This window comes from Actinokineospora fastidiosa (assembly GCF_014648415.1).
In the GTDB taxonomy this organism is placed as follows: domain Bacteria; phylum Actinomycetota; class Actinomycetes; order Mycobacteriales; family Pseudonocardiaceae; genus Actinokineospora; species Actinokineospora fastidiosa.
Genome location: NZ_BMRB01000001.1, coordinates 1414672 through 1470020 on the forward strand (window position 1 = coordinate 1414672; position 55349 = coordinate 1470020).

The window sequence follows — 55349 nt, forward strand, 5'->3', positions numbered from 1 at the left end:
TAGCCGGAACCGCCGTCGTAGACCTCGTAGGCCGCGATCGACGTGACGGTCACCACATGCCCGTCGCCGGAGGCGATCAGCTTGGGCATCAGCGCCTTCGTCATCCGCAGCGTGCCCAGGACGTTCGCGTCGAACATCCATTGCCAGCGCGCCTCGTCGGCGTCGGCGACGCGGTCGAGGCCGCGCGCGCCACCGGCGTTGTTCACCAGGACGTGGCACTCTGGAACCTGATCGGCGAACGCCTCGACCGACGCGGGGTCGGTCACGTCGAGGACGACGGCCCGTCCGCCGATCGCCGAGGCGATCTCGGCCAGCGGTTCGGCCCGCCGGGCGCCCAGCACGACGGCGTAGCCTGCTTCGGCGAGGTGGCGGGCGGTGGCCGCGCCGATCCCGGCGCTCGCCCCGGTCACAACGGCAGTGCGCTTGTTCACAAGCCCGATCCTGCCGCAACCGGCCGCGCGCTCACACGTCTTGCGAAGAGCGACACATATGAGGAGGAACAGTGCCACGACAGACCCTGTTGGGAGCCTTGCTGCTCGCACTGGTGCTGCTGACGGCCTGTACCTCGCAAACCACCGGTGACGCGGTCGCGCCCCAGGCCGACATCCCGCCGGTGGCGAAGATCACCGCGACGCCCGCCGACGCCGCCGAGGACGTCCCGGTCACCGAGCCGGTCAGGATCGCCGTCGCCGAGGGCGCGCTCGACAGCGTCGAGCTGACCAACCCCGATGGCAAGCCCGTCGACGGCGAACTGGCCGAGGACAAGGCGAGCTGGTCGACCACCGAGGTCCTGGGCTACGGCAAGGAATACACCTACACCGCGGCGGCCACCGGCACCGACGGCAAGAAGGTCGAGCTGACCGGCTCCTTCACCACGGTCAAGCCCAAGAGCACCCCGCGCGCCACGATCAACCCGATCGACGACGCGGTGGTGGGCGTGGGGATGCCGATCAGCATCAAGTTCCCCGAGGGACCGGTGAAGGACAAGGCGGCCGTCGAGCGGGCGCTCAAGGTCGAGACTTCGGTCCCGGTGGAGGGGTCCTGGGGGTGGCTGCACGACCAGCAGGTCGACTGGCGGCCCAAGGAGTACTGGCCCGCGCACACCGAGGTGAAGGTCACCGCCAAGCTCTACGGCCTGGCCTACGGCGGCGGCGCGTACGGCAAGTCGGACCTCAGCACCGCGTTCACCATCGGCCGCAACCAGGTCGTCAAGGTCCACACCCCCGACCACCGCATGGACGTCTACCGCGACGGCAAGCTGCACGCGAGCTACCCGGCCAGCAACGGCAAGGACCACGACCCGAACCTGAACACGCCCAACGGCACGATGATCGTCATGGCGAAGGAGCCGGTGGGCAACTTCTCCAACCCGCGCTACGGCTACACCGACGTCGAGAAGAAGTGGGCCGTGCGCTTCTCCAACCACGGCGAGTTCATCCACGAGAACGAGGAGAACCGCGCCAACATCGGCAAGCGGAACACCTCGCACGGCTGCGTGAACCTCTTCGAGGCCGACGCCAAGGCCTACTTCGACAGCGCGATCATCGGCGACCCGGTCGAGGTGACCGGCTCCAAGGCCGACATGCCCACGAGTTCGGACGTCAACGACTGGCTGTTCTCGTGGGCGCAGTGGCAGTCGATGTCGGCGCTACGGTGAGCCGCGCCCCGGATGGCCCCGGGGCCGACCACGAGCGGGGGAGAACGGCATGACGGCACCGAACGGACCCAACCCGCCGGGCTGGCAGGGCGGACCGCCCCACCAGCCACCAGCCGGGCAGCACCAGCCACCAGCCGGGCAGCAGCAACCCCATCCCAGCGGTCCGTATCACCCGGCCGCACCGCAGCAGGCAGCAGGCGGGCCGCACCAGCCCTATCCCGGCGGGCCGCATCAGCAGCCGAATGCCGGACCGCAGCAGCCGCTGGCCGCCGGGCAGCACCAGCCGCCTCCGGGGGCGTATCAGCAGTCGCCTGGCGGGGCGTACCAGTTCGGTCCGCCTCCGCCGCCGGGCGCGGGCGTTCCCGGAGCGCCGCCGCGTCGGCGCAGGACCGGGCTGATCGTCGCCATCGTGGCCGTGGTGCTGGTGGCCGCCGGGGTGGCCGGGTTCCTGATCTTCGGGGAGAAGCCGTCGCCGACGACGCCGCCGCCGACCGTGCCCACCGACACCGCGCGCCCCTCGCCGCGGCCGGACACCACCGAGCCGCCGCTCGGTCCCGACCAGGTGGCCGCCGCGCGCGAGCACGCGGAGAAGTTCGTCGCCGCGATCAACGCCAAGGACGAGGCGGCGGCGACCGCCCTGACCTGCGAGAAGCAGCGTCCGGGCGGGGTCTACCTGACCGCGGTCGAGCACGCCCCGGTGCGGCTGGCCGAGAAGCCGCGCCTGGTGGACGTGGAGCGGGCCGTGTTCGACGTCGAGGTCGAGCCGGGGCGGCTGTTCGCCCTGGAGGTCGTCGGGCCCGAGACCTGGTGCGTCTTCACGTGAGGTGTGACGAAGAGCACTAAAAGCCGGTCGGTCGGGAATTCCCGTCGGCGCGGGGCGTTGCACCGGCGGGGCGGCCGCGACCGCGCGGTCCACCGGAAGGGGTGAACCGGGGTGACTCCCAGGCGCATGCCGCGACGGGTCGCGGTGCTGTCCGTGCACACCTCGCCGCTGGAGCAGCCGGGCACCGGCGACGCGGGCGGCATGAACGTCTACATCGCCGAGACCGCCGCCCGGATGGCCGCGCGGGGCACGGCCGTGGAGGTGTTCACCAGGGCGACGTCGTCCGACCTGCCCCCGGTGGCCGAGCTGGCCCCCGGCGTGCTGGTCCGGCACGTGGCCGCGGGCCCCTTCGAGCCGATGGAGCGCGCGGAGCTGCCCGGCCAGCTGTGCGCGTTCACCGCGGGCGTGCTGCGCGCCGAGGCCCGCCACGAGCCCGGCTTCTACGACGTCGTGCACTCCCACTACTGGCTCTCCGGCCAGGTCGGCTGGCTGGCCCGCGACCGCTGGGGCGTGCCGCTGGTGCACACCGCGCACACCCTGGCCAAGGTCAAGAACGCCGCGCTCGCCGACGGCGACACCCCCGAGCCGCGCGGGCGGGTGATCGGCGAGCAGCAGGTGGTCGACGAGGCCGACCGGCTCATCGCCAACACCGCCGTCGAGGCCCGCCAGCTGCTCGACCTCTACGCCGCCGACCCCGCCAAGGTCGACACCGTCTCCCCGGGCGTCGACCTCGACCGCTTCCGCCCTGGCGACCGCGATGCCGACCGCGCAGCGCTCGGCATCGCCCCCGGCGCGTTCGTGCTGGCCTTCGTCGGGCGCATCCAGCCGCTGAAGGCCCCGGACGTGCTGCTGCGCGCCGCCGCCGAACTGATCGCCTGCGGCGCCGTGCGCCGTGAGGACCTGGTCGTCCTCGTGGTCGGCGGGCCGTCCGGCACCGGCCTGGAACAGCCGACCGCCCTGCGCCAGCTGGCCGCGGGCCTGGGCATCGACGACGTCGTGGTGTTCCTGCCCCCGCAGGGCGGGGACGCGCTGGCGCGGATCTACCGGGCCGCCGACGTCGTCGCCGTGCCCAGCCACAGCGAGAGCTTCGGCCTGGTCGCCGTGGAGGCCCAGGCGTGCGGCACGCCGGTGGTGGCCGCCGCGGTCGGCGGGCTGCCGGTCGCCGTGGCCGACGGCGTCTCCGGCCTGCTCGTCCACGGGCACCGCACCGCCGACTGGGCAGCCGCACTCGGCTCGCTGGCCCCGCCGCGCGCCCGGGCTGCGCTGGCCCACGGCGCCGTGCGCCACGCCCGTCAGTTCTCCTGGGACCGGACCACCGACGCGCTGCTGCACGCCTACGCGATGGCGGACCAGGCTCTGCGCCACTCCCTGGCCCGTGCTGAAGTTGCGGTGTGACCGATCTCGACGCCCTGATCCGCACCACCCTCGACGAGCGCGAGCTCGCCTACGACAGCCCCGAGCCCGGCCGGTACCTGGTGACGCTGCCGGGCACCCGCAAGCAGCAGACGAACTGCTGGCTGATCGTCACCAAGCACGCGCTGCTGGTCGAGGCGTTCGTCTGCCGCCAGCCCGATGAGGCGCACGAGGACGTCTACCGCTTCCTGCTGCGCCGCAACGCCAAGCTCTACGGCGTCGCCTACACCGTGGACAAGGCGGGCGACATCCACCTCGTCGGGCGCACGGCGCTGGAGTCGGTGACCGCCGAGGAGCTCGACCGGCTGCTCGGCCAGGTCCTGGAGGCCGCCGACGGCGACTTCAACACCCTGCTGGAGATCGGCTTCGCCACCGCCATCCGCCGCGAGTACGACTGGCGCGTCTCGCGCGGGGAGTCGCTGGCGAACCTGCGGGCCTTCGAGCACCTGCTCAAGCCCACCGAGTCCGAGTCGTAACCGGCAAACGGCAACGCGGGGTCCACCGGGGTCCGTCTGTGGTCTGACACCACAGGAGGGGACACCGATGACCAGGAACCGGCTGTTAGCCGTGCTGCTGCTCGCCGCCGTCGGCGTGGCGGGCTGCACTGCGTCCGACTCGTCCGGCTCGGCCGCCTACGCGCCGTCGGCGCCGACCCAGGCCGAGGACAGCCGCTCCGACGGCGGCTCGGGGGCGGGGGCCGACGAGGAGGCCAAGGCCGAGGCGCCCCAGATCGACCAGCCCGGGGTCGAGCGCAAGCTGATCCGCACGGCGTCGGTGAGCGTCACCGTGCCCGTGCTGTCGGACGCCGTCGCGCGCGCCCGCCAGCTCGTGGCGGGCGTCGGCGGCTACACCGGCGACCAGGAGCACAGCGGCAACCACGCCACGATGACCCTGCACGTGCCGTCGGACCACCTCGACCGGGTCGTGACCCAGGTGTCCGAGCTGGGGACGGTCACCCGCAGCGCGCAGACGGCGACGGACGTGACCGAGCAGCTGGTCGACGTCGAGAGCCGCATCGAGACCCAGCGGGCCAGCGTCGACCGGGTGCGCGCACTGCTCGCCAAGGCGACCACCATCGACGACATCGTGCGCATCGAGTCGGAGCTGACCCAGCGCGAGGCCGACCTGGAGTCGCTGCTGAAGCGGCGCGAGACGCTGTCGGGCCAGGTCGCGGTCTCCACCCTCACCCTCAGCCTGCGCGAGTCGAGCACGACGACCGTGCACGACGACGGCGATGAGGAAGGCATCGGCGAGGCGTTCCGCGACGGCTGGACGGCGTTCACCGACGTGATCGCGGCCATCGGGCGCGGGCTGGCCCGCTCGCTGCCGTTCCTCGTGGTGATCGCGGCCGTGTTGGCGGGCGTCTGGGTGCGGTGGGTGCGACCGCGCAGGCGGCGCGGGACCGTGGCGGCCGACGCTGCCGAGTGAGCCGGGAGGCGCGGGGCGGTTCGGCGAGGGGGAGTCGCGGCAGTGAACCGCCCCGCGGCGATCCCGGCCGGCCTGCGAGGCGGGGGGCACCCTGCAGACCGGGCGGGCGGTGCGGTCCGGCAGGGGAGTCGGACCGCACTGTGCCGCCTGCCGGGCCAGGGAGTGCGTGGGAGCCGGCCCGGTTGGCTGCGGCCCAACTTGTCAGACAGTGGACAACTGCACAAGGCCGCTGATTACCCCAAACGGGAAAATAGCTCTCCGTAGGTAACTATTCGGTCTCGAAAACCGGCGGTCGCGCATCTCTGGGTGGGCGGAGTCGTTCAGCCGCTACTCGTTAGTCGCTCGAAAGAGTGACTCCGAGTGGGGGCGAGTGCACTTTTCGGGGCCATTCGGCCCAATGGCGGCCGGTGAACGGCCCGGGTCGATGGCGGTGGTCGCCGGGAGTGGCGTTCGCCACTTCCGCGGCCGGTCGCTCTCGGTCGGCATCTGGCAGGCTTGGCTGCCATGGGAATCGGAACCCTGGTGCTGCTCCGCCACGGCGAGAGCACGTGGAACGCGAAGAACCTGTTCACCGGCTGGGTGGACGTGCCGCTGTCGGAGAAGGGCGTCGCCGAGGCCATCCGCGGCGGCGAACTGCTCACCGAGACCGGGGTGCTGCCCGACATCGTGCACACCTCGCTGCAGCGCCGCGCCATCTCCACGGCCTACTACGCCCTGGACGCGGCCGATCGGCACTGGATTCCGGTCAAGCGGGACTGGCGGCTCAACGAGCGGCACTACGGCGCGCTGCAGGGCAAGAACAAGAAGCAGACCCTGGAGGAGTTCGGCGAGGAGCAGTTCATGCTCTGGCGCCGCTCCTACGACACCCCACCGCCGCCGATCGAGCCCGGCGACGAGTACGCCCAGGACGGCGACCCCCGCTACGCCCACCTGGGTGACGCCCTGCCCAGGACCGAGTGCCTCAAGGACGTCGTGGCCCGGCTGATCCCGTACTGGGAGGCCGAGATCGTCCCCGACCTGCGCGCGGGCCGCACGGTCCTGGTCGCAGCGCACGGCAACTCGCTGCGCGCGCTGGTCAAGCACCTCGACGGCATCTCCGACGAGGCGATCAGCAAGCTGAACATCCCGACCGGCATCCCGCTGCGCTACGACCTCGACGAGGACCTGTCGCCGAAGGTCGCGGGCGGGGAGTACCTCGACCCCGCCGCCGCGGAGGCCGCCGCGGCCGCCGTCGCCAACCAGGGCCGCTGACCCCGCCGACGGGGACGGCGCGCGATGTTGCCGTTCCCGTCGGGTTAGGCCACGAATGGGTGAACACGACCTGTCCGATCGGGGAACAAGTGGCCCGTAGGTGTCAGCACAGTCACTGAAGCGCCAATCGGACTGGTCCAAACCCCGCACCACCTGCTTACGATCCCCCCGTGACCGCACCGGTCTGCCTCGCATTGTCGATCGGCGCACTGCTGATCGGCCTGTTCGCCGGTTTCTCGATCGCCCGCTCCCGGGCCCGCAACCCACGCAGGCCCCCCGGCCCGACCGTCTCCGAGCTGCTCGGCCGGATCGTCGAGGCCAGCCGGACGGGCGTGGTCGTGCTCAACCACTTCGGCGACGTCGTCATCCACAACCCGCGCGCCGAGGAGCTCGGCGTCGTGCGGTCCAACCAGGTCGACGCGCGCGCCCGCAAGGCCGCCGAGGTCGTCCGCGAGACCAACCAGCTCGTGGAGGTGGACCTCTCGCCGCTGGAGTCGCGCGGGGGCCGCACCCCCGAGGCCGTGCTCGGCGAGGTCCGCCCGCTCGGCGACGGGTTCACCGTCGTGGAGACCGACGACCAGTCCGAGGCCGTGCGGCTGGAGGCCACCCGGCGCGACTTCGTCGCCAACGTCAGCCACGAGCTCAAGACCCCGGTCGGCGCGATGGCGCTGCTGGCCGAGGCCGTGCTCGACGCCGTCGACGACCCCGACGAGGTCCGCCGGTTCACCACCAAGGTCCTGCACGAGGCCAACCGGCTCGGCAAGCTCGTCACCGAGCTGATCGCGCTGTCGCGGCTGCAGGGCGCCGAGCGGCTGCCCGAGATGCACGCCGTCGAGGTCGACGCGGTGGTCCGCGAGGCCCTGGGTCGGGCCCGGCTGGCCATGGACTCCACCGGCATCGACATCGCCACCGACGCCGAGTCCGGCCTGCTGGTCGACGGCGACCGGACCCTGCTGGTGACCGCGCTGTCCAACCTGCTCGACAACGCCCTCGCCTACTCCCCGCCGGGCAGCCCGGTGTCGGTGAGCAGGCAGCGGGTCGACGGGTTCGTCGAGATCTCGGTGACCGACCGCGGCATCGGCATCGCCGAGGACGAGCAGCAGCGCGTCTTCGAGCGGTTCTACCGGGTGGACAAGGCCCGGTCGCGGGCCACCGGCGGGACCGGCCTCGGGCTGGCCATCGTCAAGCACGTCGCCGCCAACCACGGCGGCGAGGTGACCCTGTGGAGCAAGCCCGGCCTCGGGTCGACCTTCACGCTGCGCATCCCCGCGCACCTCGACCCGCCGAGCCTGGAGCCCCGGGTCGAGCCCGTCCGTGCCGGGGCGGCGTCCTCGGCAGCAGTCCCGTCGAAGGCAGTTCCGTCACCTGCGGAAGGCCACGTCAACGACCATGGAGGAACGGCATGACGAGAGTGCTCATCGTCGAGGACGAGGAGTCCTTCGCCGACCCCCTGGCCTTCCTGCTGCGCAAGGAGGGCTTCACCGCGGCCGTCGCCGCGACCGGCCAGCAGGCGCTGGAGGAGTTCGACCGCAACGGTGCGGACATCGTGCTGCTCGACCTCATGCTGCCCGGCATGAGCGGCACCGACGTGTGCAAGGCCCTGCGCCAGCGCTCCACCGTCCCGGTGATCATGGTGACGGCCCGGGACAGCGAGATCGACAAGGTCGTCGGCCTCGAGCTGGGCGCGGACGACTACGTGACCAAGCCGTACTCCGCCCGCGAGCTGATCGCCCGCGTGCGCGCGGTGCTGCGCCGCGGCGGCGAGGCCGCGGCCGACGAGCTGCTGCCCCAGGTGCTCTCCGCGGGCCCGGTGCGCATGGACGTCGAGCGGCACGTGGTGACCGTCGACGGCGCCGAGGTCGCGCTGCCGCTGAAGGAGTTCGACCTGCTGGAGTACCTGCTGCGCAACGTGGGCCGGGTGCTCACCAGGGGCCAGCTCATCGACCGGGTGTGGGGCGCGGACTACGTGGGCGACACCAAGACCCTCGACGTCCACGTCAAGCGGCTGCGCTCGAAGATCGAGCCCGACCCGGCCTCGCCCAGGCACCTGGTGACCGTGCGCGGCCTCGGCTACAAGTTCGAGGCCTGATGCGCCTGGGCGTGCTCGACGTCGGCTCCAACACAGTCCACCTGCTCGTGGTGGACGCCCACCGCGGCGCGCACCCCACGCCCGCGCGCTCGGAGAAGACCGTGCTGCGGCTCGCCGAGCGGATCACCGGGAGCGGGGAGCTGTCGAAGGCGGGGGCGGACGAGCTGGTCCGCACGGTCGCCGCGGCCAAGGACTCGGCCGCGCGGCTCGGCTGCGCCGAGCTGATGGCGTTCGCCACCTCCGCGGTGCGCGAGGCGTCGAACTCCGCGGCCGTGCTGGAGCGCGTCGCCGCCGAGACCGGGGTCGAGCTGCGGGTGCTCTCCGGCGAGGACGAGGCCCGGCTGACCTTCCTCGCCGCCCGCCGCTGGTACGGGTGGTCGGCGGGCAACCTGCTGGTCCTCGACATCGGCGGCGGCTCGCTGGAGCTGGCCATCGGCCGGGACGAGGACCCGGACGCCGCTCTGTCGGTGCCGGTCGGCGCGGGCCGCGTGCGGCGCACCCGGTTCACCGCCAACCCGCCGCCGCGCGCGGAGATCGACGCCGCCGTGGAGTGGCTCGCCGAGCAGCTCGCCCCGGTGGCGGGGAAGCTGGCCAAGCACGGGGCGCCGGACCGGGTGGTGGGCACGTCCAAGACGTTCCGGACGCTGGCCCGGCTGACCGGGGCGGCGCCGTCGTCGGCAGGGCCGAGGGTGAGCCGGGTGCTCACCGCGGCCGGGCTGCGCCAGCTGCTCGCGTTCGTGTCCCGCATGTCCGCCGCTGACCTGGCCGAACTGGAGGGGGTGAGCCCATCACGGGCCCATCAGCTCGTCGCGGGCGCGCTTGTGGCGCAGGCCACGATGCGAGCGTTGTCACTCCCGGAGTTGGAAATCGGCCCGTGGGCGCTGCGCGAAGGCGTCATCCTGAGGCGGCTGGACCAGACGAACGGCGGATAGCAGACTGTCACCTCGGCATGGGCGGTGAAGTAGCGTTCGCCGCTGCCCGCGCGTGGCCGTCCGTTGGCCGTGCGCGCACTGGACGGATGGGCCCACACGGGGCACGGTGGAGTGGATGAGTCACGAAGGCGGGTCGGAGCGCACGCAGCAGCGCACCGTGGCCGAGCTGTTGGCCAAATACGGCAACAGCTCGGAAGGCGGCGCGCCCAGGCGGCGACGCCGCAGGCCGGACGACGTGTCGGATACCGCCCCCCAGGCGATCATCGAGCGCGTCATGTCCGACAGCGGCGAGCTGCCGGTCATCCGGGAGGACCAGGAGCCGCCCGCCCGCACGTCGCACCGCCAGGGCCGGGCGGGCCGCCGGGCCGCCCCGCCGCCCGCGCAGCCGCCCGCGCCGCAGCCGCCGCCCGCACAGCCGCAGCCGCCGTCGGCCGAGCAGCCGCCGCGCCGCGGCCCCCGGCACGACCCGCCCGAGCCGATGACCGAGCAGCTGCCCAGGGTGCCGCCGTCGGCGCGCCGCCGCAGGCAGCCCGACGAGCCCGCGGCCGAGGCCGCGCCGCGCCCGCTGCCCCCGGAGCGCCGCCCCGAGCCGCCCGCGCGCCCGGAGCCGCCCGCCGGGCCGCCGCGCCGCATCGCCGCGGCGCTGGAGGGCACCCAGCGGGCCATCCCCGCGCTCGACGACCTCGACGAGGAGCCGCAGGCCGACCTGCCGCCCAACGGCCGGGGCCCGTCGCTGCCCCGGCGCGCGCCGGGCACCTCGCGCATGCCGCAGCGGGCGCCCAAGCCGATCCCGCCGCAGCCCTCGCAGCCGCTGCCCAAGCCCAAGCAGCCGTCCCAGCCGCTGCCGAAGCCGCAGCCGTCGCAGCAGCCGCCCCTGCCGCAGCCCTCCCAGCAGCTCCCGCTGCCGCAGCCGTCGCAGCAGCTCCCGCTGCCCGCCCAGCCGCTCCCGGGCCCGCAGCCGTCGCAGCAGCTGGCCAAGCCGTTCCCGCAGCCGTCGCAGCAGCTGCCGAAGCCGCCAGCGCCGGTGCCGCCGATCGCGCAGCCGACCGAGGTCAACCGGCCCGTGCGGCCGGGGGACTTCCCCGGCGACTCCGCGCAGACCGAGATCGACCCGCAGGCCCCGCCGCCGGAGTTCCTCGAGGAGCACGACGCCTTCGACGACAAGGCCGCCCGCCGCTTCGACGGCTACACCGCCCACGACGACCTGGACTCCCCGGTCGAGGATGAGGAGCTGGACGGCTTCTCCGACCTCGACGGCCTCACCGAGGACGCCGAGCCCGACGAGGAGGTCTCGCCCGCCAAGGCGTGGCTGACGATGATCGGCCAGCTCGCGCTGGGCGTGGTGGGCGGCGCGGCGGTGTGGCTGGGCTTCAACTGGCTGTGGGGCTTCCAGCCGGTGGCGGCGCTGGTCCTCGCGGTGCTGGTCATCGCGGGGCTGGTGTTCATCGTCCGCAAGATCCGCCGCGCCGACGACCTCAACACCACGATCCTGGCCGTGCTGGTGGGGCTGGTCGTCACCGTCTCCCCGGCCGCGCTGCTGATCATCGGGCAGTGACGCCGATCCCGGTCGGGCTCTCGACCGCGTCCGTGTGGCCGCGGTCGGCGGCCACCGGGTTCACCACCGCGGCCGAGCTGGGCTACGACGGCGTCGAGGTCATGGTCTGGGCCGATCCGCTGAGCCAGGACGTGGCCGCGCTGCGCCGCCAGGTCGATCGCACCGGGGTGCCCGTGCTGGCCGTGCACGCGCCGTGCCTGCTGATCACCCAGCGGGTGTGGTCGCCGGACCCGGAGACGCGGCTGCGCCGGTCGGTGGAGGCCGCCCAGGAGCTGGGCGCGCGGACGGTCGTGGTGCACCCGCCGTTCCGCTGGCAGCGCCGCTACGCCGACGCCTTCCCGGACCTGGTGGCGTCGCTGGAGGACGCGACGGGGATCGCGGTCGCGGTCGAGAACATGTTTCCGGTGCGCAGGGGGCGCGCGGTCGTGTCGGCCTTCCGGCCGTCCACCGACCCCACCGTCGTCGGCCACCGGCACTACACGCTGGACCTGTCGCACACCGCCGCCGCTGGGGTGGACGCCGTCGGCCTGGCCGAGCGGATGGGCGCGGGCCTGACGCACCTGCACCTGGCGGACGGGACCGGGGTGGCCAAGGACGAGCACCTGGTGCCCGGGCGCGGCGCCCAGCCGTGCGCCCGCGTGCTCCAGACCCTGGCCGCGACGGGGTTCGGCGGGCAGGTCGTGCTGGAAGTGAACACCCGACGGGCCCGCACGGCGGCCGAACGGCTCAGGGATCTGGCCGAGGCGCTGCGCTTCGCCCGGGTCCATCTGGCCCATAAACGTAGGATGAACCCATAGGGGATCGGCAACCGGGAACGGGGTGGTCGTACCCTTCGCTCGTGAACCCCTTGCGTTCGATCATCCTGGCCGCCGCCAAGAACGGGGCCATCCGCAACGCGGTCGCCACCGCGCCCGTGAGCCGGGACGTTGTGCGCCGCTTCGTCGCGGGCGAGACCACCGCCGACGCCGTCGCCGTGACCCGGCGCCTCGTCGCCGACGGGCTCGCCGTCACCCTCGACTACCTGGGCGAGGACACGACCGACGCCGCACTGGCCGAGTACACCGTCCGCGCGTACGAGGACCTGCTCGCCCGGCTGCACGCCGAGGGCCTGAGCGACCGCGCCGAGGTCAGCGTCAAGCTCTCCGCCGTCGGCCAGCTCCTCGACGAGGACCTGGCGCTGGCCAACGCGCAGCGCGTCTGCCGCGCCGCCGAGGCGGCCGGGACCACGGTGACGCTGGACATGGAGGACCACACCACCACGGACTCCACCCTGCGCATCCTCCGCGAGCTGCGCGGCACGTGGCCGTGGGTGGGCGCGGTGCTCCAGTCGTACCTGCACCGGACCCTCGATGACGTCCAGGACCTCGCGTCGTCGGGCTCGCGGGTGCGGCTGTGCAAGGGCGCCTACGCCGAGCCGGAGACCGTCGCGTTCGCCGCGGGCCTGGAGACCGACCTCAGCTACGTCCGCTGCGTCAACGCCCTGCTGTCGGGCGACGGGTACCCCATGTTCGCCACGCACGACCCGCGCATGGTGCGGATCATCACCGAGCGCGCGGAGGCCCACGGCCGCAAGCCGGGGTCCTTCGAGTTCCAGATGCTGTACGGCATCCGCCCCGAGGAGCAGCTCCGTCTGGCGCAACTGGGCCACACCGTGCGGGTGTACGTGCCCTACGGCGGCGAGTGGTACGGCTACCTGATGCGGCGGCTGGCCGAGCGGCCCGCGAACATGATGTTCTTCCTGCGTGCGCTCGCCAGCCGGAACTGAGGTCGCTTTCGGCCCCTGCAAAGCCAAACCCGGCCACTGGGCGTGGCAGGCTGTGGCCCATGAGTAGTGCTGCTGGACCCGGCGACGTGCGGGTGGGCGGGCAGGCGCCCGCCGGAGGAGCGTTCGCCGCGGCGACCAGGGTGCGGGCGCTAGGGGACGGCACGTTCACCGCCGACCTGCCCGCGTCCTGGACGGTTGGGGGGCGTCCGCACGGCGGATTCCTGCTGGCCCTGATGGCCAGGGCGGCGGTGGCCGCGCACAGCGCGGGCGCGCCGCTGGTGGACCCGCTGTCGGTGAGCGCGCAGTTCCTGCGCCCGCCCGGCGTCGGCCCGGTCCTGCTGCGCACCGACGTGCGCAAGGCGGGCCGCCGCACCACCGTCGTCTCCGTCCACTTGGAACAGAGCGGCGGCCCGTGCGTCGAGGCGATGGTGACCACGGGCAGGCTCCCGCGCGAGCGGGCGGCCTGGAGCGACCTGCCGAACCAGCCGGCCGAGCCGCCCGGCAACGCGGTGGACCTGGCCACGCTGCCCTCGGCGTCGGTGTTCAAGCTGACCGCGGGCTGCGACGTCCGGCTGGACCCGAACGGCGCGGGCTTCCTGCACGGCCACGTCGGCGACCCGTTGCGCCTGCGCCTGTGGGCCCGGCCGAGGGGAGAGCACGCCGACCCGCTGTTCGCGCTGGTGGCCGGGGACATCTCGATGCCGGTCACGTTCAACCTGGGCAGGCTGGGCTGGTCGCCGACCGTGCAGCTGACCGCCCACCTGCGCTCGCGCCCCGCGCCGGGCTGGCTGCGCATCCAGGTCGAGTCCCGGGCCGTGCACGGCATGTGGTTCGACGCGGACGCGACCGTCGTCGACGCGACCGGCCGCCTGGTCTGCCAGGCCCGTCAGCTGGCGCTTTCGGCCATGGCGTGACCGCGGGACCGGCACGGCCCGGCGACGTGCCGTGCCATTAGCCTTACGCCATGACGACTGTGGCTGTGCTCGGCGCGGGAAAGATCGGCGAGGCCCTGCTCTCGGGTCTCCTGCACGCCGGGCGCAGCGCCGACGACCTGCTGTTCACCGAACGCCACGCCGAGCGCGCCGCCGAGCTGACCGCCACCTACGGCATCCGCTCGGCCGACGTGCCCACGGCGGCCAAGACGGCCGACGTGCTGGTGGTCGCCGTCAAGCCGCAGGACATCGACCCGCTGCTGGACGACCTGGCGGGCGTGGTGGGCCCGGAGACCCTCGTGGTGTCGCTCTGCGCGGGCCTGCCGACGGCCCTGTTCGAGCGCAGGCTGCCGCACGGCGTGCCGGTGGTGCGGGTCATGCCCAACACGCCGATGCTCGTCGGCGAGGCCATGAGCGCCATCTCGCCGGGCCGCCACGCCGGTCCCGAGCACCTGGCGATCGTGGAGGAGCTGCTGAGCGCGGTCGGCAAGGTCGCCAGGGTGCCGGAATCGCAGCAGGACGCGGTCACCGCGCTGTCGGGTTCCGGCCCGGCGTACTTCTTCTTCCTGGTCGAGGCCATGATCGACGCGGGCATCCTGCTCGGCCTGCCGCGCGCGGTCGCCGAGAAGCTCATCGTCCAGTCCGCCGTCGGCGCGGCCGCGATGCTGGCCGAGACCGGCGAGCACCCGGTGACCCTGCGCGAGGCCGTCACCTCGCCAGCGGGGACCACGATCATGGCCATCCGCGAGCTGGAGCGCCACGGCGTGCGCGCCGCCCTGCTCGCGGCCATCGAGGCCGCCCGCGACCGCTCCCGCGAGCTGGGCCAGCCCCACGACGCCGACTGACCCAACCGGCTGCAAGTTGCGGGTTTAGCGGCCCGCGGCGTCGCACTGGTCACAGGTGTCCCGCTACCCTCGGGAGAGCACGTGCGTGTCGAAACCGCCGGTGGGGAAGCCGACGGCGCGACGCGTGGTTAAGGACGCGGTGAACCATGATGTCTGCGAACAAGCGAGATCCGGCCATCGCGCCGGTCCAGTTCCTGACGGTGGCCGAGGTCGCCACGATGATGCGGGTCTCCAAGATGACCGTCTACCGCCTGGTCCACGGCGGCGAGCTCCCCGCGGTGCGGGTCGGCAAGTCGTTCCGGGTGCCGGAGAAGGCGGTCCACGACTACCTGGAGAAGGCCTACTTCGACGCCGGATGACGCCCGCCGAGGCCAACCGGGTACCCTGGACGTCCGTTGTGCCTGGTGTCTTGGCGCGCGTCGGTGACGTGCCCGCACCTTCAGCGCCCGGCACCCGTTCCACCCACGACGACAGCTAAGGACGCCCATGGGCTCAGTCATCAAGAAGCGCCGCAAGCGCATGTCGAAGAAGAAGCACCGCAAGCTGCTGCGCAAGACGCGTGTCCAGCGTCGCAAGCTGAAGAAGTAGGCAGTACAAGCAGTACACACCGCAGCGCCCGCCCCCCAGGGGACGGGCGCTGCGGCGTATTTGTCCAAAATAGGTTCAAACATGTTCAAAAGAAGCGCAGCCAACCGCCCACCCAACGCAAGTCGCCCCACTCAAATGTCCGATGGGGTGAACCCGCATTCGTGGGGAGAAAAGCGGTGCTACCCTTTCTCGGCGCGGACGGCTTCGCCGCTCCGCCCCTAATCCGCGCCGCGCCGCTTTTCTTAGGGGCCCCGCGAATGCGGGTTCACCCCATCGGACGCCCAAGAATCACATCGCGCTATCTTGGGGTCTGGCGCGCCCCAGGCGCACACCTTGGCAGGAGCAAGGCGTCGTAGGGCGGCAGGCGGGGGCGTGGGTGGTTCGCGAGTTGCTTTGGTGGTGTCCGATGGAGTGAACTCGCATTCGCGGGGCCCCTAAGCGAAGCGGCGCGGGCGTGAACAAAGGGCGGAGCGGCGAAGCCGTCCACGCCCGAGCGAGGGTAGCACCGCTTCGCTCCCCACGAATGCGAGTCCACTCCATCGGACAGAAGCGTCACGCGTGTTGCGTGTGTGGGTGGTTGCGTTGCTTTACAGGGTTTGTAAGCGAAGATTGCGTAGGCCGCGGATAACTGTGGTTGGGCGCCACCTCGGCTCGTGCGTGGAGACCACCGCCATGCCTGCCCGGCTGCGGTACACGGCGGGGCCCGAGCGCAGGTCCGCGTACGTCCGGTACGGGTCGGCGCGCCACGGGGGCGCGGTGAGGCGGGTCAGTCGGTCGCCGCTGACGGCCAGGCCCCAGGTGACGGCTCGGTAGAACGCCAGCCGGGACGCCAGCGCCGCCTGGTTCATCAGGCCGTCCGCCGCCGGTACGCCAGGCCCGCGGCCACCGCGCCCGCCACCGCCCCGGCGCCGAGGACCGACGGGACGCCGATCTTCGCCGCCTTGCGGCCGGTGCGGAAGTCGCGGATCTCCCAGCCGCGTTTGCGGGCGGCGTCGCGCAGCGCGCCGTCGGGGTTGACCGCGACGGCCGTGCCGACGACCGACAGCATCGGCACGTCGTTGGCCGAGTCGGAGTAGGCCGTGCAGCGGCGCAGGTCCAGCCCCTCCCGCGCGGCCAGGGAGCGGACCGCGTGGGCCTTCGCCGGGCCGTGCAGCATCTCGCCGACGAGCTTGCCGGTGAAGACGCCGTCGACGCTCTCGGCGACGGTGCCCAGCGCGCCGGTCAGGCCGAGGCGGCGGGCGATGATCGTGGCCAGCTCGACCGGGGTCGCGGTGACCAGCCAGACCCGCTGGCCCGCGTCGAGGTGCATCTGGGCCAGCGCCCGGGTGCCCGGCCAGATCCGGTCGGCCATGAGCTCGTCGTAGATCTCCTCGCCGAGCTCGGCCAGCTCGGCCACCGAGTGTCCGGCCACAAAGGACAGCGCCTGCTCGCGGTGGTTGCGGATGCCCTCGACGCTCTCCTTGCCGCCGACCCGGAACATCATCTGCTGCCAGGCGAAGCGGGCGAGGTCGGCGTTGGTGAAGAACTTGCGCGCGGCCAGGCCGCGGGCGAAGTGGAAGATCGACGCGCCCATCATCATGGTGTTGTCGACGTCGAAGAACGCGGCGGCGGTGAGGTCGATCGGGGTGTCGACGGTGTCGACCCGCTCCAGCGAGACCGCCGCCTCCGCGCTGGCCTGGCCCGCCTCCTCGGCCAGCCGCGCCAGCTCCCGGCGTTCCTCCCCACGCCTCAGCGACGACACCGCGGCCTCCCTGCTCCGGCGAGTTCCCAAGACTCGGCAATTGGAAACAGCGTAGCGATTCGGCAGGCAGGCCCGCTGGGGAAGTGGACCGGGCTACCGCGCCCCCAGCCCGGGCACCAGCGCCGGGACGCCGATGGTCGGCAGCGGCAGCGGCGGGTTGGGGTCCACCGTCGTCGTGCCGTCCGGGGTCGTGCTGAGCGGGACCGACGGCGCGGACGGCGCGATCGTCCCGGAGGGAGCCGTGGGCTCGGGCCCGCCGGGCGTGGTCGGCCCGCCGAGGGTCCGTCCGGGATGGCCGGTGGGGGCCGGGGCGCTCGGCGCCGAGGTCGTGGCGGTCGTCCCCGGCGTCGGCGCGGGCACGCACGGCGAGGTGGCGGGCAGCGCGCCCACGTCGTCGACGCCGCCGGAGGTGACCTGGGTGCAGGACATCCGCGCCGACAGCGTGCCCGCCCTGGTGGCGATCCGCTCCAGCAGCGCGATCGACACCGCGCGCGGCGCGACGGCGTCGACGGGCACCGGCAGCGCGCCCAGCCGCAGGCGCTGGACCTCCGCCCACTCGCCCAGGGTGCGCAGCAGCGCGCCGTCGGCGACCACGGCGATCGCGGTCAGCGAGCGCGAGCCCGCGGCGGCGTCGTGGTTGAAGTCGGTCAGCGACGCCAGGTACGACCGCAGCGGCGCGTCGGCCGGGTCGGCGTAGCGGCGGGCCAGCGTCTCCAGCTCGGTGACCCGGGCGGTGGCGAACTCCAGGTGCTTGAACGCGCGGTCCTCGTCGCCGAAGGTCAGGCCGAGCGAGGCGGCCTCGCCGGTGCGCTTGATCCCGTACAGCGGGTCGCCGGGCAGGGCGTCGCGGGCCAGCAGCAGGCTCATCCCGGCCAGGGAGAACACCAGGGCCAGCACGGCGACGGCGGCCACGGCGAAGCGCCCGCGCGCGCCGAATCCCGTTCTCGGCTCGTCGGCGGGCCGGGTGGCGACCCCTGCTGTGCGGCGTCCGCGCGGGGCCCGCCCGGCGCGCGGCGGTCGCGGGGACGGGGCGCGCGGCGACGGCGTGGGCTTGGCTAAGCCAGCGAGGACCCGTTCCCGCATGCGCGAGCGCTCGGCGGCGTCGGGCGCGGTCAACGGGGCCAGTTCCGCGAGCAGCGCGCGGACGGCGTCCTCGGACGGCTCGCCACCGCCCGGTTCGCGCTGCCCTCTGCCGTCGCTCCGCACCATCCCACTCCGACTCGTGTCGTTCCCGCCCAGTGAAAACGAGCTTCGCGCACCCGGGGTTACGGCGATGACGGTATCGGTCGGCCGCCGCTATCTGATCTCGGTGGGCAGCAGTTGCGCCAGCCGCCGCACCGCCCGGTGCTGCAGCGCCTTCACCGCGCCCTCGTTGCGGTTCATCACCCTGGCGGTCTCGGCGACCGTCAGGCCCTGCAGGAAGCGCAGCACGATGCATTCGCGCTGGTCGTCGCCGAGCTGGTCGACGCAGGCCAGCAGCGCGTCGCGGGTGACCTTGGACATCACCTGCTGCTCGGGACCGGCCTCCACCCGCTCGGAGTCGCGGATCTCCGGGGTGGCCACCTCCAGCCGGAACCGGCTGGACTTGACGTGGTCGAGCACGAGGTTGCGGGCGATGGTCACGAACCACGCGCCCACGTCCCGGCCCTGGTAGCTGACGCTGGTGATCCTCCGCAGCGCGCGTAAGAAGGTCTCGCTGGTGACATCCTCGGCCAGCTCGCGGTCGCCCACGCGGAACAGCACGTACCGGAAGACGATGTCGACGTAGCGGTCGTAGAGGCTGCCGAAGGCGACCGTGTCGCCGCCCTGCGCCGCCCGGACCAGGTCCCAGGCGTCGCCCTGCTCCGGCTCGGGTTCGCGCACGTCAGGGGCCCGATCCGGGGCGGATCGGGCCAGCGGCACGGCCGAAGCCTGCGACGGGCGCGTCTGGCGGGTCATCGGACAGGCGCACTCTCCTCGACGGGGTCCGGGTTCGGAGCTTACGTGTTGTTACTTCTAAGTAGGTGTGACAAGTGTGAGGCCTCGGGGTTGTGACGCGGTAGCCAGTTCATCGTGACGCGGGTGACGCGTGCCACACTGTGATCGTCTTTCGCGATCTCCTTGTGACTCGATGACGTGCTGAGGGACGAAACGATGGATGGACTGCCCACCGGCAATCTCGCCGACCCGGTCGCGGAGGCGAGCGCGAAAGTACCTCTTCATGCCGCCCTTATCGATGCCTCGGCCTCGGTATCACTCACTTGGCGGCAGGTGGACGCCGCGGTGGACGCGTGCGCGCGCGGGCTGCTCGACGCGGGCCTGCGCCCCGGCGACCGGGTGGCCCTGCGGCTGCCGACGGGCGCGGCGTTCGCCGTCGCCGTCTTCGGGATCCTCCGCGCGGGCGGCGTCGCCGTGCCCATCGGCACCGACGCCGCGCCGCGCGAGCTGGAGCGCCTGATCGCGCACAGCGGCGCCACCCTCGGCTTCGGCGACCTCCCCGGCGTGACCGTCCTGGACCACGCCCTGGGCTCCGCCGACCCGGTCGAGCCGGTCGAGCCGATCGGCGGCGGGGAGGACCTGGCCGTCATCGCCTACACCTCCGGCACCGGCGGGGAGCCGCGCGGGGCGATGCTGTCCCACCGGGCGCTGCTGGCCAACGCCGCGCAGCTCGCCCGGCTGCGGCCCGCGCCGGTCACCGCCACCGACCGCGTGCTGCTGTCGATCCCCATGTCGCACGCGTACGGGCTGTCCGGGCTGTGGCAGGTCGCCGCGACCGGCGCCACGGCCGTGCTGGTCGACAGGTTCGCCGTCGACCCCGTGCTTGAGCTGTGCGAGCGCCACCGCGTGACGGTGTTCATCGGGGTGCCCGCGATGTACACGGCGCTGACGGCGGCGGGCGCGGACCGGCTCGGCGAGGCGCTGGCCACGCTGCGGCTGTGCACCTCGGGCGCGGCCCCGCTCGACGCCCGCACGCTGGCCCTCTTCCGCGCCGAGACCGGCCTGTCGGTCTTCGAGGGCTACGGGCTCACCGAGACCGGGCCGGTGCTCACGTCCACGCTGGTCGGCGGCCTGGCCAAGCCCGGATCGGTCGGCAGGCCCATCCCCGGGGTGCGGATCCGGCTGGTCGACAGCGACGGCACGCCCATCGGCGGCGCGCCGGACGACGAGTCCATCGCCGTCGACTACGCCGACGACGCCGACACCGGCCTGGTCGCCGCGCAGGGCCCCAACCTGTTCAGCGGCTACTGGCCCGACGGCGCCCACGGCCCCGACGCCGAGGGCTGGTTCCGCACCGGCGACGTCGGCTACCTCGACGCCGACGGCGACCTGCACCTGGTGGACCGCGCGGGCGACCTCATCATCGTCAACGGCTTCAACGTCTACCCGCACGAGGTGGAGCAGGTGGTCGCCGAGCTGCCGTCGGTCGCCGAGGTCGCCGCGGTGGGCGTCCCGGACGAGCGCGCGGGCGAGCGGGTCAAGGTCGTCGTCGTGCCGCGCCCCGGCGAGGCGGTCGACGAGGACGCCGTGCGCGCCCACTGCGCCGAGCGGCTCGCCCGGTTCAAGGTGCCCGCGGTGGTCGAGTTCGCCGAGGGGCTGCCGCACTCGGTCACCGGCAAGCTCCGCCGCGCGGGACTGCGCGGGTAGCGTTGCCGGTGTGCGTGTCGAGGTGATGACCAGGGCCGGGTGCCCGTCCTGCGTGACGGCCGAGGCCGATGTCGCCCGCATCTGCGGCGAGCTGGGTGTGGAGTGGGCGGCCGTGGACGTCGACGGCGACCCCGAGCTGCGCGCCGAGTACGGCGACCGGGTGCCGGTGATCCTGGTCGACGGGGCCGAGCACGGGTACTGGCGGGTCGAGGAGGACCGGCTGCGCGCCGTCCTCGCTCCGTAACTACCAACCCGGCGGCGGGCGGGCGTCGAATAGGACGTATGGAGACTCGCCTGCGCAGGCCGACCGCCGCGCTCATCGGGGTGCTGAGCGTGGGGGCCGCGCTGGCCGCCGGTCACCTCGTGGCCGCGTTCGTCGGCATCAACGCCTCGCCCTACCTGGCTGTCAGCAACAGCATGGTGGACCTGTCGCCGCCGTGGCTGACCGAGTTCGGCAAGCAGTTCGGCCCGGAGTGGGACAAGAAGCTGCTGTTCGCCGGCATCGCCGTCGGGATCGCCGGGTTCGCCGTCGCCGCCGGGCTGCTGTCGCGGCGCTCGGCTGTCCCCGGGGTCGTGGTGGCGGTCGTCCTCGGCGCGGTCGCGGTGGCGGCCGTGCTGTTCCGGCCCGACCTCGGCCAGCTCGCCGTGCTCGCGCCGCTGACGACCTTCGTCGTCGGCGCGGCGGTCTTCCGGTGGCTGCACCGGCTGGCGATGGACGCGGCGGACGGCGTGGACACCACCCTCGACCGGCGGAGGTTCCTCATCACCTCCGGCGGCGTGGCCGCGGGGTTCGGCCTGGCGGCCATCGCCGGGCAGGTCCTCGGCACCCGGGTCGACATCGAGGCGTCCAGGCGGGCCGTCGGCCCGATCGTGCCCGACCGGCCCGCGCCGCCCGTGCCCGCGACCGCCGACTTCTCCTCGGCGGGCACGCCCACCTTCATCACGCCGAACAGCCGGTTCTACCGCATCGACACCGCGCTGACCGTCCCGCGGCTCAGGGCCGAGGACTGGGCGCTGCGCATCCACGGCCTGGTGGACACCGAGCTGGAGCTGGACTTCGCCGACATCGCCGGGCGCGAGCTGGTCGAGCGGGTCGTCACCATGACCTGCGTGTCCAATGAGGTCGGCGGCGACCTGATCTCCACCGCGGCCTTCACGGGCGTGCCCATGCGGGAGCTGCTGGCGGAGGCCGGGGTGCGGCCCGAGGCAGGTCAGGTCTACGCGACCAGTGTGGACGGTTGGACCACGGCAACACCCGTCGCCGACATGATGTCCGAGGAACGCGGCGCGCTGCTGGCCATCGGCATGAACGGCGAGCCGCTGCCGGTCGAGCACGGGTTCCCCGCGCGCGTGGTCGTCCCCGGCCTCTACGGCTACGTCTCGGCGACGAAGTGGGTCGTGGACCTGGAGCTGATCCGCGACGGCGAGAAGACGTTCTACTGGCAGGACCGCGGCTGGGCCAAGGAGGCGCCCATCAAGACGCAGTCGCGCATCGACGCTCCCCGCGCGTTCCAGAACCTGCCTGCCGGGAAGGTCACGATCGCGGGCGTCGCGTGGGCGCAGACCGTCGGCGTCGAGACGGTCGAGGTGCGCGTCGACGGCGGCGTGTGGCGGGCCGCCGAGCTCGCCGCCGAGGTCAACGACCAGACCTGGCGGATGTGGCGGCTCGTCGTCGACCTGCCGCCGGGCAACCACCGCGCCGAGGTCCGCGCGACCGACGCCAGCGGGCACACCCAGGCCGAGGAGCGCGTGCCGCCGATCCCCGACGGCGCGACCGGGTGGCACTCGATCCTGTTCACCGTCTCCTGATTCACCCGAACGAGGACCCAACCGCCGGGCAGGCGGCTCCGAAGTACCGATGAGAGTCCAATCGGAACGGAGTGATCCCTGGTGAACACCAAGCTGGTTCCCGCGCTGGCCGCCGTCGCCGCCGCCGCGTTCGCGCTCAGCGCGTGCAGCAACAGCGAGGAGCCCTCGACCGGCGGCGACGCCGCCGCCCCGACCACCACCACGATGGCCGCGCCCATGACCACCACCGAGGCCATGGCCCAGGGCGTGACCACCCCCGATGACACCTTCGGCCCGGCCTGCTCCCAGCTGCCCGCCGAGGGCGAGCCCGGCAGCCTCGACGCGATGGGCCCGCAGCCGGTCGCCACCGCCGCGAGCACCAACCCGCTGCTGACCAAGCTCGTCGCCGCCGTCGGCGCCGTGGACGGCCTGGCCGACACCCTCAACAGCGCCGAGGCGCTGACGGTGTTCGCCCCGGCCGACCCGGCCTTCGCCGCGCTCGGCGACGCGAAGTTCCAGGAGCTGGCAGGCAAGCCCGACCAGCTCGCCCCGATCCTGCAGTTCCACGTCGTCCCGCAGCGCTACGACGCCGAGGGCCTGCGGGAGGCGGGCACCGTGCAGTCGCTGAACGACTCCGCGCCCGCGCTGAAGATCGAGGGCGAGGGCGACACCATGACCGTGAACGGCGCCAAGGTGCTCTGCGGCAACATCCCGACCGCGAACGCCACCGTGTTCGTGATCGACACCGTCATGACGCCCCCGGCGGCCTGACCGGACGCCGACGGAAGCGGGGTGGGACCCACGTCCCGCCCCGCTTCCGCGCGTCCGCACCACGGCACGCCGAAAGTGGCCCCGGTCGCACCCCGCCGCGCAGAGTGTGGTGTGTGTCAAGCCCTCTACCACTGACTTTGTGCACACGTTCACAAGCGGTACCGTGGTGACAACCCGGTGACATGTCTGTCGAGGAGTAGCAGCGTGGCGGCACAGCGAGGCCAGCGGAACGGGGTCGGCCCGGCCGCCCCGAACGCCGCCGAGGTCACCGCTCCCATCCCGAGGGTGGCCGAGGTGCCCGCGGCCCGTGAGCGCGCCCGCGCCATCCCCGAGGCCGCCGTCGCCCGGCTCGCCGTCTACCTGCGGGTCCTGTCCGGGCTGCAGGAGCAGGGCGCGGGCACGGTATCCAGCGAGGAGCTCGCGGTGGCCGCCGGGGTCAACTCGGCCAAGCTGCGCAAGGACCTGTCCTACATCGGCTCCTACGGCACCCGGGGCGTCGGCTACGAGGTCGCGGTGCTCATCGAGGAGATCGAGCGGATCCTCGGCCTGACCCGCAAGCACAGCGTCGCGGTGGTCGGCATCGGCAACCTCGGCCACGCGCTGGCCAACTACGGCGGCTTCCCCGGCCGGGGCTTCCCGGTGAGCGCCCTGTTCGACATCGACGCCGACCTCATCGGCGTCCCGGTCGGCGGCATCCCGGTCGACCACATCGACGACATCACCCGCGTCTGCGCCGAGCGCGAGGTCTCCATCGGGGTCATCGCCACCCCGCCGCCCGCCGCGCAGGGCGTCTGCGACCGGCTGGTCGCCGCGGGCGTGCAGTGCATCCTCAACTTCGCCCCGGTGGTCCTGCAGGTGCCCGACCACGTCGAGGTCCGCAAGGTCGACCTCGCCGTCGAGCTGCAGGTCCTGTCCTTCCACGTGGCCCGCAGGGCAGACGGACCGGCGCCCGCTAGCGCGAGCCTCAATGGGCGGGTGGATGGGATGGTGGTCTCGTGAGCATCCTCGCCATCGGCATGTCGCACCGGACCGCGGACCTGCGCGTGCTCGAACAGGTCGCCGTGTCGGCCCCGGACGTGCCCAAGCTGCTCGGCGAGCTGATCGAGTGCCCGGCGGTCACCGAGGCCATGCTGGTCTCGACGTGCAACCGGGTCGAGGTCTACGCCGTGGTCGAGGCGTTCCACGCCGGTCTCGCCGACGTCGTCGGCGTGCTGTCCCGGCATTCCGGGCTCGCCGCCACCGACCTGCACGACCACCTCTACGTGCACTACGCCGCCGCGGCGGCCCAGCACCTGTTCACCGTCGCCGCGGGCCTGGACTCGATGGTCGTCGGCGAGGCGCAGATCCTCGGACAGGTCCGGCAGGCCTACCAGGCGGCGGGCGAGGCCGGGACCGTCGGCCGCGCGCTGCACGAGCTGACCCAGCAGGCGCTGCGCATCGGCAAGCGCGTGCACTCCGACACCGGCCTCGACGCCGCGGGCGCGTCCGTGGTCAGCGAGGCGCTGGCCGACGCCGACCGCGTGCTCGACGGCCTGGCCGGACGGCACGCGCTGATCGTCGGCGCGGGCTCCATGGGCGGGCTCGCCGCCGCCGCGCTGCGGCGGGCCGCCATCGGCTCGATCGCCGTGGCCAACCGCACGCGGGCCAACGGCATGCGGCTGGCCGCCGCGCTGTCCGAGCAGGGCGCGCCCGCCTCCGCCGTCGGCATGGACGACCTCGCCGCCCAGATCGCGCGGGCCGACCTCGTGGTCGCCTGCACCGGGGCCATGGGCGCGGTCGTGCTCGCCTCCCACGTCGCCCCCCGCACCCGCCCGCTCGTCGTGTGCGACCTCGGGCTGCCCCGCGACGTCGAGGACGGCGTCGGCGACGTGCCCGGCGTGCGCCTTGTCGACCTGGAGAGCCTGCAGCGGCGGCTGGCCGAGGCGCCCAGCGGCCTGGACACCCGCCGGGCCCACGAGATGGTGGCCGAGGAGGTGCGCGCCTACCTGGCCGCGCAGCGCTCGGCCGCGGTCACCCCCACGGTGACGGCGCTGCGCAGGCGGGCGGCCGAGGTCGTCGACGCCGAGCTGCTGCGCCTGGACACCCGACTGCCCGAACTGGACGATACGGTCCGCGGCGAGCTCGCCCGCACCGTGCGCCGGGTGGTCGACAAACTGCTGCACACCCCGACGGTGCGGGTCAAGGAGCTGGCGTCCGGGCCCGACGGCACCGGGTACGCCGACGCGCTGCGCGAGCTGTTCGGGCTCGACCCCGCCGCGCCCGCCGCCCTCACCGCCGCCGAATCTACTGTGGACGGCCGCTCATCATGAGGACACTTCGCATCGGAACCCGGGGCAGCGCCCTGGCGGTCGCGCAGACCGGCACGATCGCCGACGCCCTGGAGAAGGCGGGCGCGCGGGTCGAGATCGTCACCATCGCCACGCCCGGCGACCTGTCGGACGCCCCGATCGCCCAGATCGGCATCGGCGTGTTCACCTCGGCGCTGCGCGACGCGCTCGCCGACGGCAGCGTCGACGTGGCCGTGCACTCCTACAAGGACCTGCCGACCACGCCGGACCCGAGGCTCTCGCTGGCCGCGGTGTCGCGGCGGGAGGACCCGCGCGACGCGCTCATCGCCCGCGACGGGCTGACCCTGGGCGAGCTGCCGCCCGGGTCCACCGTCGGCACCGGCTCGCCCCGGCGGGCCGCGCAGCTGCACGCGCTCGGCCTCGGCCTGACGGTCGTGCCGATCCGCGGCAACGTGGACACCCGGGTCAGGAAGGTGCGCGACGGCGAGCTGGACGCCGTCGTGCTGGCCCGAGCGGGACTGGCCCGGCTGGGCAGGCTCGACGAGATCACCGAGACGCTGGACCCGATCCAGATGCTGCCCGCGCCCGCCCAGGGCGCGCTGGCGATCGAGTGCCGGGTCGACGACGTCGACACCGAGCACCTGCTTCGCTCCACTGTGGACGACGAGGGGACGCGGGCGGCCGCGGCCGCGGAGCGCGCGCTGCTGGCCGCGCTCGAGGCAGGCTGCAGCGCGCCCGTCGGGGCGCTCGCCGATGTGGTGGAGGACCTCGACGCCGACGACAAGGTGGTCATGCGCCTGTCGCTGCGCGGGGTCGCCGCCGTGCACGCGCCGGACACCGACCCGATCACCGGGCCGGTGGACATCCTGCGCGCCTCGGCCACGGGGGACCTGACCGATGCATGCCAGCTCGGCCGCGCGGTGGCCGCCGAGCTGCTGGAACTCGGCGCCGGGGTGCTTTCCGGCCCCGAGCAGTAGTTGATGAGGAAGTGGCCTGACATGACCACCCGTGCCCGCAAGTCCCCCGGCCGCGTCGCGTTCGTGGGCTCCGGACCCGGTGACGCCGGACTGCTGACCGTGCGCGCCAGGGAGCTGCTCGACCGCGCCGAACTGGTGGTGACCGATCCCGACGTACCCGCGGGCGTGCTCGCCTGCACCCGCGCCGACGCCGAGGTCCGCCCCGCGGTGGGCGACCCCGGCGACGTCGCCAAGGACCTCGCCGCCGAGGCCAAGGCCGGACGCGTCGTCGTCCGGCTGGTCTCCGGCGACCCGCTGACCCATTCCGCGGTGGTGGCCGAGGCCCAGGCGGTGGCCAAGACCAGCGTCGCCTTCGACGTCGTGCCCGGGGTCTCCCCGGCGACGGCGGTGCCCGCCTACGCGGGCATCGCGCTCGGCTCCACGCACACCGAGGTCGACGTGCGCGGCGACATCGACTGGGCGGGCCTGGCAGGCGCGCCCGGCCCGATCGTCCTGCACGCCACGGCGTCGCACCTGGCCGAGGCCGCCTCGGCGCTGGTCGAGCACGGCCTCGCCGCGCAGACCCCGGTCGCGGTCACCGCCGAGGGCACGGCGACCAGCCAGCGCACGATCGACACGACCCTGGCGTCGCTGGCAGCGGACGCGGGCGAGATGTCCGGCCAGCTGGTGGTGACCGTGGGCGCCGTCGTCGGCGCGCGCGCGAAGCTGTCCTGGTGGGAGTCCCGCGCGCTGTACGGCTGGCGGGTGCTGGTGCCGAGGACGAAGGACCAGGCCGGGGAGATGAGCGAGCGCCTGCACCTGCACGGCGCCATCCCGTCGGAGGTCCCGACGATCTCGGTGGAGCCGCCGCGCTCGCCCGCCCAGATGGAGCGGGCGGTCAAGGGCCTGGTGGACGGCCGCTACCAGTGGGTCGTGTTCACCTCGACCAACGCGGTGCGCGCCGTGTGGGAGAAGTTCGCCGAGTTCGGCCTGGACGCCCGCGCCTTCTCCGGCGTCAAGATCGCCTGCGTCGGCGAGGCGACCGCGGAGCGCGTGCGCGGCTTCGGCATCAACCCGGAGCTGGTGCCGTCGGGCGAGCAGTCGTCCGAGGGCCTGCTGGCCGACTTCCCGCCGTACGACGACATCCTCGACCCGGTGGAGCGCGTCCTGCTGCCCCGCGCCGACATCGCCACCGAGACCCTGGCGGCAGGCCTGCGCGAGCGCGGCTGGGAGATCGACGACGTGACGGCCTACCGCACCGTCCGCGCCGCCCCGCCGCCCGCCGAGACCCGCGAGATGATCAAGACCGGCGGCTTCGACGCGGTCTGCTTCACCTCGTCGTCGACGGTGCGGAACCTGGTCGGCATCGCGGGCAAGCCGCACGCGCGGACCCTGGTGGCCTGCATCGGCCCGAAGACGGCGGAGACGGCGAAGGAGTTCGGGCTGCGGGTGGACGTGCAGCCTGAGCACGCGACCGTGCCTGCGCTGGTGGACGCGCTCGCCGAGCATGCGGCGCGCTTGCGTGCGGAGGGTGCGCTCCCGCCGCCTCGGAAGACTAAGCGCGCCCGGCGCTGATTGTGCTCGCCTCGCCCGTCACCTTGTGGTGGCGGGCGTTTGGCGTGTTCGTGGGGCGTCATTGTTGATGGGACGCCATTAGAGAACGCGATTTGCTTTGTTGGTCCGATGGGGTGGACCCGCATTCGCGGGGCCCCTAAGCGAAGCGTCGCGGGCGTGGAGAAGGGCGGAGCGGCCAAGCCGTCCACGCCCGAGCGAGGGTAGCGACGCTTCGCTCCCCACGAATGCGGGTCCACCCCATCGGACAGTGCTGGTGGGGCGTGTCGCGTTGGGTGGGTGGTCGCCCTGCATCCCCTTCGTTCCCGCTAGCGCTCTGGCTCCACTTCTGCTGTGGTTCTGGCTTTCGTTCGCGCTCCTGTCGGGCTTCCTTCCTCCTTTCCTTCTTCCTTCCTTCCTTCCCTCTCGCAGCGTGGGGGAGGGCACGGTGGGGTGGGGTCGGGGAGCTGGCTGTCGCCGATAGAATGAGACGATGTTTCCCAGCCATCGGCCGCGCAGGCTTCGGGGGACGGCGGCCATGCGGCGCATGGTGGCCGAGACCGAGGTGGCGCCGCGTCAGCTGATCCTGCCGATGTTCGTCAAGGAAGGCGCCACCGAGCCGGTCGCCGTTTCGAGTATGCCCGGGGTTGTGCAGCACAGTCGGGACTCGTTGCGGAAGGCGGCGGTCGAGGCCGTTCAGGCCGGGGTGGGCGGGATCATGCTGTTCGGCGTGCCCACCACCAAGGACGCGGTCGGGTCCGGGGGCGTCGACCCGGACGGGATCCTCAACGCCGCGCTGCGGGACCTGCGGGGTGAGCTCGGCGACGACACCGTCCTGATGTCGGACCTGTGCCTCGACGAGTTCACCGACCACGGCCATTGCGGAGTCCTCGACGACGACGGGCGGGTCGACAACGACGCCACGCTGTCGATCTACGCCCAGATGGCCGTCGCACAGGCCGAGGCCGGGGCGCACCTGCTCGGGCCCAGCGGGATGATGGACGGGCAGGTCGGCGTCGTGCGGGAGGCGCTGGACGCGGCCGGGTTGATCGACACCGGGATCCTCGCCTACTCCGCCAAGTACGCCTCCGCCTTCTTCGGCCCGTTCCGCGAGGCCGTCGAGTCCACGCTGACCGGCGACCGCCTCACCTACCAGCAGGACCCGGCCAACGTGCGGGAGTCGCTGCGGGAGACCGCGCTCGACCTGCGGGAGGGCGCCGACCTGGTGATGGTCAAGCCCGCGCTGGCCTACCTCGACGTCATCCGCGCCGTGCGGGAGATGTCCGACGTGCCGGTCGCGGCCTACCAGGTGTCCGGCGAGTACGCGATGATCGAGGCGGCCGCGGCCAAGGGCTGGCTGGACCGGCGGCGGGCCGTCATGGAGACGCTGGTGTCGATCCGCCGCGCTGGCGCGGACCTGGTGCTCACCTACTGGGCCACCGAGGCCGCGCGCTGGCTGCGCTGAGTATCGTCGAGCGGTGACCACCGAAGAACCGCCGATCATGCCGACGGCCGACGAGGCGGCGGGCGATCAGGTGCGGCCGCCCGGCCTGGTGTCGGCCACCTACTGGCTCTGGCTCGTCGCCGGGGCCATCGGGCTGGCCGGTGGGCTGGCCGTGATGCTCAACCAGCGCACGCTGGTCGACGGGATGGCCAAGGCGCAGTCGCTGCCGCCCGAGCAGGCGCAGGAGATCGTCCAGGGCCTCACGGTCTGGCTGGTCACCGGCTCGGCGGTCTTCCTGATCCTGTACTGGCTGCTGGCCTACCAGGCGCGCACGGGCGTCCGGAAGGCGCGCACGCTGCTGCTCGTCGTCGGCGTGCTGAGCGCGTTCTTCCAGTACGGCTTCGGCCGGGTCACCATCTTCGGGCTGGTCTGCGCGCTGCTCACCGTCCTGGCGATGGCGCTGATGTACTTCCCGGCGTCGCGCCGCTTCTACGACACCCACGGGCGATGAGCGTCCGCTACGCCGAGCCGGGCTCCACCTGGTGGCCGGTGCTGTGGGCGCCCGCGTTCTGCCTGGCGGGCGCGGGCGTGGAGGCGCTGAGCGGGCCGGTGCACGTGTTCGCGTGGGTCGTCGTCGGGATCGTGCTGACGCTCATGGCCGCAGGCTGGGTCAACGCCCGCCGCAAGGTGTGCGCGGTCGAGCTGACCGACGAGACCCTGCGCCAGGGCCCGCAGACGCTCCCCGTCGAGCGCATCGCCGGGCTGGGCGAGGGCGACGGCACGGGCGCCCCGGTGCTCGGCGGCGGGCTGGCCGTGCCGCGCAAGACCACGGAGATCCCGTTGACGCTCGACGACGGCAGCACCGTGCTGGCCTGGGCGAAGTACCCCGGCCGGATGCGTGCCGCGCTGACCACCGTTCTCGGTGCGCGATCGGAGGACCAGTGACCTTCCCCGCCATGCCCCCGCTCCCGGTGCCGTCCACGCCGCCGCGGCCGAAGGCCCTCGACACGGCCGCGTGGCTGGCCATCGGCGGCACCCTCGTCGGCTCGGTCGGCACGGTGATCACCGTGTTCGACGACGAGTTCGCCGCCCAGGTCGTGCGCACGCAGCAGGGCGCGACCGAGGCCGAGATCGCGATGATGACCCGCGCCGTGCCGATCGCCGGGGTGATCGGAGTGCTGATCACGATCGGCTTGTTCACGCTGCTGGCGCTGATGTTCCGGGACGGCCGCAACTGGGCGCGGGTGGTGTTCGCCGGGCTGACGGCGTTCAGCCTGGTCCGCTTCCTCACCGCGGCCGCGCAGACCAACGCCGAGCTGGGGCTGATGTGGAACCTGGCGGACGTGGCCTGCTGCTCGGCCGCGGTGGTGTACCTGTTCCAGCGCGAGTCGTCGGCCTACTTCCAGGCCCGCATGCGGAGACCCCGCTGACGCAATAGCGTTTTCCGCATGACTACCAGCGGCCCTGACAACCCGTACGAACCGATGCCCCCGGCCCCGCCCGTCCACCCGGAACCGGCCAGCGCGGGCAAGGACCGGCCCAAGATGGTCTCCATCGCGTTCTGGCTGTGGATCGCGGTGTCCGTGCTGCTCCTGATCAGCCTGATCGGCGCCCTGTCGATCGACCGCGGCGCGGTGGAGGACGCGCTGCGGGAGGCCAACACCGGCATCGGCGACGACCAGCTGGGCCAGGCAGCCGACGTGTTCCTCGCGGTGGCGATCGCCCTCCCGGCGATCTTCCTCGTCGCCTTCCTCGGCTGCGCCTTCCCGATGCGGGCGGGGCGCAACTGGGCGCGGATCGTGCTCACGGTGTTCGGCGGCCTGCTGATCCTGCTGACGCTGCTCGGCACGGCCAGCGCCAACGCGGGCGTCACGTTCGTGATCATCGCCTTCGTCGCGGCGGCCATCGTGACCATGTACCTGCGGGACTCGAACGACTACTTCAAGGGACAGCGGCGGACCTACTGAGGATTCGGTAACGCGGGAGGGGCCAGCGGCTACATATCCCCCGTGATGGCGTCTCACCCTGATCCCTTGGTGCGTCCGGTGGCTGTGACAGCCGCGTTATGCGGGGCGTTCCTGGGCGCGGGCGCGGTGGGGGTGCTGCTGGCGCTCTCCGACCGCGAGCCCGACTGGATGGCGGTCAGCGCGGGCGTCGCGGCGCTCGGCGCGCTGGCCGCCGCGTTCCCCGTCCGCACCGGCCACGCGTGGGCGCGGGTGGCGCTGTTCGTGTGCGCCCTGTGGGGCGTGCTGACCGCGCACGCGGTGGCGGTGGCGCTGTCCGCGCCGCTGGACATGGTGGCCGGGACGGTGTTGGCGCTGACGTGGGCGGCGGTGATCGCGCTGCTGCTGCGCGCGGACGTCCGCGAGTTCTGCACGGGCCCCGCCGCGGGCCATGAGAGGCTGACCGGGTGACCGCGGAGACCGCCGAGGGCGCCCACCTGACCTGGCCCGAACCCACCCAGCCGCTCAACCAGCCGCGGCGGGGCGTCGTCGCGGCGATCGAGGTCGTGGTGGCGGCGGGCCTGATGGCGCTGGCCCTGTGGCTGTGGAACCGCGGCGTGGTCGTCACGACGCCACTGGCCGAACGCCCCGACCTGGAGTTCACCGAGTACGCGGGCGACCTGGTCGCCCTGTCGGTCGCCTCGGGCACCGCGGCCGCACTGACCCTCCTCGACGCGGTCCGCAACCTCGTCTTGGCCGTGCGCGCCCGGCCTAGGCGCTGAGCGTGGCCGGCAACGTCGTTCTGGCCGTGCGGGCCCGGCCCAAGGGCTGAGTGTCCTCGGCGCGGTCCGCAATCTCGCTCGGCTATGCGGGCCCTGCCCAAGTCTTCGGGCGCGGTCCGCAACCTTGTCCTCGCGGTTCGGGCGTTGGTCTGCGGCGGTTACTCGCCGCGCATCGCCCGCCGGATCTCGGCCAGGCGGTCGGCGCCTGCCTTCTCCCGTTCGGCCAGTCGCTTGTCGATCTCGGCGGCCTCGTGGCCTGCCTCGGCGAGTTCGGTCGCGCCGGTCGAGGTGGCGAAGCGGCCCTCGATCTTGTCGCGCACGTAGTCGAGGCTGGGCACGCCCGACTCGTCGTAGTCGCCCTGGGGCGGGTGCTCGCTCATGGGTGCCTTCCTCCGGGGTCTCCCGCCATTGTGCCCGGTCTCCGGGGTCAGAAGCGGCCGCCGCCGCCGTAGCGGCGGGTGCCGCGGGTGCCGCCGAAGGACGCGGGGCCGAAGCCGCCGCCCCCGAACCCGCCGCCGAAGCCGCCCCCGAAGCCGCCGCCGAACGGGCCGCGGAAGCCGCCGCCGAGCATGCTGCCGATCAGGATCCCGCCCAGCATCGCGCCGGGATCGCCGGGACCGGCCATCCGGGCGCTCTCCCAGTCCTGCACGTCCGCCTCGGCCTCGGCCGCCGCCCGGGCCGCGAGGTCGTTCGCGGCCTGGGCGTGGCGCTGGCCCCCGGCCGGGTCCGGCGCGCGGTCCGCTTCGGCGAGGTGGCGGCGGGCCTCGGCCAGCCGGGTGCGGGCCCGCGCGCCGACGGCGCCCCTGCGGGTGGCGATGAAGTCCTCGACCGCCGAGATCCGCGCGCTCGCCGCCGCGATCGTCTGCCGGAGCAGCTCGACCCGCTGGCGGCGCTCGCCCGCCGCGGCGATGGCGGCGTCGAGGTCGGCGTCGGCCGAGGTCACCGCGGCGTGGGCGGCCAGCGGGTCGGCCGGGTCGACGTCCAGCGCTGCCCGTGCCGCGGCGAGCGCGTCGGCCAGCGCCGGGTCGTCGAGGCGTTCGGCCGCGGCGATGTCGGCGCGCAGCGCGTCGAGCGCGGCGGGCAGTTCAGCCGTGGCCGTGCGGATGCCGCTCTCGGCGTTGTCGACGGCGTCGAGCAGGGCGCGGGCCTGGCCGATCGCGCCCTCCGCCGCCCGGATCGCCGCGACGGCGTCGCCCTGTTCGCCCGCGGGCCGGGCCACGGCGGCGCGACCGTCGGCAATGGACTGTTCGGCGAAGGCGAGCCGCTGCCTGGCCATCGCCGCGTTCTCCCGCACCGCGGCGATCGCGGGCGCGGGGAACTCCCCGGCGAGCCGCTCCAGCGCGGCCTCGGACTCCGGCAGCCGCACGGTGATGCCCACCAGCTGCTCGGTCAGCGCGTCGAACCGGGCCGGGGCGTTGATCAGCAGGTCGCGCAGCGCGTCGAACTCCGCCACGCGGGCGTCGAGGTCGCGGTCGGCGCGGCCGAGGACGGCGATCAGCTCGACGAGCATGTCCCGCCGCTGCGCCGGGGTCTCCGGCAGGTCGTCGTCCAACCGCTGCCGCAGGGCGAAGGCGTGCTCCATGGCCGCCCGCGCGCCGGTGTAGGCGTCGGTGAACGGGCGCGTGCGGGCCTCGCCGAACTCGTCGCGGGCCAGCTGCAGCTCCTCGGCGCTGGCGCGCAGCGCGTTGTCCACCTCGACCAGCAGCTCCCGCGATCGCTCATCCAGCACGTCGTCGGGCAGCTCCGCCAGCGCGGCGGGGTCGTCCGGATCGATGTCGCGCGCCGCGACCAGCCCCGCCGCCCGCCGCTGGGCCCGCTTGCGGCGGGCGTACCACCACACCGCGAGCCCGCCCACGACCAGCAGACCGACGATCACCAGCAGCGATCCGTACCCGCGCGGACCGGCGGCCGCCTGGAGCCCGACCGCCGCGGCGACGGCCGCGCCCGCCCAGTCCTGCCCGCGCAGCGCGGGCTCGACCCGCTCGACCCGGATCTCGTCGAACTCGGCGTCGCTGACCTCGGCGGGCAGGCCGGGGGAGAACATCCGGTACTCCCGCGCCTCCGTGGCCACCGCGAGCAGCACGTCCCGCTCGCCGAGCGCGCTCAGGTCGGCGGTCCGCTCGGCCCAGCCCGCGGTGTCGAAGCTGTCGACGTAGACCACCCAGAGGCGCAGCCTGCGCTCGTCGTAGAGCTGGTCGATCGCCCGCTGCACGGCGGCGCGCCCGCCGGAGAGCGCGTCGACCCGGTCGGTGATCTGGTTCGGGAGCCGCAACGGCGGCTCGGCCGCGACCGGCCCGGCCGACACGACCAGGACCGTCACCGCGAGCAACAGGCGCCACACCCTCCGCACCATAACCCCGTGACCCCGCCCACGCCGGTCCGTTTGCCAGACTGGAGGTGTGACTCCGCAGCCCGCGCACGTGCGCGCATCGGCCGACCTGTTCGACCGCGCCCGCCAGGTCATCCCCGGCGGCGTCAACTCGCCGGTGCGCGCGTTCAACGCCGTCGGCGGGACGCCCCGGTTCATGGTGGCCGCCAGCGGCCCGCACCTCTGGGACGCCGACGACAACCGCTACGTCGACCTCGTCTGCTCCTGGGGCCCGATGATCCTGGGCCACGCCCACCCGGCCGTGGTCGACGCGGTCCGGGAGGCCGCGACCGGCGGGCTGTCCTTCGGCGCGCCCACGGCCGCGGAGATCGAGCTGGCCGAGGAGATCATCGCCAGGGTCGCCCCGGTCGAGCGGGTCCGGCTGGTCAACTCCGGCACCGAGGCGACGATGAGCGCCATCCGGCTGGCCCGCGGGTTCACCGAGCGCACGAAGATCGTCAAGTTCGCTGGCTGCTACCACGGCCACGTCGACGCGCTGCTCGCCGACGCGGGCTCCGGCGTGGCCACCCTCGGCCTGCCCACCTCGCCCGGCGTGACCGGCGCGCAGGCGTCGGACACCATCGTGCTGCCGTACAACGACCTGGAGGCGGTCCGGGCGGCGTTCGCCGAGCACGGCCCGTCCATCGCCGCGGTGATCACCGAGGCGGCGGCGGGCAACATGGGCGCGGTCGCCCCGCTGCCCGGGTTCAACGCGGGCCTGCGCGAGATCACCGCGGCGCACGGCGCGCTGCTGATCATGGACGAGGTGATGACCGGGTTCCGGGTGTCCGCCTCCGGCTGGCACGGCATCGAGCCGATCGCCGCCGACCTCTACACCTTCGGCAAGGTCATGTCCGGCGGCCTGCCCGCCGCCGCGTTCGGCGGCCGCGCGGACGTGATGGCCAAGCTGGCCCCGACCGGGCCGGTCTACCAGGCGGGCACGCTGTCGGGGAACCCGGTCGCCGTCGCCGCGGGGCTGGCGACGCTGCGCGCCGCAGACGCGGCCGTCTACCAGGCGTTGGACGCCAACTCCCAGCGCCTCGGCGCGCTGATCGGCGACGCGCTCACCGCGGCGTCGGTGCCGCACCGGGTGCAGTACGCGGGCAACCTGCTCAGCGTGTTCTTCACCGAGGGTGAGGTGGTCGACTACGCCTCGGCCAAGGCGGCGCAGACCTGGCGGTTCCCCGCGTTCTTCCACACCCTGCTCGACCACGGGGTGTACGCCCCGCCCAGCGCGTTCGAGGCGTGGTTCGTCAGCGCCGCCCTCGACGACGCGGCGTTCGAGGAGATCGCCGCCGCCCTGCCTCCCGCGGCGGCCGCCGCAGCGGCCGCGAAGGAGCCCGCATGACCCAGACGATCGTCCACCTCGTCCGCCACGGCGAGGTGCACAATCCCACCGGCGTGCTCTACGGCAGGCTCCCCGGCTACCGGCTCTCCGCCACCGGGGAGCGGCAGGCGCTGACGGTCGCCGAACACCTCAGCGGCAACGACATCGCGTACGTGGTCGCCTCGCCGCTGGAGCGCGCGCAGCAGACCGCCCAGCCCATCGCCGCGTCGCACCGGCTGGACCTGGCCACCGACGAGCGGCTGATCGAGTCGGAGAACGTCTTCGAGGGCCGCAAGGTCTCCGTCGGCGACGGCGCGCTGCGCTCCCCGCGCAACTGGCCGCACCTGCGCGACCCGTTCACCCCGTCGTGGGGCGAGCCGTACCTGCGCATCGCCCACCGGATGCTGGCCGCGGTGCACCGGGCGCGCGCGGCGGCCGAGGGCCGGGAGGCGGTGTGCGTGTCGCACCAGCTGCCGGTGTGGACGGTCCGGCGGTACCTGGAGGGCAGGCGGCTGTGGCACAACCCCACCCGCCGCCAGTGCTCGCTGGCGTCGCTGACCAGCCTCGTCTTCGAGCACGAGCAGCTGGTCGCCATCCGCTACAGCGAGCCTGCCGGGGCGAGCGACCCGAAGAACACCGGCGCATGAGGGCGGTCATCGCGGTCCTGGCCCTGCTGCTCGCGGCGGGCTGCACCGGGACGGACAACTCGCCGACGAACTCCGAGTTCGTCTTCGTCTCCCCGGGCGGCCAGACCGACATCACCTACGACGGCGCCGACCGCAAGCCGCTGCCCGAGCTGTCCGGGCCGTCGCTGATGGAGCCGGGCACGACGCTGTCCCTTTCGGACTACCGGGGCAAGGTCGTCGTGCTCAACGTCTGGGGCTCCTGGTGCCCCCCGTGCCGCGTCGAGGCCCCGGAGCTGCAGAAGGTCCAGGACGAGTACGGCGACAAGGGCGTGCAGGTCCTCGGCATCGCCGTCCGGGACTTCCAGGAGACCGAACCCCGGGACTTCATGATCAACCAGGGCTTGACCTACCCGTCGATCTACGACCCCCCGGGCCGCTCGCTGCTGGCGCTGAAGGGCTACCCCCGCGCGGTGGTGCCCGCCACCTTCGTCATCGACAAGCAGGGCCGCGTCGCCGCCGCCTTCATGCGCGAGCTGCTCGCCTCCGACCTCGAACCCATCCTCGGCCACCTGGTGGCCGAGTAGTCAGAGCCAGTCCTCCGCCTTCAGCCTGCCGCGGAGTTTGCCCAGGGCCCGGTGCTGGGCCACGCGGACGGCGGTGGGGCTCATGCGCAGGGTGGCGGCGATCTCCGTGGCGGTCAGGCCGACGACCATGCGGAGGATGAGGATGTCGCGCTGGCGGGGCGCGATGTCGTTGAGCAGGGCGGCCATGCGGCCGGTCAGTTCGCCGCGGACGGCCAGCTGCTCGGGGCCCACGCCCGCGTCGGGGATGTCGGGGAACTCGGCGACGGACTCGTAGCGGTCGCGGGCGACGCGGCGGTAGTGGTCGGCGACCTTGTTGGAGGCGATGCCGTACACGAACGGCATGAAGGCCGTGCTCGCGTCGGTGAAGCGGGGGACGGCCTTGAGGACGCCGAGGATGATCTCCTGGGCGACGTCGTCGGCGGTGGAGAAGGCCGAGCCGGTGCGGCCGATGCGGGCTCGGCAGTAGCGGACTATCGCCGGATGGATCCAGGAGACCAGCGTGTCGGCCGCGCCGCGGTCGCCGAGGCGGGCGCGGTCGACCAACTCGTGGAACGCCGATGACTTCAAGCGGGTGAACACCGCGTCGACCGCGGGGCGGACTGATTCGGCCACGACCGGCACCTCCTCCTACTCCCTTCGGACCAGGAGTAGCGCCGTATACGGTCCCAGGCCGACAAGGAGCAAAATCGATTCAGTACCCCAACCGCGGGTTTCCTGTTCAAATTCGCAGGTCACCCCCGTTACAGGAGGAACACTCGAATGTGCCTGTGACCCAGCCCGCGCCAGCCGACCTCCGGCTGCGGCCACGAATGGCGGCTTGCCTACCCTGACCGGGTGGATCCGACGCAGATCGCCGTCTCCGGCCCGCTGGTGCTGGCCGGGCTGGTCGCGCTGCTGGCCGGGACGATCTCCTTCGCGTCCCCGTGCGTCGTCCCGCTCGTCCCCGGCTACCTCGCCTACCTCGCCGCGCTCGTCGGCGCGGACGCGCCCGCGGTCAACGCGGACGAGGAGCGCAAGCGCGGGCGGTACCGGGTGCTCGGCGCGGTGGGGCTGTTCATCCTCGGGTTCACCGTCGTCTTCGCCGCGACAGTCGGCAGCCTGGTCTGGCTCGCCGACGCCCTGCTGATCAACCAGGACGTCCTGCAACGCGTGGGCGGCGTCGTCACGATCGCGATGGGCCTGGTGTTCATCGGCCTGGTCCCCGCGCTGCAGAAGGACGTCCGCATCCACCGCACGCCGCGCATGGGCCTGGCGGGCGCGCCGGTGCTGGGCGCGGTGTTCGGCCTCGGCTGGACGCCGTGCATCGGGCCGACGCTGTCCGGGGTCCTCTCGCTGGCCAGCGCCACCGGCGGGTCGGCGGCGCGCGGCTACCTGCTCGTCGTCGTCTACTGCCTCGGCCTCGGCCTGCCGTTCCTGCTGATCGCCGTCGGCGCGCGCTGGGCCGTCCGCGCCACCGGCTGGCTGCGCAGGCACGGCCGCACCATCCAGCTCGTCGGCGGCGCCCTGCTGATCGTCGTCGGGCTCGCGCTGGTCACCGGGCTGTGGGGCGAGCTGGTGTCCTGGCTGCGCAACACCGTGGTCACCGACGTTCGGCTGCCGCTGTGACCGCGTTCCTCCGCAACACCTGGCGCGGGCTGACCTCCATGCGGACCGCGCTCGTCCTGCTGTTCCTGCTCGCCCTCGCCGCGCTGCCCGGCGCCCTGCTGCCGCAGCGGTCGCTGAACCTGCGCGCGACGCAGCAGTTCATCGAGGCCAACGGCTGGTGGGGCGAGTTCCTCGACCGCGTCCAGGCCTTCGACGTCTACGCCAGCGTCTGGTTCTCCTCGATCTACCTGCTGCTGTCGGTCTCGATCATCGGCTGCCTGATCCCGCGCACCGCCGAGTACTACCGCGCGCTGCGCGCGAAGCCCGTGATCACCCCGCGCAACCTCGCGCGCCTGCCCCACCATGACACGGCCGAGACCGACCGCACCCCCGACGAGGTCGTCAAGGCCGCGACCGGGCTGCTGCGCGGCTGGCGCGTCACCGAGCGCACCGAGGACGGGGGCGCGCGCACCGTCAGCGCGGAGAAGGGCTATCTGCGCGAGACCGGCAACCTGGTCTTCCACTTCGCCATGCTCGGCCTGATCGTCGCGCTGGCGGTCGGCAAGATGATCAACTACGAGGGCCAGGTCATCGTGCTGGCCAACGGCTCGCAGTTCTGCAACGCGGGCACCCTCGGCTACGACTCGTTCCGCCCCGGGCTGCGCGTCGACGGGACGAACCTCACCCCGTTCTGCGTGCGGGTCAACAGCTTCCAGGCCGACTACCTGCCCTCCGGCCAGGCCGACCAGTTCACCGCCGACATCGACTACCAGTCCGGCCACGACCTGGAGACCGGCACGTGGCGGCCGTACGACCTGCGGGTCAACGAGCCGCTGCGCACCGAGGGCGACCGCGTCTACCTGCTCGGCCACGGCTACGCGCCGATCTTCACCGTGACCTTCCCCAACGGCGAGGTCCGCACCCAGACCATCCAGTGGCGTCCGGTCGACGAGCTGACCCTGCTCTCCGAGGGCGCGACCAAGTTCGACCCGCCCGGCGTCACCGACCCCGAGCAGCGCAGGCAGCGGCAGCTGGCGGTCACCGGGCTGTTCGCGCCGACCCAGATCGTCCACGGCGGCGTGCTCAGCTCCTCCTTCCCCGACCTCACCGACCCCGGCGTCGCCGTCGACGTCATGCGCGGCGACCTCGGCATCGACTCCGGCCGCGGCCAGTCGATCTTCGAGATCGACCAGTCGCTGGTGGACAGCGGCAGGCTGACCAGGGTGGCCAGGGAGAACCTCGACCTCGGCGAGGAGATCGCCCTCGACGACGGCACGCGGGTCAAGTTCGACGGCGTCGAGCGCTGGGTGTCGCTGCAGGTCTCGCACGACCCGGCCCAGGTCTGGGTGCTCGGGTTCGCGGTGCTGATGCTGCTGGGCCTCGGGGTGTCGCTGACGATCAAGCGGCGCAGGCTGTGGGTGCGCGCGAGCCCCGGCCCCGATGGCCGTACCGTGGTGTCGGTCGGCGGGCTCGCCCGCACCGACCAGGCGGGATACGGCGAGGAGTTCGGCAGGATCGCGTCCGCGCTGCGCTCCGGAAGGGATTGACATGCCGATCGACCAGAACCTGGCCGAGTACAGCGACTGGGCCTACGCCGCCGCCGCGCTGATCTACTTCCTCGCGCTCATCGGGTACGCCGTGGAGGGCGCGTTCGGCCGCGCCCGCAAGCACGCCGAGGCCCGCGAACTGGTCGCCGCGGGGTCGGCCGCGCCGCCGCCCGAGGTCAGGATCGGCGTGATCGAGGACGAGCCGCGCCGGTCGCGGCCCGAGCGCTTCGGGCGGATGGCCGTCGCGCTGACCGTCCTCGGCGCGCTGCTGCACCTGGCGTCGCTGGTGCTGCGCGGGTTCGCCACCGGCCGCGCCCCCTGGGGCAACATGTACGAGTACGGCGCGGCCACCATGCTGGTCGCCGTCGTCGGCTGGCTCGTGCTCATGCGCAGGTTCCGCGAGAACAACGTCCGCAGGCTCGGCGCGTTCGTGATGACGCCGGTCGTCATCCTGATGTTCCTGGGCTTCACCGTGCTCTACGCCGAGGCCGCGCCCGTGCAGCCCGCGCTGAAGTCGTACTGGCTGGTCATCCACGTCATCGCGGCGGCGTCGTCCAGCGGGCTGCTGCTCATCCCCGGCGTGGTCAGCCTGCTGTACCTGGCCCGGGTCAAGCACGACCGCTCGCCCAACCGCTTCGGCGCCCGGCTCGCCCCGGCCGACACCCTCGACCGGCTGGCCTACCAGACCACGATCTTCGCCTTCCCGATCTACACCTTCGGCATCATCGCGGGCGCGATCTGGGCGGAGTCGGCGTGGGGCAGGCCGTGGGGCTGGGACCCGAAGGAGACCGTGGCGTTCGTCGCCTGGGTCGTCTACGCGGGCTACCTGCACTCGCGGGCCACCGCGGGCTGGCGCGGCACCCGCGCGGCGGTGGTGAACACGGTCGGCTTCGTGGTGATCCTGTTCAACACGTTCTTCATCAACTTCGTGGTCAGCGGCATGCACTCCTACGCCTGACCCAGTGCAGGGGCCGCGACGGCCAGCGACTACCGTCGCAACCGAGGGTTCGACGCGAGGGAGAAGGGGCGCAGGGGTGACTGGACGCCCGGAGGAATCGGACATGCCGTGGCGGCCGCAGGCGGGCGGTGAGCCCGGCGACTTCGGCCCCAACCCCGACCTGGCCGACTCGCACCTGGACGAGGAGGCGGGCACCGACTCCACGCCGCACCCGGGGACGTCCGGCCCGCACGCCGTGGCGGGCCAGTCGGGTCCGCACACCGTCGGCCCCGGCCAGTCCGGCCCGCACTCGCTGGCGTCCCAGTCCGGCCCGCACCCCATGGGCCCCGGTCAGTCCGGTCCGCACCACGTGGGGCCCGGTCAGTCCGGTCCGCATCACCTCGCCCCCGGGCAGTCGGGGCCGCACCACGTGAACCCGGCGACGTCCGGGGCTTACCCGGTCGGGCCGGGCCACTCCGGCCCGCACCCCGGGTACTACGTGGAGTCCACGCCGTCGGGCGGGCAGTACCAGCAGAACTACCCCGGTTACGGCTACCAGCAGGCCCCGCAGCCCGTGCAGCACCAGGGCGAGCTGTCCACGTCGCGGCTGGTCAAGCAGGTCAAGCGGGCCCCGCAGTCGGGTTGGCGGCGGGCGGTCTACGTGGCCAGCGGCCACCTGATCAACCCCGGCGAGAGCCCGGCCGACGTGCGCCGCCGCGAGCTGATCGGCCGGGTCAACCAGCCGCTGCGCGGCTGCTACAAGATCGCGATGCTCAGCCTCAAGGGCGGCGTCGGCAAGACCACGACCACCACCACGCTGGGCTCGACGTTCGCCTCGCTGCGCGGCGACCGGGTGATCGCCGTCGACGCCAACCCCGACCGGGGCACGCTGAGCCAGAAGATCCCGCTGGAGACCACCGCCACCGTCCGGCACCTGCTGCGCGACGCCGACCGCATCCGCCGCTACAGCGACATCCGCGCCTACACCTCGCAGGGCCCGTCGCGGCTGGAGGTGCTGGCCAGCGAGCAGGACCCGGCGGTGTCGGAGGCGTTCAGCGAGGACGACTACCGGCGCACGGTGGCGCTGCTGGAGCACTTCTACAACATCGTCCTGACCGACTGCGGCACCGGGCTGATGCACTCGGCCATGAAGGGCGTCCTCGACCTGGCCGACTCGCTGGTGATCGTCTCGTCGGGCTCGGTCGACGGCGCCCGCAGCGCCTCGGCCACCCTCGACTGGCTCGACGCCCACGGCTACCGCGACCTCGTCGCCCGCTCCGTCGCCGTGATCAACTCCGTGCGCCCCGGCTCGGGCAAGGTCGACCTGGACAAGCTGGCCGCCCACTTCGCCGCCCGCTGCCGCGCCGTCTGCCGCATCCCGTTCGACCCGCACCTGGAGGAAGGCGCCGAGATCGAACTCGACCGCCTCCTCCCGGAGACCCGCCTCGGCCTCCTGGAACTGGCCGCCACCGTGGCCGACGACTTCCCCAGCGAACTGCGCCGGACCCACTGACGGGGCCGTCACAGCCCCACTGATCTTGGAGAACGGGCATCACGGGGGTGCGGCTCGCCGCTATCCGGAGACCCCTTTCGCCCAGGACGGGAAGCCCACAAACCGACGGGTCACCCGTCCCACCGGGGGAAGCCGGACTCCACCGCCCTGCGGACATCGGGGTCGCGGGCGGTGCGGCCGTCGGTGATGTCGCGCCACGTCAGGTCGCCGCGGTCGATGCGGCACTGCAATGCCCGCAGCGCCGGTGACGCCTCGGCGCTGCGGGCTCGGGACGCGATCAGGTCGAAGTCGGCGTCGGTGAGTCTCGGATCCGGTGTCAGGCCCATGCCACTGCCCCCAGTGTCGTTTCCCGACAAGACGAACCGGGCCGGGGAACAGTTCCCTAGCCGGAGAACCGGCCGGTGGCGAGGAACTTGCGCACGGTCTCGCCGTACGGCTCCAGGTCCAGACCCTGCGCGGCGATCCACGCGTCGTCGTAGTACGTGTGGCTGTAGCGCTCGCCGCCGTCGCACAGCAGGGTCACGACGCTGCCCGAGCGACCGGCGGCCAGCATCTCGGCGACGATCGCGAAGGCGCCCCACAGGTTGGTGCCGGTCGAGCCGCCCACCCGGCGGCCCAGCACCTCCGACACCTCGCGGATCACCGCGATGGACGCCGCGTCCGGCACCTTGATCATCCGGTCGATCACCGAGCCGACGAACGAGGGCTCCACCCTCGGCCGCCCGATGCCCTCGATGCGCGAGCCCTGGCAGCCGGTCAGCTCCGTGCCGTCGCGCCAGGCGTCGAAGAACACCGAGTTCTCCGGGTCCACCACGGCCAGGCGGGTCTCCAGGGCGCGGTAGCGGATGTAGCGCCCGATCGTCGCGCTGGTGCCGCCGGTGCCCGCGCCGACCACGATCCACTCCGGGCACGGGTGCGGCTCCCGCGCCATCTGCCCGAACACCGACTCGGCGATGTTGTTGTTGCCCCGCCAGTCGGTCGCGCGCTCGGCGTGGGTGAACTGGTCGATGAAGTGCCCGCCGAGCTCGGCGGCGAGCCGGTGGGACTCGGTGTAGATCAGGCCGGGCTCGTCGACGAAGTGGCAGCGCCCGCCCTGGTGCTCGATCAGCGCCACCTTCTCCGGGCTGGTCGTGCGCGGCATGACGGCGATGAACGGCAGCCCCAGCATCCTGGCGAAGTACGCCTCCGAGACCGCCGTCGAGCCCGACGACGCCTCGATGACCGGCGTGCCCTCGTGGATCCAGCCGTTGCACAGCGCGTACAGGAACAGCGAGCGGGCCAGCCGGTGCTTCAGCGAGCCGGTCGGGTGGGTGGACTCGTCCTTGAGGTAGAGCTGGATGTTCCAGCTCGCGGGCAGCGGGAACGGCAGCAGGTGGGTGTCGGCGCTGCGGTTGGCGTCCGCCTCGATGATCCGGATCGCCTCGCAGACCCAGGCGCGCGTGGGCGCGCTGCAGCGGTCGATGGCCGTCACTGATCGGGGTCCTCTCCGCGCAGCTGCGCGCGTAGCCGGTCACGCTCGGACTGCCGCTTCTCGCCGCGCTTGGCCAGGCCCTCGGTGACCCGGGCGTTCAGCCCCCGGAAGAGGAGCAGCCCCAGCGGAAACCCCACCACGACGGCCACCGCGAGGCTCACGAGCAGCGGAACGTCGAACAGCAGCAGCACGGTTGTCACCGCGGCGACGAGGGCGATCCGGGCGAACGTGTAGAGGGCGATATCGCGGCCGAGCGTGGAATCCACGCTTCGCAGGCTACTCCGCGCCCGATGATTCGGGGCTGTTCGGCCGCCCCTCGAACCGTGTGGAGAGCACCACGGTCGAGCGGGTCCTGGCCACGCCCTGGATGCGGCGCAGCCGGTTGAGCGCCTGCTCGAGGTCGTCCACCGTCGCCACCCTGACCTTGACCACGAACGCCTCGTCCCCGGCGACCCGGTAGCACGACTCGATCTCCGGCAGCTCGGCGAGCGCGTCGGCGACGTCCTCGTCGTCGGCGGTGTCCGTGGGGTGGATGCCGACCAGGGCCGTCACGCCCAGGCCGACCGCGCGGGGGTCCACGACGGCGTGGTAGCCGGTGATCACCCCGGACGACTCCAGCTTGCCGACCCGCTCGTGCACGGCGGAGGCCGACAGCCCCACCTGCCTGCCCAGATCGGCGTACGTGATCCTGCCGTTGGTTCGCAACGCTGCGATGATGCGGCGATCAACACTGTCCACGGATGTGCAGCGTACGGCCCCCGCGAGAGGGTGTCCGAACCAACCTTTTTGTCCCTTACTACCTCTTTACTATCAGCCAACCGTTCGAGTACCCGGCGGGCGAGATGCCACGATGCTCCTGTTTGCTCCACTCGGCGACTAAGGAGGGAAGAAGCCGTGACCGCGCATGTCGGCGAACGACTGCTCACCCCGGGGGAAGTGGCCGCGCTGTTCCGCGTCGACCCCAAGACTGTCACCCGCTGGGCCACAGCGGGCCGCATCGGTTCCATCCGCACGCCCGGCGGGCACCGCCGGTTCCGCGAGTCCGAGGTGAAGACCCTGCTCGCGGAGTTGACCACCGAGGCGAACGGTCCGGCGTGACCGCCCCGTCCGGCGGGCAAAAGGGCTAACCTCGAACACCTCAATGCTTGGAGGTGGCTTCGATGGTGTACCTGCTCGCCGCGGTCGGCGCCCTCACGATCGCCGTGCTGATGTGGCGGGCGTTCGGACCACAGACCGCGGATCTCGCCCAGCGCAGGCGGACTCCGCTCGCGCCCGACGACGACCCGGACTTCCTGCGCAAACTCGACGAGAACCGCCGTCGCGACCGGGATGAGGACACTCCGCCCGCGTAGCCCGGCACGCTTGCTCAGCACAACCGGCCCGGTCGGGTTCACCGTCGAACACCACGGCGCTGGACCCGGCCGGGCCGGGCCTTCTTCCGCGCGGCTGTGACTTTGACCGCCCTTTACGCTCCCGCCGTCGCGGGCGGCGGAAAGCGGCACCGGCAGTTCGCCTGCCGGGAATTCCCCCGATCAGCCCAGCGCCAGGCCCGCGCCGGTGAGGACGGCCCAGGCCAGCATCGCCAGCCCGGTCTGCTTGAGCACCGGCACGAGCGCCATCCCGGTCGCCTTCTCGGTCACGGCGCGGACGGCCGGGATCAGCACGGCCGCCGACAGCAGGCCGATCAGCGCCAGCTTGGCCGACACCGCGATCAGCAGCGTCATGGCGAACGGCAGGGTCACCAGCGCGGCATAGAGCAGGCGCGTGTTGGCCTCGCCCAGGCGGACGGCGAGGGTGGTCTTGCCCGTGACCGCGTCCGTCGGCACGTCGCGCAGGTTGTTGGCGACCAGGACGGCGGCGGAGAACGAGCCCATGGCCGCGGCGCAGGCGACGCCGGTCCAGGTGACCGTGTCCGCCTGCACGTACTGCGTGCCCAGCACCGCGACCAGGCCGAAGAAGAGGAAGACCGCGGCCTCGCCCCAGCCGGAGTAGCCGTATGGCCGCGAGCCGCCGGTGTAGAACCAGGCGGCCGCGATGCAGAGGGCGCCGACCAGCAGCAGCCACCAGTGCCCGCTCACCGCGACCAGCGCCAGCCCGGCCACGGCGGCCAGCCCGAAGCAGGCGAACGCGGCCGCCCGCACCGCGGCCGGGGCGACCGCGCCGGACCCCACGAGCCGCAGCGGCCCGACCCGGTCGGCGTCGGTGCCGCGGATGCCGTCGGAGTAGTCGTTGGCGTAGTTCACCCCGACCTGCAGGGCCAGCGCGACGAGCAGCGCGAGCAGGGTGCGGGGCCAGGAGAAGGCGGGCGCCGCGGCCGCGGCCCCCACGATGACCGGGGCCACCGAGTTCGGCAGGGTCCGCACGCGCGCCCCGGTGACCCATTGGGTGAACGTCGCCATGGCCCCAGTCTCGCCGCAGCCGGGTGGCGGCCGGGCGCTGACCCCCGTGAGATTCGGCTCAGCTGGGCATGCGGGGCGCGGGGATGCGCACGAGGAGGCAGGCGCGGGCCTGCTCCCAGCGCTGCCGCCAGTCCGCGACCCGGCCGCCGCAGCCGCGCACGAACGCGGCCACCGTCGGCCAGGTGGGCAGCTGCTCCCCGGCGACCGCGGCCGCGAGCGCGTCCACCGACGCGCCGGTCGTCCGCGAGATCGACGGGAAGTCGGGGGTGCCGCACCGGCGGCGCAGTGCCCGCAGTTCGGCCGCGAACGCCTGCACCGGACCCGCCTTGACCGGTCGCACTGGAACCTCCGTCTCGACGCCCTCCCACCCGGACTGTCGCCTGCCGTGACCGTCTCGTCACACCGACCCGGGGAAATTACGCCGAACGGGTTAAGCCGTCCGGTGCTCCACCCAGACGTTCGGCTCGATGTAGACGGCGAGGTCCTGGTCGAGGTCGCAGAGCACCGGGGCCAGCGCGTGCGGCACGGCCACCGGCCCGGCCTCGGCGAACGGCAGCCCCGTCCACTCCCGCCACTGGGCGAGCGTCCCGCTGATCGTCATCGACCGCGGCGCGACCCGGATGATCCGCCCGCCCGCGCGCACGTGGACGCGCAGCCACGGGTCGACCGGCAGCCCGTCCTCGCGCACCTGGAAGGCGTAGTCGGACATCGGGAGGAACGGGTCGGCCTTCCCGTTGGGCCGCACCGGCGCGAGCAGCGTGTCGTACCCGAGCCGACCGGCGTTGGCCCGCATGGCCTCGAGCATGACCGAGGAGAGCCCGGTCCCGCGCAGATCGGGCTGGACGCAGATCTCCAGCGCCGAGATCCGGTCGCCCTCGCGCCCGGCGAGCCGGTCCAGCGCGGCCCGCCGGATGACCTCGTCCCAGCCCGCGTCGGGCAACTCGTCCCGCCCCCAGGTGAACGGCGCCGCGTACGCCCGGGCCACCGCCCGCCCCGGGTTGTCCCGGTCGTAGGCGACGAGCGCGTACTCGGCGAACACGGTGTCGATCACGTCGTAGTACAGGTCCGCCACCGGGTCCTGCTGCATCATCGCAGGCCACGCGCCGGGGAAGTCGTGCGCCAGGTTCACCAGGTCGGGTCGGTCGGCAAGGGTCGTCACCACGAGGTCCACGATCGCCGGACGCTACTCCGCGCGCCCTCCCCGGCAAACCTGATTACGGCGCCCGTCAGCCCGCCCCGAACAGCCCTGCCACCGCGGCCCGGTCCACCTTGCCGGAGTCCTTCTCCGGCAAGGCGTCCACGACCGCCACCCGGCGCGGCACGGCCGCGGCGCCCAGCGCCGTGCGGACGGCGGACAGGGCGGTCTCGGTGAGGTCGCCGACCACGGCCGCGGCCACCCGCTGGCCCCACTCCGGGTCCGGGACGCCCACCACGCACACCTCGCGGACGCCCGGCTGGGCCAGCAGCACCGCCTCGACCGAGGCGGGGGCGACCTTCTCGCCGCCGGTGTTGATCACGTCGTCGGCGCGGCCCAGGACGCGGAGGCGGCCGTCGACGAACTCGCCGAGGTCGGAGGTGGTGAACCAGCCGTCGAACGGGGGCGAGTCCGCGTAGCCGATGGCGACGGTCGGGCCGCCGATGCGGATCACGCCGTCGACCAGCTCGACGGAGACCCCGTCCAGCGGCACGCCGTCGTAGACGCAGCCGCCCGCGGTCTCCGTCATGCCGTAGGTCGTCACCACGCGCACGCCCGCCTCGCGCGCGGCGTCCAGGACCGGCGACGCCAGCGCGGCTCCGCCGACCAGGACCGCGTCGAACGAGCGCAGCGCCGCCAGCGCCGACCCGCCCCAGGACAGGACCCGGGTGAGCTGGGTCGGCACCAGCGAGGTGTACCGGGGGCCGTCGGCGGGCACCGCCGAGGCCGCCGCCACGAAGGACGGGCCGCGGAACGGGCCGGTCAGCACGCTCGGGACCGTGCCCGCCACCAGCGAGCGCACCTGCACCTGCAGGCCCGCGATGTGGTCGGTCGGCAGCGCCAGCAGCCAGGCCCCCGGCCCGCCCAGCCGCGCGTGCGTGGCGTGCGCGGAGGCGAGCAGGCAGGACGCCGACAGCAGGACCGTCTTCGGCGTCCCCGTCGACCCCGAGGTCCGCACGGTCCACACCCCGGACGACTCCAGGACGGCGCGCAGCCGCTCCATCAGTAGAAGTACGGGTACGGCGACCAGTCCGGGTCGCGCTTCTCCAGGAACGCGTCGCGGCCCTCCACCGCCTCGTCGGTCATGTACGCCAGCCGGGTCGTCTCGCCCGCGAACAGCTGCTGGCCGACCAGGCCGTCGTCGATCAGGTTGAAGGCGTACTTGAGCATCCGGCGGGCCGTGGGCGACTTGCCGTTGATCTCCCGCGCCCAGGCCAGCGCCTCGGCCTCCAGTTCCGCGTGCGGCACGGCGCGGTTGACCGCGCCCATGCGGACCATCTCGTCGGCGGTGTAGGCGCGGCCGAGGAAGAACACCTCGCGGGCGAACTTCTGGCCCATCTGCCTGGCCAGGTACGCCGAGCCGTAGCCTGCGTCGAAGCTGCCCACGTCGGCGTCGGTCTGCTTGAAGCGGGCGTGCTCGGCCGAGGCCAGGGTCAGGTCGCAGGTCACGTGCAGGCTGTGCCCGCCGCCCGCGGCCCAGCCGGGGACCACGGCGATGACGACCTTGGGCATGAACCGGATCAGCCGCTGGCACTCCAGGATGTGCAGCCTGCCCGCGCGCGCCGGGTCGACGGTGTCCGCGGTCTCGCCGGAGGCGTACTGGTAGCCCGTGCGGCCGCGGATGCGCTGGTCGCCGCCGGAGCAGAAGGCCCAGCCGCCGTCGCGCGGGGACGGGCCGTTGCCGGTGAGCAGCACCACGCCGACGTCGGCGCTCATCCGCGCGTGGTCAAGCGCCCGGTACAGCTCGTCGACGGTGTGCGGGCGGAAGGCGTTGCGCACCTCGGGGCGGTCGAACGCGATCCGCACGGCGCCGGTGTCCACGGCACGGTGATAGGTGATGTCGGTGAAGTCGAAGCCCTCGATCTCGCGCCACTGCGCCGGGTCGAACAGCTCCGAAACCTGGGGGTCAGCCACATCCAGAGCATGCCAGGCGTGGCAGTCTGGGCCGGTGAACCCGTCCACCGCGATGGCGACCGTGGTCGTCGACGAACTCGTCCGCAACGACGTGCGCCACGTGGTGCTCTGCCCGGGATCGCGCAACGCGCCCCTGTCGTTCGCCCTGTTCGAGGCCCGTGACCGGCTGCGCCTGCACGTCCGCGTCGACGAGCGCGCCGCGGGGTTCCTCGCCCTCGGCCTGGCCCGCGCGACCGGCCGCCCGGCCGCGGTCGTGTGCACCTCCGGCACGGCGGTGGCCAACCTGCACCCCGCGGTCCTCGAGGCCCACCACTCCGGCGTCGGGCTGCTGCTCATCACCGCCGACCGGCCGCCGGAGCTGCACGGCACCGGCGCCAACCAGACCATCGACCAGCGCGGGATCTTCGGCAGCGCGGCCGTGGCCGTGGACTTCCCGGTCGCCGAGCACCGCGCCGGGCTCAACCCGGTCTGGCGCGGGCTGGTGTGCCGCGGCGTCGCCCGCGCGGAGACCGGCAGGCCGGTCCAGCTGGACATCCCGTTCCGCGAGCCGCTGGTCCCGACCTTCGGCGACGAGTGGCCGGACTCGCTCCAGGGCAGGCCGGGCGGCGCGCGCTGGACGACGTGGTCGGCGCAGCGGACGCCGCCGGGCAACCGGGTCGACTTCGCGCTGCCCGCCCGCGCGCTCATGGTCGTCGGCAGCGGCGACCCGGTGCGGGCCAGGGCGGCGGCCGCGGTGGCCGCCAAGGCGGGCTGGCCGGTGATCGCCGAGCCGGTCGGCGCGGCGGCGGCCGTGTCCGGCGGCGCCCGGGTGCTGCGCGGCGGCCCGCTGCTGCTCTCCGGCGAGCTGCCCGACGGCCTGCGCCCCGACGCCGTGGTCGTGGTCGGCCGCCCGACGCTCTCCCGGGGCGTGCGCGGCCTGATGGACCGCGCGCCGGTCATCGGCATCGGCGACCATCCGCAGTGGACCGACCCGCAGTACGTCGCCACGCACGTGCGCAGCTGGCTGGACGACGACGACCTCGCCCACGTCGAGCGGCCCGACCCGGCGTGGCTGGCGGGCTGGCTGGAGGCCGAGACGGCAGCGGCGACCGCGGTGGACAAGCTGCTCGGCGAGCAGCCGTGGCCCACCGGCCTGCACGTCGCCCGCGCCCTGGTCGACGCGCTGCCCTCGGGCGCGGCGCTGTTCCTCGGCTCGTCCAACCCGGTCCGCGACGTCGACCTCGTCGCCGACCACCGCGCCGACGTGGCGATCTACGCCAACCGCGGCGTCGCGGGCATCGACGGCAACCTCTCCACGGCCGCGGGCGTGGCCCTCGGCGCAGGCGTGCCCGGCTACGCGCTGGTCGGCGACCTGACGTTCCTGCACGACACGAACGGCCTGCTCATCGGCCCCGGCGAGGACCGGCCCGACCTGACCGTCGTCGTGCTCAACGACGACGGCGGCGGCATCTTCTCCCTGCTCGAACAGGGCGCCGCCGAGCACAAGGCCGCCTTCGAGCGGGTGTTCGGCACCCCGCACGGCGTCGACCTGGCCGCGCTGTGCGCCGCCCACGGCGTCCCGCACACCCTCGCCGCGTCGCACGCCGAGTTCGCCGCGGCCCTGCGCCCCGCCCCGGGGCTGCGCGTGGTCGAGATCCGCGCGGACCGCGACCGGCTCCGCGACCTGCACGCCCGGCTGCGCGCCGCGGTCGCCGGGGCCCTGCGCTGATGTCCGCGCGCGGCGCGGCCACCCGCGAGCGCCTGCTGGCCGCGGCGCTGGCGCTGATCCCCGAGGTCGGCTGGAGCGCGGTCACCACCCGCGCTGTCGCCGAACGGGCGGGCGTGCGCTCCGGCCTGGTGCACTACCACTTCCCGGCGGTGCCCGACCTGCTCACCGCCGCCGCCCTGGCCTTCTGCCACTCCTTCGGCGACACCTGGCTCACCCTCCTCGACGACGCCACCGACCCCGACGACGGCATCGCGCGGCTGATCGCCCAACTCGACGCCCACCCGCCCGATGACCCGGCAAACCGGCTGATGGCCGAGATCTACCTGGCCGCCCCCCGCCACCCCGACCTGCGCGCGGGCCTGTCCGACCTGGTCGCCACCCTGCGCGCCCGCCTGACCGACTGGCTCCGCGCCCACGGCTCCCCCGACCCGCACGCCCGCGCCGCCCTCGTCCTGGTGGCCGTCGAGGGCATCGCCCTCCACCGCGCGATCGGCGCGGCCGCCGAGACGGATCTCTACATCCGCGCCCTCACCAGCACAAACACCTGACGGCGCTCCGCAGTCCGCTCGCGTGGTCCGCCCGCCGTAACCACAACGAGCGACGGCGGCCTCCGGCCCCCGACCTGCCCGCCCTCGCGATGGTGGCTGTCGAGGACGTCACCCTTCCTCCGATGATCGGCGCGGCGACTTCTGCATCCGCGCGGACCGCTGACGTGCTGTGCTGCCCGGCGGTGGTGTGGGGTGCGCCGCCGCCCTGCCGGTTCCGCGACGACTTCCGGCTCGCTGATCGGCCCGCGTTCGCGGTGGTGGCTGTTGAGGGCAGCACTGTTCCTCTGGTGATCGGCGCGGCTTCTGTATCCGCGTGGACAGTTGACTTGCTGTCCGGTCCGGTGGTGTGGGGTGTTGCGATGGCTTGCCGGGACCAGGGCGAGCGAGGGCAGTCTCCGGCTCCTCGACCGGCCCGCCCTCGTGTTGGTGGCTGTTGAGGGCGTCCCCCTCTCGGGCGATCGGCACGGTGGCCGCTCCCTCTGCGTGGACCGCTGACACGCGCTCCGCTGTCCGGTCCGGCCGGGAGTGGTGGGCCCCTAGGGCCAGGGCGAGCGGCGGCGGTCTCCGGCTTCCCTCCCGCCTGCCCGGAAACCGTGCTGCTGAGCGGGGCAGGTGGCGCACTAGGGTGGGTCTGTGCCTGAGCTCGACAGCAAGGCGCGGGTTCGCCGCGCGGTGGCCCGGGTGGTGGTCGGGGTCGGGGGCTTGCTGAGCGTGTTCGGGTTGCTGCTGATCGTGGCGGCGTTCGTCGAGGACGCGGCGATCGAGAACCACGTGGGCCGGGCGGAGGCCGAGGTCGTCAGCGTCGCCTTCCACCGCACGCTGGTGCGGTTCACCACGCCCGACGGGGCCGAGCAGGTGCCGTCCGTGGGGGTGCTGTACCCCGAACACCTCGAAGAGGGGCAGGTCGTCCGGGTCGAGTACGACGCGCGGAATCCGGACCTGGTGCGGGTGGCCGGGCGCGGCGCCGCGCTCACGATCCTGCCGGTGACCAGCCTGCTCGCCGCCGTCTGGGCCGTGGCGGGCGTCGTGCTGTGGTGGTTGCGCAAGCAGGGGCCGCTGCACCTGCGGCCGCCACACCGCACGAAGCGAGTGTGACAGCTATCCGCGAAAACGGGTCCGACGTGTAACATCGGACGCGTGGAGCTGGAGCACGAGTTCGAGCGCGTCGTCGCCGCCGACCACCGGGTCGAGCCGCGCGACTGGATGCCCGACGGGTACCGCAGGACGCTGATCCGGCAGATCGCCCAGCACGCGCACTCCGAGATCATCGGGATGCAGCCGGAGGGCAACTGGATCAGCCGCGCCCCCTCGCTGCGGCGCAAGGCGATCCTGCTGGCCAAGGTGCAGGACGAGGCGGGCCACGGGCTCTACCTCTACGCCGCCGCCGAGACCCTGGGCGCCGACCGCGAGGACCTGACGGCCAAGCTCGTCGAGGGCCGCCAGAAGTACTCGTCGATCTTCAACTACCCCACGCTGACCTTCGCCGACGTCGGCGTGATCGGCTGGCTGGTCGACGGCGCGGCGATCGTCAACCAGGTGCCGCTGTGCCGGACCTCCTACGGGCCGTACGCGCGGGCGATGATCCGCGTCTGCAAGGAGGAGTCCTTCCATCAGCGCCAGGGCTACGAGCTGCTGCTCACCATGATGCGCGGCACCCAGGCGCAGCGGGACATGGTGCAGCGCTCGGTCGACCGCTGGTGGTGGCCGTCGCTGATGATGTTCGGCCCGCCGGACACCGAGTCGACCAACACCGAGCAGTCGATGAAGTGGCGGATCAAGCGCCACACCAACGACGAGCTGCGCCAGAAGTTCGTCGACATGACCGTGCCGCAGGCCGAGAAGCTGGGCGTCACCCTGCCCGACCCCGATCTCAGGTGGAACGCCGAGCGCGGCCACCACGACTTCGGCGAGATCGACTGGGCCGAGTTCTGGCAGGTCGTCGGCGGCGACGGGCCGTGCAACGCGCAGCGGATCGCCCACCGGCGCAAGGCGCACGAGGACGGCGCGTGGGTGCGCGAGGCCGCGGCGGCCTACGCGGCGAAGAAGAGCGGCGAGGAGCAGGTGGCGTGACCGAGCGAGCGAGCGAACCGGCGGCCGGGCGCGGTCCCCGGTCGTCCTGGCCCCTCTACGAGGTCTTCGTGCGCGGCAAGCGCGGCCTCAACCACGTCCACGTCGGCTCGCTGCACGCCCCCGACGACGAGATGGCGCTGCGCAACGCCCGCGACCTCTACACCCGCCGCAACGAGGGCGTGAGCATCTGGGTCGTGCCCGCGGCCGCGATCACCGCGTCGAGCCCGGACGAGAAGGACCCGTTCTTCGCGCCCAGCGGCGACAAGGTGTACCGCCACCCGACCTTCTACGCGATCCCGGAAGACGTGCCGCACCTGTGAACGCCTACGAGGGACTCGTCGACACGGGCGAGGAGCGCCACTGGGCCTTCGGCACCGGCTTCACCGCCGCGCTGTCCGGGGTGGACCGCGCGCTGCCCGCCGAGGTCGACACCGAAGACCTGACCGCGTACTGCCTGATGCTCGGCGACGACGCGCTGATCCTGTCCCAGCGCCTCGCCGAGTGGTGCTCGCGCGCGCCGGAGCTGGAGGAGGACGTCGCGCTGGCCAACATCGCGCTCGACCTGCTCGGCCAGGCCCGGCTGCTGCTCACCCGCGCGGCCGAGGCCGACGGCGTTGCCTGCGACGAGGACACGCTGGCCTTCACCCGCGACGAGCACGAGTTCCGCAACGTGCGGCTGGTGGAGATCGACTGCGGGCCCGGCCCCGGCGGCGACTTTGCCGCCACAATCGCCCGGCTGCTGGTGTTCTCGACCTACCGGCTGGCGCTGCTGCAGCGGCTGACCGGCTCCCGCGACCCGGTGCTCGCCGCGGTCGCGGCCAAGGGCGTCAAGGAGGTCGCCTACCACCGCGACCACGCCGCCCAGTGGACGCTGCGGCTGGCGGGCGGCACCGAGTTCTCCCGGGAGCGCATGGTCGCGGGCCTGGAGCGGGTGTGGCCGTTCGTCGACGAGCTGTTCGCCCCGCACCCGGTGGAGGCGCGGCTGCCCGGCATCGCCGTCGACTCGGCGACGCTGCGCGCGGAGGTCGACGAGGTGCTGGACACCGTGTTCGCCGCGGCCTCGCTGGCCCGGCCGGAGGTGTCGCCGCTGGCGACGGTGGCCGGGCGCGGCGGCCGGGACGGCGTGCACACCGAGGCCATGGGCTACCTGCTCGCCGAGATGCAGCACGTGCACCGGTCGATGCCGGGGGCGACCTGGTGAGCGCGCGAGAGGTCGCCGCAGCGGTGCTCGATCCCGAGCTGCCGGTGCTGACCCTCGCCGACCTCGGGGTGCTGCGCGACGTCCACGAGGACGGCGACCACGTGGTCGTCACCATCACGCCGACCTACTCCGGCTGCCCCGCCCTGGACGAGATGCGCGCGGACCTGACCCGGTCGCTGACCGCGGCGGGC

64 protein-coding genes (2 of these 64 only partly in view) are annotated in these 55349 nt (G+C 73.4%); 47 read left to right on the top strand and 17 right to left on the bottom strand.

Annotation, left to right across the window (positions count from 1 at the left end):
* On the bottom strand, positions 1–431 hold the 5' portion of the coding sequence (locus IEY98_RS06750) for an SDR family NAD(P)-dependent oxidoreductase (RefSeq protein WP_189209360.1). The gene continues 301 nt to the left of window position 1, outside the view; the window shows 431 of its 732 coding nt (coding positions 1–431); it begins with the start codon at positions 429–431; its stop codon lies beyond the left edge, outside the window.
* Between the two features lie 71 nt (positions 432–502).
* Between IEY98_RS06750 and IEY98_RS06755 the strand changes: the two genes are divergently transcribed.
* The 16 genes from IEY98_RS06755 (at position 503) to IEY98_RS06830 (ending at position 15278) form a co-directional block, all read left to right on the top strand.
* On the top strand, positions 503–1657 hold the full coding sequence (locus tag IEY98_RS06755) for a L,D-transpeptidase (RefSeq protein WP_194510804.1): 1155 nt from the start codon (positions 503–505) through the stop codon (positions 1655–1657).
* A gap of 409 nt (positions 1658–2066) precedes the next feature.
* A complete protein-coding gene (locus IEY98_RS06760) occupies positions 2067–2480 on the top strand; it encodes a hypothetical protein (protein WP_189209361.1) in 414 nt (137 codons plus the stop codon).
* A gap of 126 nt (positions 2481–2606) precedes the next feature.
* Entirely contained in the window at positions 2607–3875 is a 1269-nt protein-coding gene (gene mshA / locus IEY98_RS06765; protein WP_189209362.1) for a D-inositol-3-phosphate glycosyltransferase, read from the top strand.
* Positions 3872–4369 carry a type III secretion system chaperone family protein gene (locus tag IEY98_RS06770; protein ID WP_189209363.1) on the top strand — a complete coding sequence of 166 codons (498 nt, stop codon included), beginning with the start codon at positions 3872–3874 and terminating at the stop codon, positions 4367–4369. Before mshA ends, IEY98_RS06770 begins: the two co-directional genes overlap by 4 nt.
* A 67-nt stretch (positions 4370–4436) precedes the next feature.
* Positions 4437–5321, top strand: a complete 885-nt coding sequence (locus IEY98_RS06775; RefSeq protein ID WP_189209364.1) for a DUF4349 domain-containing protein — start codon at positions 4437–4439, stop codon at positions 5319–5321.
* 504 nt (positions 5322–5825) lie between these two features.
* Entirely contained in the window at positions 5826–6572 is a 747-nt protein-coding gene (locus tag IEY98_RS06780; RefSeq protein WP_189209365.1) for a phosphoglyceromutase, read from the top strand.
* Positions 6573–6742: 170 nt separating this feature from the next.
* Positions 6743–7978: a sensor histidine kinase gene (locus tag IEY98_RS06785; protein WP_189209366.1), complete on the top strand. Its 1236-nt coding sequence runs from the start codon at positions 6743–6745 to the stop codon at positions 7976–7978.
* Positions 7975–8661: a response regulator gene (locus IEY98_RS06790; protein ID WP_189209367.1), complete on the top strand. Its 687-nt coding sequence runs from the start codon at positions 7975–7977 to the stop codon at positions 8659–8661. Before IEY98_RS06785 ends, IEY98_RS06790 begins: the two co-directional genes overlap by 4 nt.
* Positions 8661–9593 (top strand): Ppx/GppA phosphatase family protein, encoded by a 933-nt coding sequence (locus IEY98_RS06795; protein ID WP_189209368.1) that lies wholly within the window; start codon positions 8661–8663, stop codon positions 9591–9593. Before IEY98_RS06790 ends, IEY98_RS06795 begins: the two co-directional genes overlap by 1 nt.
* 115 nt (positions 9594–9708) lie before the next feature.
* A complete protein-coding gene (locus tag IEY98_RS06800) occupies positions 9709–11148 on the top strand; it encodes an Rv0497 family membrane protein (RefSeq protein ID WP_189209369.1) in 1440 nt (479 codons plus the stop codon).
* Positions 11145–11945 carry a sugar phosphate isomerase/epimerase family protein gene (locus IEY98_RS06805; protein ID WP_189209370.1) on the top strand — a complete coding sequence of 267 codons (801 nt, stop codon included), beginning with the start codon at positions 11145–11147 and terminating at the stop codon, positions 11943–11945. The genes IEY98_RS06800 and IEY98_RS06805 overlap by 4 nt, the downstream gene beginning before the upstream one ends.
* 41 nt (positions 11946–11986) lie before the next feature.
* Entirely contained in the window at positions 11987–12913 is a 927-nt protein-coding gene (locus IEY98_RS06810; protein WP_189209371.1) for a proline dehydrogenase family protein, read from the top strand.
* 59 nt (positions 12914–12972) lie between these two features.
* Positions 12973–13827 (top strand): thioesterase family protein, encoded by an 855-nt coding sequence (locus tag IEY98_RS06815; RefSeq protein ID WP_189209372.1) that lies wholly within the window; start codon positions 12973–12975, stop codon positions 13825–13827.
* A gap of 50 nt (positions 13828–13877) precedes the next feature.
* Entirely contained in the window at positions 13878–14690 is an 813-nt protein-coding gene (gene proC / locus IEY98_RS06820) for a pyrroline-5-carboxylate reductase (RefSeq protein ID WP_189209373.1), read from the top strand.
* Between the two features lie 149 nt (positions 14691–14839).
* Positions 14840–15049 (top strand): helix-turn-helix domain-containing protein, encoded by a 210-nt coding sequence (locus IEY98_RS06825; RefSeq protein ID WP_189209374.1) that lies wholly within the window; start codon positions 14840–14842, stop codon positions 15047–15049.
* Positions 15050–15176: 127 nt separating this feature from the next.
* Positions 15177–15278: a 30S ribosomal protein bS22 gene (locus IEY98_RS06830; protein WP_018684825.1), complete on the top strand. Its 102-nt coding sequence runs from the start codon at positions 15177–15179 to the stop codon at positions 15276–15278.
* Positions 15279–15865: 587 nt separating this feature from the next.
* Here the strand turns inward: IEY98_RS06830 and IEY98_RS06835 are convergent.
* From IEY98_RS06835 to IEY98_RS06850, 4 genes are all read right to left on the bottom strand, one after another.
* Positions 15866–16126, bottom strand: a complete 261-nt coding sequence (locus IEY98_RS06835) for a hypothetical protein (RefSeq protein ID WP_189209375.1) — start codon at positions 16124–16126, stop codon at positions 15866–15868.
* Positions 16126–17019, bottom strand: a complete 894-nt coding sequence (locus IEY98_RS06840) for an HAD family hydrolase (RefSeq protein WP_189209376.1) — start codon at positions 17017–17019, stop codon at positions 16126–16128. The genes IEY98_RS06835 and IEY98_RS06840 overlap by 1 nt, the downstream gene beginning before the upstream one ends.
* A gap of 93 nt (positions 17020–17112) precedes the next feature.
* The gene (locus tag IEY98_RS06845; protein WP_189209377.1) at positions 17113–18225 is read right to left on the bottom strand and encodes a DUF5667 domain-containing protein; all 1113 of its coding nucleotides are present in this window, start codon (positions 18223–18225) and stop codon (positions 17113–17115) included.
* Positions 18226–18315: 90 nt separating this feature from the next.
* Positions 18316–18957: a sigma-70 family RNA polymerase sigma factor gene (locus IEY98_RS06850; RefSeq protein ID WP_189209378.1), complete on the bottom strand. Its 642-nt coding sequence runs from the start codon at positions 18955–18957 to the stop codon at positions 18316–18318.
* 195 nt (positions 18958–19152) lie between these two features.
* Between IEY98_RS06850 and IEY98_RS06855 the strand changes: the two genes are divergently transcribed.
* The 15 genes from IEY98_RS06855 to IEY98_RS06925 all read left to right on the top strand — a co-directional run bounded on the left by IEY98_RS06855 (position 19153) and on the right by IEY98_RS06925 (position 32166).
* Positions 19153–20643 (top strand): AMP-binding protein, encoded by a 1491-nt coding sequence (locus IEY98_RS06855; RefSeq protein WP_189209379.1) that lies wholly within the window; start codon positions 19153–19155, stop codon positions 20641–20643.
* A 25-nt stretch (positions 20644–20668) separates the two neighbouring features.
* Positions 20669–20887: a glutaredoxin family protein gene (locus tag IEY98_RS06860; RefSeq protein WP_189210106.1), complete on the top strand. Its 219-nt coding sequence runs from the start codon at positions 20669–20671 to the stop codon at positions 20885–20887.
* A 38-nt stretch (positions 20888–20925) separates the two neighbouring features.
* Complete coding sequence (locus tag IEY98_RS06865) at positions 20926–22452, top strand: molybdopterin-dependent oxidoreductase (protein WP_189209380.1); 1527 nt, start codon at positions 20926–20928, stop codon at positions 22450–22452.
* A gap of 81 nt (positions 22453–22533) precedes the next feature.
* Complete coding sequence (locus tag IEY98_RS06870) at positions 22534–23202, top strand: fasciclin domain-containing protein (protein ID WP_229786647.1); 669 nt, start codon at positions 22534–22536, stop codon at positions 23200–23202.
* Between the two features lie 204 nt (positions 23203–23406).
* Positions 23407–24201, top strand: coding sequence for a redox-sensing transcriptional repressor Rex (locus IEY98_RS06875; RefSeq protein ID WP_189209381.1), 795 nt, complete (start codon positions 23407–23409; stop codon positions 24199–24201).
* Positions 24198–25511, top strand: coding sequence for a glutamyl-tRNA reductase (locus tag IEY98_RS06880; protein WP_189209382.1), 1314 nt, complete (start codon positions 24198–24200; stop codon positions 25509–25511). Before IEY98_RS06875 ends, IEY98_RS06880 begins: the two co-directional genes overlap by 4 nt.
* Positions 25505–26467: a hydroxymethylbilane synthase gene (gene hemC / locus IEY98_RS06885; protein ID WP_189210108.1), complete on the top strand. Its 963-nt coding sequence runs from the start codon at positions 25505–25507 to the stop codon at positions 26465–26467. Before IEY98_RS06880 ends, hemC begins: the two co-directional genes overlap by 7 nt.
* A gap of 21 nt (positions 26468–26488) precedes the next feature.
* Positions 26489–28021, top strand: coding sequence for a bifunctional uroporphyrinogen-III C-methyltransferase/uroporphyrinogen-III synthase (locus tag IEY98_RS06890; RefSeq protein WP_189209383.1), 1533 nt, complete (start codon positions 26489–26491; stop codon positions 28019–28021).
* A 469-nt stretch (positions 28022–28490) separates the two neighbouring features.
* Entirely contained in the window at positions 28491–29462 is a 972-nt protein-coding gene (gene hemB, locus IEY98_RS06895; protein ID WP_189209384.1) for a porphobilinogen synthase, read from the top strand.
* A gap of 13 nt (positions 29463–29475) precedes the next feature.
* Positions 29476–29952: a hypothetical protein gene (locus IEY98_RS06900; RefSeq protein ID WP_189209385.1), complete on the top strand. Its 477-nt coding sequence runs from the start codon at positions 29476–29478 to the stop codon at positions 29950–29952.
* Positions 29949–30386, top strand: a complete 438-nt coding sequence (gene mce1N / locus IEY98_RS06905) for a transport-regulating membrane protein Mce1N (protein ID WP_189209386.1) — start codon at positions 29949–29951, stop codon at positions 30384–30386. Before IEY98_RS06900 ends, mce1N begins: the two co-directional genes overlap by 4 nt.
* Before the next feature lie 11 nt (positions 30387–30397).
* The gene (locus tag IEY98_RS06910; protein ID WP_189209387.1) at positions 30398–30871 is read left to right on the top strand and encodes a hypothetical protein; all 474 of its coding nucleotides are present in this window, start codon (positions 30398–30400) and stop codon (positions 30869–30871) included.
* An 18-nt stretch (positions 30872–30889) separates the two neighbouring features.
* The gene (locus IEY98_RS06915) at positions 30890–31408 is read left to right on the top strand and encodes a hypothetical protein (protein ID WP_189209388.1); all 519 of its coding nucleotides are present in this window, start codon (positions 30890–30892) and stop codon (positions 31406–31408) included.
* Between the two features lie 78 nt (positions 31409–31486).
* Complete coding sequence (locus IEY98_RS06920; protein WP_189209389.1) at positions 31487–31855, top strand: hypothetical protein; 369 nt, start codon at positions 31487–31489, stop codon at positions 31853–31855.
* Positions 31852–32166, top strand: coding sequence for a hypothetical protein (locus IEY98_RS06925; protein WP_189209390.1), 315 nt, complete (start codon positions 31852–31854; stop codon positions 32164–32166). Before IEY98_RS06920 ends, IEY98_RS06925 begins: the two co-directional genes overlap by 4 nt.
* A gap of 158 nt (positions 32167–32324) precedes the next feature.
* Here IEY98_RS06925 and IEY98_RS06930 read toward each other — a convergent pair whose 3' ends face one another.
* Together IEY98_RS06930 and IEY98_RS06935 are read right to left on the bottom strand one after the other, a co-directional pair.
* On the bottom strand, positions 32325–32546 hold the full coding sequence (locus IEY98_RS06930) for a hypothetical protein (protein ID WP_189209391.1): 222 nt from the start codon (positions 32544–32546) through the stop codon (positions 32325–32327).
* Positions 32547–32593: 47 nt separating this feature from the next.
* Positions 32594–34507, bottom strand: coding sequence for a TPM domain-containing protein (locus IEY98_RS06935; RefSeq protein WP_229786648.1), 1914 nt, complete (start codon positions 34505–34507; stop codon positions 32594–32596).
* Between the two features lie 58 nt (positions 34508–34565).
* Between IEY98_RS06935 and hemL the strand changes: the two genes are divergently transcribed.
* From hemL to IEY98_RS06950, 3 genes are read left to right on the top strand one after another with little or no spacing between them, the layout of a single operon-like run.
* The gene (gene hemL / locus IEY98_RS06940) at positions 34566–35882 is read left to right on the top strand and encodes a glutamate-1-semialdehyde 2,1-aminomutase (protein ID WP_229786649.1); all 1317 of its coding nucleotides are present in this window, start codon (positions 34566–34568) and stop codon (positions 35880–35882) included.
* Positions 35879–36508: a histidine phosphatase family protein gene (locus IEY98_RS06945; protein WP_189209393.1), complete on the top strand. Its 630-nt coding sequence runs from the start codon at positions 35879–35881 to the stop codon at positions 36506–36508. Before hemL ends, IEY98_RS06945 begins: the two co-directional genes overlap by 4 nt.
* Positions 36505–37071 carry a TlpA family protein disulfide reductase gene (locus IEY98_RS06950; RefSeq protein ID WP_189209394.1) on the top strand — a complete coding sequence of 189 codons (567 nt, stop codon included), beginning with the start codon at positions 36505–36507 and terminating at the stop codon, positions 37069–37071. The genes IEY98_RS06945 and IEY98_RS06950 overlap by 4 nt, the downstream gene beginning before the upstream one ends.
* Here the strand turns inward: IEY98_RS06950 and IEY98_RS06955 are convergent, their stop codons facing one another.
* Positions 37072–37638, bottom strand: coding sequence for a sigma-70 family RNA polymerase sigma factor (locus tag IEY98_RS06955; RefSeq protein ID WP_189210110.1), 567 nt, complete (start codon positions 37636–37638; stop codon positions 37072–37074).
* A 267-nt stretch (positions 37639–37905) separates the two neighbouring features.
* Here IEY98_RS06955 and IEY98_RS06960 point away from each other — a divergent pair, with 267 nt between their 5' ends.
* The 4 genes from IEY98_RS06960 to IEY98_RS06975 all read left to right on the top strand — a co-directional run bounded on the left by IEY98_RS06960 (position 37906) and on the right by IEY98_RS06975 (position 42652).
* Positions 37906–38676 (top strand): cytochrome c biogenesis CcdA family protein, encoded by a 771-nt coding sequence (locus tag IEY98_RS06960; RefSeq protein ID WP_189209395.1) that lies wholly within the window; start codon positions 37906–37908, stop codon positions 38674–38676.
* Between the two features lie 38 nt (positions 38677–38714).
* The gene (gene resB, locus IEY98_RS06965) at positions 38715–40202 is read left to right on the top strand and encodes a cytochrome c biogenesis protein ResB (protein WP_189210111.1); all 1488 of its coding nucleotides are present in this window, start codon (positions 38715–38717) and stop codon (positions 40200–40202) included.
* Position 40203: 1 nt separating this feature from the next.
* Positions 40204–41160, top strand: coding sequence for a c-type cytochrome biogenesis protein CcsB (ccsB, locus tag IEY98_RS06970; protein ID WP_189209396.1), 957 nt, complete (start codon positions 40204–40206; stop codon positions 41158–41160).
* A 76-nt stretch (positions 41161–41236) separates the two neighbouring features.
* Positions 41237–42652, top strand: coding sequence for a MinD/ParA family ATP-binding protein (locus IEY98_RS06975; RefSeq protein WP_229786650.1), 1416 nt, complete (start codon positions 41237–41239; stop codon positions 42650–42652).
* Between the two features lie 110 nt (positions 42653–42762).
* Here the strand turns inward: IEY98_RS06975 and IEY98_RS06980 are convergent, their stop codons facing one another.
* The 4 genes from IEY98_RS06980 to IEY98_RS06995 are packed head-to-tail and all read right to left on the bottom strand — an operon-like array spanning position 42763 to position 44861.
* Positions 42763–42978: a hypothetical protein gene (locus tag IEY98_RS06980; protein ID WP_189209397.1), complete on the bottom strand. Its 216-nt coding sequence runs from the start codon at positions 42976–42978 to the stop codon at positions 42763–42765.
* Between the two features lie 56 nt (positions 42979–43034).
* Complete coding sequence (cds1, locus tag IEY98_RS06985; protein ID WP_189209398.1) at positions 43035–44123, bottom strand: L-cysteine desulfhydrase Cds1; 1089 nt, start codon at positions 44121–44123, stop codon at positions 43035–43037.
* A complete protein-coding gene (locus tag IEY98_RS06990) occupies positions 44120–44389 on the bottom strand; it encodes a DUF4229 domain-containing protein (protein ID WP_229786651.1) in 270 nt (89 codons plus the stop codon). Before IEY98_RS06990 ends, cds1 begins: the two co-directional genes overlap by 4 nt.
* A gap of 10 nt (positions 44390–44399) precedes the next feature.
* Positions 44400–44861 carry an Lrp/AsnC family transcriptional regulator gene (locus tag IEY98_RS06995; protein WP_189209399.1) on the bottom strand — a complete coding sequence of 154 codons (462 nt, stop codon included), beginning with the start codon at positions 44859–44861 and terminating at the stop codon, positions 44400–44402.
* Between the two features lie 156 nt (positions 44862–45017).
* On the opposite strand from IEY98_RS06995, the gene IEY98_RS07000 reads away from it, so the two are divergent.
* Together IEY98_RS07000 and IEY98_RS07005 are read left to right on the top strand one after the other, a co-directional pair.
* On the top strand, positions 45018–45221 hold the full coding sequence (locus tag IEY98_RS07000; protein WP_189209400.1) for a BldC family transcriptional regulator: 204 nt from the start codon (positions 45018–45020) through the stop codon (positions 45219–45221).
* Positions 45222–45283: 62 nt separating this feature from the next.
* The gene (locus tag IEY98_RS07005) at positions 45284–45475 is read left to right on the top strand and encodes a hypothetical protein (protein ID WP_189209401.1); all 192 of its coding nucleotides are present in this window, start codon (positions 45284–45286) and stop codon (positions 45473–45475) included.
* A gap of 180 nt (positions 45476–45655) precedes the next feature.
* Here the strand turns inward: IEY98_RS07005 and IEY98_RS07010 are convergent, their stop codons facing one another.
* The 5 genes from IEY98_RS07010 to IEY98_RS07030 all read right to left on the bottom strand — a co-directional run bounded on the left by IEY98_RS07010 (position 45656) and on the right by IEY98_RS07030 (position 49631).
* Positions 45656–46522: a 1,4-dihydroxy-2-naphthoate polyprenyltransferase gene (locus tag IEY98_RS07010; protein WP_189209402.1), complete on the bottom strand. Its 867-nt coding sequence runs from the start codon at positions 46520–46522 to the stop codon at positions 45656–45658.
* Between the two features lie 58 nt (positions 46523–46580).
* Positions 46581–46862, bottom strand: coding sequence for a hypothetical protein (locus tag IEY98_RS07015; RefSeq protein WP_189209403.1), 282 nt, complete (start codon positions 46860–46862; stop codon positions 46581–46583).
* Between the two features lie 90 nt (positions 46863–46952).
* Positions 46953–47693 (bottom strand): GNAT family N-acetyltransferase, encoded by a 741-nt coding sequence (locus IEY98_RS07020; protein ID WP_189209404.1) that lies wholly within the window; start codon positions 47691–47693, stop codon positions 46953–46955.
* Positions 47694–47748: 55 nt separating this feature from the next.
* Entirely contained in the window at positions 47749–48720 is a 972-nt protein-coding gene (gene menE / locus IEY98_RS07025; RefSeq protein WP_189209405.1) for an o-succinylbenzoate--CoA ligase, read from the bottom strand.
* A complete protein-coding gene (locus IEY98_RS07030; protein WP_189209406.1) occupies positions 48720–49631 on the bottom strand; it encodes a 1,4-dihydroxy-2-naphthoyl-CoA synthase in 912 nt (303 codons plus the stop codon). The genes menE and IEY98_RS07030 overlap by 1 nt, the downstream gene beginning before the upstream one ends.
* 34 nt (positions 49632–49665) lie before the next feature.
* Here IEY98_RS07030 and menD point away from each other — a divergent pair, with 34 nt between their 5' ends.
* From menD to paaD, 7 genes are all read left to right on the top strand, one after another.
* Positions 49666–51339 carry a 2-succinyl-5-enolpyruvyl-6-hydroxy-3-cyclohexene-1-carboxylic-acid synthase gene (menD, locus tag IEY98_RS07035; protein WP_189209407.1) on the top strand — a complete coding sequence of 558 codons (1674 nt, stop codon included), beginning with the start codon at positions 49666–49668 and terminating at the stop codon, positions 51337–51339.
* Positions 51339–51887, top strand: coding sequence for a TetR/AcrR family transcriptional regulator (locus tag IEY98_RS33035; RefSeq protein ID WP_189209408.1), 549 nt, complete (start codon positions 51339–51341; stop codon positions 51885–51887). Before menD ends, IEY98_RS33035 begins: the two co-directional genes overlap by 1 nt.
* Positions 51888–52520: 633 nt before the next feature.
* On the top strand, positions 52521–52982 hold the full coding sequence (locus IEY98_RS07045; RefSeq protein ID WP_229786652.1) for a DUF3592 domain-containing protein: 462 nt from the start codon (positions 52521–52523) through the stop codon (positions 52980–52982).
* A gap of 42 nt (positions 52983–53024) precedes the next feature.
* Complete coding sequence (gene paaA / locus IEY98_RS07050) at positions 53025–53957, top strand: 1,2-phenylacetyl-CoA epoxidase subunit PaaA (RefSeq protein ID WP_189209409.1); 933 nt, start codon at positions 53025–53027, stop codon at positions 53955–53957.
* Positions 53954–54277 (top strand): 1,2-phenylacetyl-CoA epoxidase subunit PaaB, encoded by a 324-nt coding sequence (gene paaB / locus IEY98_RS07055; RefSeq protein ID WP_189209410.1) that lies wholly within the window; start codon positions 53954–53956, stop codon positions 54275–54277. The genes paaA and paaB overlap by 4 nt, the downstream gene beginning before the upstream one ends.
* Positions 54274–55158 (top strand): 1,2-phenylacetyl-CoA epoxidase subunit PaaC, encoded by an 885-nt coding sequence (paaC, locus tag IEY98_RS07060; RefSeq protein ID WP_189209411.1) that lies wholly within the window; start codon positions 54274–54276, stop codon positions 55156–55158. The genes paaB and paaC overlap by 4 nt, the downstream gene beginning before the upstream one ends.
* A protein-coding gene (gene paaD, locus IEY98_RS07065; RefSeq protein WP_189210115.1) for a 1,2-phenylacetyl-CoA epoxidase subunit PaaD crosses the window boundary here: on the top strand, positions 55152–55349 show its start. The gene runs 288 nt beyond the window's last position; only the first 198 of its 486 coding nucleotides appear in the window; it begins with the start codon at positions 55152–55154; its stop codon lies beyond the right edge, outside the window. Before paaC ends, paaD begins: the two co-directional genes overlap by 7 nt.

Excerpts from the sequence above, each read along its gene's own strand:
- mshA (WP_189209362.1), top strand. The coding sequence starts at position 2,607 with ATGCCGCGACGGGTCGCGGTGCTGTCCGTGCACACCTCGCCGCTGGAG.
- IEY98_RS06775 (WP_189209364.1), top strand. The coding sequence starts at position 4,437 with ATGACCAGGAACCGGCTGTTAGCCGTGCTGCTGCTCGCCGCCGTCGGC.
- IEY98_RS06780 (WP_189209365.1), top strand. The coding sequence starts at position 5,826 with ATGGGAATCGGAACCCTGGTGCTGCTCCGCCACGGCGAGAGCACGTGG.
- IEY98_RS06790 (WP_189209367.1), top strand. The coding sequence starts at position 7,975 with ATGACGAGAGTGCTCATCGTCGAGGACGAGGAGTCCTTCGCCGACCCC.
- IEY98_RS06795 (WP_189209368.1), top strand. The coding sequence starts at position 8,661 with ATGCGCCTGGGCGTGCTCGACGTCGGCTCCAACACAGTCCACCTGCTC.
- IEY98_RS06800 (WP_189209369.1), top strand. The coding sequence starts at position 9,709 with ATGAGTCACGAAGGCGGGTCGGAGCGCACGCAGCAGCGCACCGTGGCC.
- IEY98_RS06815 (WP_189209372.1), top strand. The coding sequence starts at position 12,973 with ATGAGTAGTGCTGCTGGACCCGGCGACGTGCGGGTGGGCGGGCAGGCG.
- proC (WP_189209373.1), top strand. The coding sequence starts at position 13,878 with ATGACGACTGTGGCTGTGCTCGGCGCGGGAAAGATCGGCGAGGCCCTG.
- IEY98_RS06825 (WP_189209374.1), top strand. The coding sequence starts at position 14,840 with ATGTCTGCGAACAAGCGAGATCCGGCCATCGCGCCGGTCCAGTTCCTG.
- IEY98_RS06830 (WP_018684825.1), top strand. The coding sequence starts at position 15,177 with ATGGGCTCAGTCATCAAGAAGCGCCGCAAGCGCATGTCGAAGAAGAAG.
- IEY98_RS06835 (WP_189209375.1), bottom strand. The coding sequence starts at position 16,126 with ATGAACCAGGCGGCGCTGGCGTCCCGGCTGGCGTTCTACCGAGCCGTC.
- IEY98_RS06850 (WP_189209378.1), bottom strand. The coding sequence starts at position 18,957 with ATGACCCGCCAGACGCGCCCGTCGCAGGCTTCGGCCGTGCCGCTGGCC.
- IEY98_RS06855 (WP_189209379.1), top strand. The coding sequence starts at position 19,153 with ATGGATGGACTGCCCACCGGCAATCTCGCCGACCCGGTCGCGGAGGCG.
- IEY98_RS06860 (WP_189210106.1), top strand. The coding sequence starts at position 20,669 with ATGACCAGGGCCGGGTGCCCGTCCTGCGTGACGGCCGAGGCCGATGTC.
- IEY98_RS06865 (WP_189209380.1), top strand. The coding sequence starts at position 20,926 with ATGGAGACTCGCCTGCGCAGGCCGACCGCCGCGCTCATCGGGGTGCTG.
- IEY98_RS06890 (WP_189209383.1), top strand. The coding sequence starts at position 26,489 with ATGACCACCCGTGCCCGCAAGTCCCCCGGCCGCGTCGCGTTCGTGGGC.
- hemB (WP_189209384.1), top strand. The coding sequence starts at position 28,491 with ATGTTTCCCAGCCATCGGCCGCGCAGGCTTCGGGGGACGGCGGCCATG.
- mce1N (WP_189209386.1), top strand. The coding sequence starts at position 29,949 with ATGAGCGTCCGCTACGCCGAGCCGGGCTCCACCTGGTGGCCGGTGCTG.
- IEY98_RS06910 (WP_189209387.1), top strand. The coding sequence starts at position 30,398 with ATGCCCCCGCTCCCGGTGCCGTCCACGCCGCCGCGGCCGAAGGCCCTC.
- IEY98_RS06915 (WP_189209388.1), top strand. The coding sequence starts at position 30,890 with ATGACTACCAGCGGCCCTGACAACCCGTACGAACCGATGCCCCCGGCC.
- IEY98_RS06930 (WP_189209391.1), bottom strand. The coding sequence starts at position 32,546 with ATGAGCGAGCACCCGCCCCAGGGCGACTACGACGAGTCGGGCGTGCCC.
- IEY98_RS06945 (WP_189209393.1), top strand. The coding sequence starts at position 35,879 with ATGACCCAGACGATCGTCCACCTCGTCCGCCACGGCGAGGTGCACAAT.
- IEY98_RS06950 (WP_189209394.1), top strand. The coding sequence starts at position 36,505 with ATGAGGGCGGTCATCGCGGTCCTGGCCCTGCTGCTCGCGGCGGGCTGC.
- resB (WP_189210111.1), top strand. The coding sequence starts at position 38,715 with ATGCGGACCGCGCTCGTCCTGCTGTTCCTGCTCGCCCTCGCCGCGCTG.
- ccsB (WP_189209396.1), top strand. The coding sequence starts at position 40,204 with ATGCCGATCGACCAGAACCTGGCCGAGTACAGCGACTGGGCCTACGCC.
- IEY98_RS06980 (WP_189209397.1), bottom strand. The coding sequence starts at position 42,978 with ATGGGCCTGACACCGGATCCGAGACTCACCGACGCCGACTTCGACCTG.
- IEY98_RS07005 (WP_189209401.1), top strand. The coding sequence starts at position 45,284 with ATGGTGTACCTGCTCGCCGCGGTCGGCGCCCTCACGATCGCCGTGCTG.
- IEY98_RS07010 (WP_189209402.1), bottom strand. The coding sequence starts at position 46,522 with ATGGCGACGTTCACCCAATGGGTCACCGGGGCGCGCGTGCGGACCCTG.
- menE (WP_189209405.1), bottom strand. The coding sequence starts at position 48,720 with ATGGAGCGGCTGCGCGCCGTCCTGGAGTCGTCCGGGGTGTGGACCGTG.
- IEY98_RS33035 (WP_189209408.1), top strand. The coding sequence starts at position 51,339 with ATGTCCGCGCGCGGCGCGGCCACCCGCGAGCGCCTGCTGGCCGCGGCG.